The sequence below is a fragment of the Terriglobales bacterium genome, from assembly GCA_035487355.1.
GTDB lineage: Bacteria > Acidobacteriota > Terriglobia > Terriglobales > Acidobacteriaceae > QIAW01.
The window spans coordinates 57,672-115,342 of the sequence record DATHMF010000025.1; the positions used below are offsets into that span (position 1 = coordinate 57,672).

Sequence of the window (57,671 nt, forward strand, 5' to 3'; positions counted from 1 at the left end):
TTGTTTCCAAGTGACTCCCGCGATGCCACGCAGCGCATCAGAATGATTGCTGCTCGAATTGCTGGCGGGATCCGGCGAACCGGCATCGGGAAGCTGTTCCAACAACTGGACAATCGTGCGCTCTCCTTCGCCGCGAACAACATAATCGACGTACGGCGCGTTGATAGCTGAGTCCGGATACAGAGTAGGGAAGTAACCGCCCCACGCGATTGGAACCGATGGATGCGCCGCCCGGATTGCTACAGAAATCTCGATCGCCGGGGCGACCTGGGGTCCGGGCATTACCGTGACGCCGACGAGGGCGCAATCCTCGCGCTGCGCAGCCGTCACGGCACGATTCACGGCATTGGCATCGAGGTTTCCGTCGATGATCTCGTAATCGTAGCGGCCTTCGAGTATCGCGCCCACCGCCAGCACCGAAAGCGGCAGCCGCACGCTCTTCGGTCGGCACATTCGCGGATTGATCAACACCACGCTTCGCCGTGTCATGCTGGGCCTCCATGCGGCGGCTTCAATCGCGCCGCATAAACGGTCATGATTTCGTTCCCGAAATTGCGCTGTCCGGCCACCACGAGCGAAAACCTGTTCGCCCGAAGTGCCGCCACGAGCGAGCCGCAGTCGCCGTCGGTCGAAAGCAATATCAAAGCTTGTCCTTGATCGGTCAGGATATCAGCAAGACTGGCAGCGAAGCGCTCCATGATGTCGCGGCTCCGCCAACTCATATCGAAAAGGCTCGTCGGTTCTCCCCGAAAGAAGGGAGGATTGAACATTACCAAATCGAACCGCTCGCCGAGCACTGTGTCAAACAGATCCCCTTGGTGCACGTCCACCTGCGAATCCACAGAATTAAGGAGGCAATTGATTTTGGCGCAACGCACAGCCTCGGGATTGATATCCACGGCAATGACGCGATAGCCTTGCTTGGCGGCAAAAATTGCGCAGACCCCCGAGCCGGTACCCATGTCCAAGGCCAGGCCTTTCGCGTGCGGGAGACTAGCGATGATTTCCGCGAAGTATTCGCCGCTGCGGAAAACCACGGGATTCAGCACATCCGGCCACACGAGCAACGGCAAGCCTCGCACCGATTCCAGCACATGCTTGCGCACGCGCGGCAGCAGGAATGGTCTCTTGACGTAGAGCCAAAGCAATGCAGCGGCTCGCAGCCACGGATTTGTTCGCGGTTCCGCGATGGCCAATCTCGAAATCACAACAATTCCTTGCTTCGCGTGACCCTTAGTTTCGCACAAAGTGCTCCACTTTTCTCGCCGATCGCCAAAGCAGCCACAGGAAACAAAGCCGGTATCCCTGCCTCTTGGGCGACGCCCAAATTGATTGCCCAAAGAGTGTGGAAGCACGAAAGGAGAAATCGTAAAGCCGGACATGCGGAAATAGATGGCTGTGCAATCGTCGTAACGCGAGATTACTGGTCCATCCGCGCCAGAAATAGCGGCCCCTTCCCGCCATTTCCGCCAGCTTGCGCTCCCCCACCGTGGCTGCGCCGCGGCGTGTGAGCGTCACACCAAAGAAACGGACAATTTCTCCGGTGCGATCCATGTGATGGAAGTTGATCCTATAGCCGGCTTCAACAACCGCCAGCGACAACACATCGCCAGTGTCGTACCACTTCCAATCGAAGACGGGAAGGCTTGTGTCTAGACTCTCAGCGCGGGGAAAGAAGCCATCCGGCAATTTCTTCATGACCTCGCGGTAGATCTCCGGCTTCAACACCACCGAGTACGTCCCGTGACTCTTGCGGCGCGATCGCGAGACGCAGGAGACCGCCGCTACATTGGGATCATCGAGCTCCTTCTGCACGCGCGGCCAAACTCCGCGCGAGACCCAAAAGACGTCGCTGTCGATGATTGCCAGATATCGAGTCTGGCAACGCTGAACCGCTTCGTTGTAGGCGTCATGAAACTCGCGGCAGGTTGAGGTGCGATGCAAGATCGTTGCGCCCGGAAATTCCGCCGGATCGAGCTGCGGACCATCAGAGTCGTGAAAGATCTCGAAGCGCGCCAACCCGTCGGGGAAAGCGCGACTGACGCATTGAAACCAGATCCGCACCACGTCGGCAAAGACTGTAGACGTGAAGACCGTAAGCAAAGGCTCAGCGGGCATTGACTGCTCTCCAGCAATCGGGAACAAGGCCCGGCAGTGGCTCGCGGATGCCTAGATAGCGCGCCAAACGCTCCGCGCAGCGATCAGATCTCGCGAAATACTCCAACAAGGCCGCGCGCAACTCCGCGCGCTCGATTCGCGCCAGGATACGCCGAAGCGCCTCTGCCGTCAGGCTGCCACCAAGCTCGCGCCCATCGGCGCCCGCCGCGAACGGGCCGTCAAAAACAGCCCGATACAACCAGCCGAGCAGGACGTTGTCGTACGCTCCCATAGCGAAATACCGTTTGTCGGCAATCAAGGCTTCAAATGCTTCTTCGCCGATCGCCGCAGCGAACGTTTCTCGAGATACTCGAATCACTGTCGTGCCGTGAAAATCGGCAATGCGTTGGGGGGCTTCGTCGCTAAGGTCCACGATGTGCTTGCCGACCTTTTCCAGCATCAGCGCGGCGCACTCACCGGGGCCGCGATTGATAGAATGGGGCCATTTCTGCAAGTCCTCATACGATGCCATCATGGCCCGCTCCGGCAATCCGCGATAGTCCTTGGCGTGGCACAACAGCGCATAGACGCCCGGCAGCTTGCCTCGCCGCAAGTAGGACAATGCCGCGATACTGGGATCGTCGAAATGGCGGATGCAGCTCGCCGCCCACGGTGAGTCCAGGATAAATACGTCGGCATCCAGGAAAAACACAAAATCGAAATCGCTCTGCAGGGCAGCGCCGTAGAATTCGACGAAATCGCGCGCGCCCGGACCTGGGTCTTGAAACGATGTTTCCGGGAAATCACATTGAGAGAAGCGGTCTCGATTCGCGTCGCGGAAAATGACCACTGTCACCTTCCAACCGAGGCTACGGAAGGCTGGCGCCAGATCCTTGTGGACCATGCGATGCCACAGTCGCGCCAGGTCCGCGTAGCGATGCGGACCCGTGATCATCACTCGTGGAGCGTTCATGCGAAAGGAGGATGATCGGTGCGGGGATGATAGCGTCCCTTCCGATCGAAGCCGCACTCCCAAACTCCACCGAGCCACTCGCCTTCCCAGAAGACGCCGCCCCAGAAACTTCCATCGCGGAACTGGCCGCCGCGAAAAATGCCGCCCATCATGATCCCCGATTCGAAGACGCCGCCTTGCCACTCGCATTCCATAAGCACCGCGCCGCGGTTGACGGTCTCCGGACCGAACGATTCTTTCTGGAAAAACTCACCTGGACTCAAGACTCGCAGAGGTCGCTCCTTCTGTTCAGGCTGAGCCGAAAGGCTTCAAGCTATCATCGCCGCGCGCGGCCTGTCAATCGAACAGATTCAAAGGTTGTTCCTCGCCGAAACTCAGATCCACTGTGAACTCAACGGTTTAAGGCCGATGGCAGAATGGTCTTGCCGAGCGATGGGTCGGTAGTTGTCGCCGCGACCTGCTGGATCATGTGATTCCGGTCAACGAACGACCATCGTTACGATCTGGCTGCCTAAGATTTCATAAACAACAGGCCGATTTTTTTACTAGCGATGAAAACTCGCCGGTGGCGCAGCCTCGCCGCTTCTCACGTGTCACGGCCAAAATCGGACCTTGATCGTCTCAACCGCGTAATCGTTTGCCGCCGGAAGGTGTGCCTGTCTATTTCAGTTCCAAAATAACGGCGTTTTTTTAGATTTTGGCAAGGGACAACAGTAGCAGCCCGTATCTTATTGAAAGAATTGGTCGGGGAGAGAGGATTTGAACCTCCGACCCCCTGGTCCCGAACCAGGTGCTCTACCAGGCTGAGCCACTCCCCGACAGCTTTTGCGAAAGGAACTTGCAAGCATGCCTGCTGACTCAATCTTGAAATCTAAGGATTAAGCGCAGAAAACCAAACAGGATAACAAAACTTACATGTAATTTCATTATAGCAAAGCTATTTTTCAACGCTCTGCAGGCGCGAAGGCCGTTTCTGCGACGCGATGGTAGAATAGCGCTTTCCCTGTAAGACCCTCTTTCGGGGACGCAAAGGCGATCTTCCGAAAGCCCAGTTCATCATGTCTATAAGCTCATCGCAGCGTCCTGCCTCCATCACCTACGCCGATGCCGGCGTGGATATCGCCCAGGCCAACCGCACCAAGCAGCGCATCAAGTATCTGGCGCACAAGACCTTCACTAAGGGTGTGCTCAGTGAAATCGGCGGCTTTGGTGGGCTCTTTTCAGTGGATAGAAAGAAGTATCGCGATCCCGTGCTGGTTTCGAGCGTGGATGGCGTGGGCACCAAGCTCAAGATCGCCTTTGAAATGAACCTGCATCACACCGTGGGCGCTGATCTGGTGAACCACTGCGTGAACGATATCGCCGTGCAGGGCGCTACGCCGCTGTTCTTTATGGATTACCTGGCCACGGGCAAGCTCGAGCTCGAAGTTGCGGAAAAAATCATTACCGGCATTACTGATGCCTGCAAGCAGAACGGATGCGCACTCATTGGCGGCGAAACCGCGGAGATGCCTGGGTTTTATCCGCCGGGAGAGTACGATTTGGCGGGATTCATTGTGGGAGTCGTGGACCGCGAGCGCATCATCACCGGTAAGAATGTGCGTGAAGGCGACATCCTGCTGGGATTACCTTCCAATGGCCTGCACACCAACGGATACTCTCTCGCCCGCAGGCTGCTCTTTACCGTTGCCGGTTATACGCCGGAAACCTATGTGAATGAGATCAAGAACAAAGTGGGAAATGAGCTGATGCGCATTCACAAAAGTTACTGGCCGGTTTTGCGCCGCCTGGCGCAGAACGATGTGATCGCCGCCATGGCCCACATCACCGGAGGTGGGATTACAGAGAACTTGCCGCGCGTGCTTCCCAAGGGCGCCGCTGCCTCGGTACAGATGGGGAGCTGGCCGGTACCGCCCATCTTTTGCCACATGCAGAAGGTCGGCAATGTCCCGCAGGACGACATGATGCGTACCTTTAATATGGGTATCGGCATGGTGCTGGTCGTTCCGGCAAAAAAGTTCAAAAGAGCGCAGACCTTGCTGGAGCGGGCCGGAGAAAAATTCTACACCATCGGCAGAATCGTTCGCGGAGAGAACAAGGTCGTATATTCCTAATAAGACAGAAAAATACCGCGGAGACGCGGAGGCGCGAAGAAATTGAATCATTAAATCATAGGATCATTGATTCATTCTCATAATCCCTTAATGATTCAATGATCCGATGACCCAATGGCTCAATTTTCTCCGCGTCTCCGCGCCTCCGCGGTTAAAATTCCGCCCGCCTGTGGTAAAAACTAATTGATGGTTACCAAAAAGCTCGGCATATTGCTCAGTGGACGCGGCTCCAACTTTGAAGCCATTGCCGAATCTATTTCTGCCGGGCGCATTGCGAATGCTGAGATCGCATTGGTGATTTCCAACCGTGCCGAAGCTGGCGGAATCGAATCGGCCCGCAGGCGCGGCTTGCCTGCGCTGGTGGTTCCTTCCAAGGGCAAGGCGCGCGAGGCGCACGATGCCGAAGTTGTGACCGCACTCAGAGAAAAAAAAGTAGATTTGATTTGTCTGGCAGGATACATGCGCCTGCTCTCGCCCTGGTTTGTGCAGCAGTTCCCACAAAGAATCCTGAATATACATCCTTCGCTGCTGCCTGCTTTTCCGGGACTTGAGGCGCAGCGCCAGGCCCTGGAGTACGGCGTGAAGGTTTCGGGTTGTACCGTACACTTTGTGGATGAACACCTCGATCACGGCGCCATCATTGTGCAGCGAACTGTGCCTGTTCTGGATTCCGATGACGATCACGCGTTGGCCGCTCGCATCCTGCAGCAAGAGCACATTGCTTACACGGAGGCGATCAACATTGTGCTGGAAGGGAACTACGAAATCGTTGGCCGCCGGGTGCAGATGCCAGGGAACATAAAGCTGGCCGCAGAGCGGCACGCGTAACTTTATAATCGAAAGCTATGCCTAATTTTCCTCCTGTGGACGAGCAGCTTGCCTACATCAAGAAAGGCTCGGCGGAGATCATCCGCGAGGCTGAGCTGCGCGAAAAGCTGGAAAACTCTCGGAATACCGGCAAGCCGCTGCGGGTAAAAGCCGGCTTTGATCCGACTGCGCCAGACCTACACCTGGGCCATACCGTCCTGATTCGCAAACTCAAGCACTTTCAGGACCTGGGCCACACCGCCATTTTTCTGATCGGAGATTTTACCGGGATGATCGGCGATCCCAGCGGACGCAGCGCAACCCGCAAGCCGCTTACGCGAGAAGAGATTGATCGCAATGCTGAGACTTACAAAGAGCAGGTCTTCAAGATCCTCGATGCGAAGAAGACAGTGATCGATTTCAACAGCCGCTGGTTCTCGAAATTCAGCGCCGTCGATTTTATCCGGCTGGCGGAGAAGTACACGGTCTCACAATTGCTCGAGCGCGAAGACTTTCATGCGCGCTTTCAGGAGGAAAAACCGATTGCCCTGCACGAGCTGCTCTATCCGCTGGTGATGGGTTACGACTCGGTGGCCCTGGAGGCCGATGTGGAACTCGGTGGGACAGATCAGAAGTTTAATTTGCTCACCGGACGCGAAATGCAGCGGCAACACGGCCAGCCATCACAAGTGATCTTGATGACGCCGATCCTCGAGGGCCTTGATGGTGTGCAGAAGATGTCGAAATCGCTCGGCAACGCCGTCGGCATCAAGGAGCCTCCGTTGGAGATGTACGGCAAGGTGATGTCAATCTCCGATGAGCTCATGTGGCGCTATTATGAGTTGCTGACCGATCTTTCCACGGCGAAGATCGCGGAAATGAAATCACAGGTTTCCTCCGGCGCCTTGCATCCCATGAAAGCCAAGAAGGAGCTGGCAGAGAGAATTGTTGCTGATTTTCACTCTGCCGAGTCTGCCCGCCAGGCCGCTGCGGATTGGGAAAAACAGTTCCAACGCGATGAAGTGCCGGAGAATCTAGAGACTGTAACAGTCCGATATGGCGACATTGGCGCGTCAGGTTCTGAACCCGCGGCTGCTAACAATCATCAGGCGCGAGTTGATAAATTGCTCTTAAAATGCGGATTGGTTGCCTCAGCAAGCGAAGGCCAACGCAAAATAAAAGAAAAGGCTGTGCGGCTGAACGGGAATATAGTAGCTCAGCCTCCATTTGCTATCCCTAATTTTCCCTTTGAGGCAACAGTGCAGGTTGGGCGCAAGCTCCGCAAAGTGATAGTTATTGCTTGAAATTCCTAACAGAATTTCCTGCAAGCACATCTTTACAAAAGGGCCTTATTTCCGGGCCTCCCAGTAGTGCTAAACTAACCTCTATCTATGAATGAGATATCAATGACAGAGACGAAACGCTCCCGTACATGGCTTTGGGTGTTGCTGGGTGGAGGCTTTTTTTTCATCTTCATGGTTGCCGTTATCACCCTGATGATCGTGGCCATGCACAGCGATCGAAAGTTTAGCGGTTTTGGTGACAAGATTGCCGTTGTTGATCTGGAAGGCGTGATCATCGAGCCACAAACCGTGGTCGGGCAGCTCAAAGATTTTGCCGATGATGATTCCATCAAAGCCATCATCCTGCATATCAACACCCCCGGAGGCGGGGCAGCGGCCTCGCAGGAGATTTATACCGAAGTGCGCCGTATCCGCGACGAGAAGAAGAAGACGATTGTGGCCTCGGTGGAGTCGGTCGGCGCCAGCGGCGGATACTACGTCGCCTCCGGCACTAACAAAATTTATGCCAACCCGGCCAGCGTGGTGGGCAGCATCGGCGTCATCTCGGAGTGGATCAACTATGAAGAGCTCATGAAGTGGGCCAAGCTCAAGGACGTGACTCTGAAGGCCGGCGCTCTCAAAGATGCCGGCAATCCCGCGCGTGAGATGACCCCCGAGGAGCGGGCCTACTTTCAAAGCCTGATTGACGATATGCATCAGCAATTCATCTCTGCCGTTGCCGAAGGCCGCAAAATGAAGGTGGAGGACGTGAAGGCGATCGCCGATGGACGTGTCTGGACCGGGCAGCAGGCGCTCCCGCTGAAGTTGGTGGATAAGCTGGGCGATTTTCAGACTGCAGTGGATGAAACCGCCAAATCGGTGGGGATCAAGGGAGAGCCGGAGCTGGTTCGTCCCCAGAAAGACCGCCGCACATTGCTGGATGTGCTGACTGGCGACGTCTCCAATTTTGTTCCCGACAAAGCGAAAATGCTGGATACACACGTCGGCTTTTATTACCTGTGGAAGTGAAACGATAGTAATAGATCGGTTAACTGCCTACGGCTGAGCCAAACTGCTAAACCGGCCCCATTGCGGAAGTGACAAAACCATTGTTATCAGGTAGATTGCTAGTCTATGACCAAAGCGGATTTGATCGAAGAAGTCTCCAAAATGGTGGAACTCACCCGCAAGGACAGCGAGGTTGTCGTTGATACTATCTTCGACAGCATTGTGCACTCGCTGCGCAGCGGCGATAAGATTGAGATCCGCGGCTTCGGCAGCTTCCGCACGCGCCAGCGCAAGCCCCGCGTAGGACGCAACCCTAAGACCGGCGAGCGGGTCGATGTCCCAGCCAAGAAAATTCCGTTCTTTAAACCCAGCAAAGAACTGAAAGACGTAGTCAACCAGACCCACGCCCAGACGCAACCTACGACTACACCGCAGTAGCTTCTTTAACCTGCCGGCCTGATTCCTATCGCCGCCATCATGCGGCCGGTTTTCCCCCGCTCTGCGCGGTGAGAGAAAAGCAATTTCAAGTTGCAGGCCGTACACAAAGACGAAGCGCTGATATTTTCTTCTTTCAATCCCGCACTCAAGAGCTGCCGCTGGTTTGCCTTCACCAGATCAAGGTGGATCTGCGGCCCCAGGTCGCTGTGTCCGGGCGCACGCGCCGTCAGAAAGAGCATTGGATACTTCTCACGAACCGGGTCCGACTCGAACACTGTGTGAAACAACTCCTGGGCATAGTCAAACTGGCTTTCGAATTCCGACTGCACCTCAGCCCCCACGCTGTAACAGCAACCGCCAATGCCGGGACCAAGCGCAGCCTGAAGCTGCTCCGGATCGCTGCCAAAATGCATGCGCATGGCTCCCACGCCTTTTTCAACAATGCGCGCCAGCGTACCGCGCCACCCGGCATGAAAGGCCCCCACGGCTTTTTTTACCGGATCAGCAATCAACACCGGCAGGCAATCGGCAGTTTGAATGCCCAGTACAAGGCCGGGCTTGTTGGTCACCATCCCATCACCAGCTAAAGGCTTGGCAAAAACGCGGTCTACCAAATAAATATGGGCAGAGTGGATTTGCCGCAGCGTGACCAGTGGAAACGGTTTCTTATTCTTTTGTGCTCCCAGGCGTTGCAGAAAAATCTGGCGGTTTTGCTCTACATTCTCCCGCTTGTCATCGGAGGTGAACCCCAGGTTCAGCGCACCCCGGCCATAAATGTCTGAGCGGCCGCCCGGGCGCGTGCTCCATCCTTGCAGCAGCCAGGGTTGTCGGACAAAATTTTCAGCAGACAAAATCTTCGGTGGCTGGGCTGCGGGTTGTTTCCTCTTCTTAGCTGTCGTGGTTGCCATCGCATTTGATTCTAAATGTTTTGTAAAAGGGCGGGCCAACTGCCCGCGCCGGCCAGCGTCCGCCATCGGCCCACCGTGATATATTTTTAAGCAACCATGTACACCGACTTTAAAGTTAAAGACCGCTGGACCGGCGAGGAAATTCATTGCATCTACCAGGCCGTCATCGTGGCCATCGCCACCCGTCACGCCGACGCTGTGGACATCAAGTTTCTCGCCAACGGGCGCCCCATCTGGATCGCGCTGCCGCATCCCGCCTGGGTGGAATACAAGCGCCGCACGGGCAAGACGATCAGCGATGCGCTCGCCATCCAGATTGCCGGACACTTTCTCAAGACCGCCATTGAGTCGGGACTGGAAAGCGGGCGTGAAATGTATACGCTCACGGTGCAGGAAACGCTCGATCATCTTGATGCCGTGGTGCGCGAACGGGCGGCGTAGCTTTTCGCGGGGACATCCCACGTTCTTCCAGGCATTCTGGAGGTCTCATGAAATGTAAATTGCTATGTCTTCTGCTTGCGCTTGGCGTGGCCGTGTCCTCAGCCCACGCCCAAACGCATCATGTAAAAAAGCCGCCTGCAACGCCCGCAGCACAGGGCGCTCCGCATAGCGACGACCTGGCGCTCGTAGAACTCGAAAAAGAATTCTTCGCTGCCATTCGCCAAAAAGACAACGATAAGCTCAACGCCATTCTGGCCGATGATTTTGCTTATGTTACCCCCGGCCAGCCGGAGATGACGCGCGCGCAGTTTCTCAAGCACGTGCAGGCGCTTCCCGATACCATTGAATGGCTGGGCGCCGATGAAATGCGGGTAAAAATCTTTGGTCCAGTTGCCGCCGTGACTGGTGTACGCAACACCAAAATACGCGCTGAGAATGGGACCCTGGTCAGTTCTGACGCTTCTTTCGCAGACGTTTTCAGGAAGAACGGAGACGAGTGGGAACTGGTACTGGTCCACACCGTTGATTTGCCTGCGCCTGGCAGCTCAAAGGTCGGAAAATAGAAAGTTGTAATTCAATGTTCGCCCGCAAAATCCGCGTTGAATATGAAAGCCAAAATGGGTTGCAGCCTTGCCCCATCAAGTGGCTGGATAATTTTGCCATGCGCGACTTTACCAACGACCAGATGTTTGATGACACCCTGCCAACCGCCGATGGATCGCTTGAAATCGGCTCCCGCGTTCCCCTCGACCAGCTCAAAGCAGCATTGGAAGACTGGTTCCAGCGCAAAGGATATTTGCAAAAGGGAAGTAAGTTATCGCTGAAGGAAGTTTGAGTTCATGTCCTACAGTGAATGTTAGTCCATGGAAACTACCATGACCTATCAAACCAAGCCCGTGATTGCTTTTGTTGCGGCCATATTTCTTGCGATATCTCTTGCGGTATTGCTTTTTCCGCTGGAGCTTGAAGTAACGCCAGCACGTCTGATTCAGGCGGTGGATTTACAAGGCAAACCTGTGCAAGGCTATCGGATCGAGGAACAATGGGCGTGGTGGGGTATTGAATTTGATTTTCATCGTGACGTCGCGACTACCGATGCAAATGGCCTGGTGCACTTTGACCGTCATGTGATCCAGGCAAGTCGGCTACGTAGATTCCTGGCTGAGCATCCTGTCGGTGGAGTTGAGGGTACGCCCAAGCATGGACCGGTTGTGTGGTTCTCCTGCATGCGCGAAAGCGTCTACCCGCCAGCAGAGCTCTCCCTACTATTCGGCAAAGACATATCCAGCGGTGCATTGAAGATACGATGCGGGCCGCCGGGAAAAGTGTCGCAGCCTTAGCTATCAACGCAACAAGTCTTCAAACTCTAGGGGTTCCCGACTCTTTCGTGCGGTACTTGACGATGACCGGCGTGCACAACGAACCGTCCGTCTAATATTTCAGCAGCCATTCATCACCCAAGAAACTGGCAATCGGAACCCGCAACTTTAACTACTGCGGCGAAGAATCAATCGGTTGCGGTGCGGTAACCACGGGCGTACCTTTGCGCCGGCGCAATATAAAAGGACGGCGACGGCGGCGTTCCACACGGCGATCAATTTTGTTCCAGAAGCCGACAAAGTAATCTCCTGCGGAAAACAGCGAGACCGTCAGCATGAACCAGATGGAAAGTTGCGCGATGAAGTGAACCGGAAGACCGATGGGCAGGTAAAGTTTGTGCAGGTCCCACCAGGCCCAGCGGTGGTCAAGAATCGCGGCCACCACGGAAACAATCTGCACCAGCATCTTGAACTTGCCCAGATCGCTGGCCTCGATGGTGAATCCTTCCGAGGCGGCGATGGACCGCAATCCGCTGACCAGAAACTCCCGTCCGATGATGACCACCGCCACCCAGGCGGGCACGATGCGCGGGTTGAATTGCACCAGCGTAACAAAAGCCGCCGTGACCATGAGCTTATCGGCCAGCGGGTCGAGCAGCATACCCATGGAGGTGATCTGTGACCTGCGGCGGGCCAGGTAGCCATCAATTCCGTCGGTAATCGAAGCCAGGATGAACAGGGTGGCGGCGGCCAGCTCTTTGTGTCCGTTTTCGCTGCTGAAGTAGTTGCCTAACAGAATCCAGATCAATAGCGGAATACTGGCAATACGTGACAGCGAGATGGAGTTAGGTAGATTCACACACAGGTATCACCCGGCAAGGCCGTGTGGACAATTTGCATTGAGTATACACCCTGTTTGAAGGGGGAAGTTGCATGCGGCAAGTCTTTAAAAACAGCACGGCAGCTTCAGGCATAGATGCCGCGCTGCTTGATGGTGAAGGCCACGCGGTCAATTGCCAGCATATAAGCGGCGATGCGGTTATTGACGTTATGGGTCTCCGCGTAGCGTACGACATCTTCAAAAGCTTCCTTCATAATGCTCTCGAGCTGCTCGTTCACCACCGCTTCTTTCCAGAAGTAACCCTGGCGGTCCTGCACCCATTCGAAGTAAGAGGTCGTGACCCCGCCGGCATTGGCCAGGATATCGGGAATGATAAATACTTTTTTCTCAGCGAGGATGTCATCGGCAACCGCCGTCGTAGGACCGTTTGCGCCCTCACACAGGATCTTGCATTTGATCCTGTCTGCGTTCTTGCTGGTGATGACGTTTTCTGTAGCGCAGGGGGCAAGGATGTCACATTCGGTGGTCATGAGCTCGGCTCCGTCGGCAGCTCCCGCGCCGGGGAAGCCGACGATAGTATTATTTTTTTTCTTGTATTCGATCAGATCATCAATGTTGATGCCGTTGCGGTTGTGGAGCGACCCGTTGATCTCGATAATCCCAATAATTTTGTAGCCGTCCTGATACATCAACTGGGCGGCGTTGGAGCCGACGTTTCCGAATCCCTGAATGATGACGCGGCAGCCTTCGCGATCCATGTTGAGCTTCTTCAGCGCCTCGTCGCAAACAATCATCACACCGCGCCCGGTGGCCTCGCGCCTTCCGCGCGAGCCGCCCATGTTCACCGGCTTGCCGGTCACGACCGCTGTCACCGTTTGCCGCATGTGCATGGAGTAGGTATCCATCATCCACGCCATAATTTGCTCATTGGTGTTCATGTCGGGAGCGGGAACGTCTTTTTCCGGGCCGATAAATTCAATCAGTTCGGAAGTGTAACGCCGCGTAATTCTCTCCAGCTCGCTTTGCGACAGCTTCTTGGGGTCGCAAATCACGCCACCCTTGGCGCCGCCAAAGGGAATATTGACCACGGCACACTTCCAGGTCATCCAGCTTGCCAGGGCGCGGACCTCGTCGAGGGTAACGTCGGGAGAATAACGGACCCCGCCCTTGGCCGGGCCGCGGGCAATGGAGTGCTGCACGCGGTATCCGGTAAAGACCTCCATGCGTCCGTTATCGAGTAAAACCGGGATGTGGACGATGATTTCGCGAGCGGGATAACGCAGGATCTTCCACAGGCCTTCATCCAGGTTGAGCTTCTGTGCGGCATAATCGAAGCGCGCTGCCTGCGACTGCCAGGGGTTAAGTTCTTGCTCTACGGAAATTGTGATTGGGGTTTCAATACGAGACGTGGTACTCATGAAAACATTCTTCTCCAGCGGTCATTGGTCGAACAAATACTAACCGCCTAGCCCTAAACGCATAGAGTGTAGAAGGGCAAACTCACAGTATAAAGAAATTGATAAGAGTTAGGCAAGAGTAGACTCCCTTGCACCAGGCCGGATCAGTGAGCGATCCTATCGGCCAGCAATTTTCTCCGGCAGCCATGCAGCTTAACGCTTCCGCAAACGAAACCAGGAGAAACAGAGATGAATGCCAGTTCCAGTTCTGATTCAAAGACCGATGGAAACGTAAAACAAGTCGTCCCATTCCTGCGCGTCTCCAACATGGAGCGGTCGGTTCGTTACTACGTGGAGGGCCTGGGCTTCGTGATGAAGAACAAGTGGGTGGTTGAAGGGAAGTTACGCTGGTGCTGGCTGGAGTTGGGCGGTGCAGCGCTGATGCTACAGGAGTTCTCCAAAGAGGGGCACGACTCGTGGGTGCCCGCTTGCAAGGTGGGCGAGGGCGTGTCGCTCTGTTTTAACTGTGAAGACGCGGTAGCGATCTACCGGGAAGTCAGGTCTCGCGGCATCGAGGCATCAGAGCCGCAGGTCGGGAACGCAATGTGGGTTACCTGTCTCTCTGACCCCGACGGCTACCGGATAGAATTCGAAAGTGCAACCGATAAGCCGGAGGATACGAAGCTCTCAGAAGTGAAGGGCTGACCATGATCCAGCCTTGTTTATCATGATTCTCCCCGGAGCGCCGCCTGCATGCGCAGATCGGAGCGAATCTTTTCTGCCAGATCGCGCCGCACTCGGTTGACGTCGAGCCACTTCGGGTCCGGCTTTGCGCCCGCGCGCACCAGCAGCGCAACGACTTCGGAATATGGCTTTTGTTCCGGTGAAGTAACCCACCCGTGCAACGCCCAGCCCAGAGGCGCGCTCTGGTACGTTTTGTCGATCACGTCGACGGCGGCACCGTATTCCAGCAGCAGTTTCACCGCGTCCCGATGAGCGCTGAACGCCGCCCAGTGTAGAGCGGTCTCTCCGCGTCTCAGCTTCGCATCTACTTTCACGCCTTTGCGTAACAGGAAATCAACGACGGCGGTGTGGCCGAATTCGCAGGCCCAGCCCAATCCGTAGATCATTTGCGTTTCGCTCACGGGTGGCTTCAGGCTGCCGTCAGGGTTGAAAAAGCTCTGTACCGCGTCGAGGCGTCCGACTCCCGCCGCTCCTTCGAGGTCCAATCGCACGCCGCGGCTCGCCAAGTATCCCGCCGCCGCACCGCGGCCGTTCCGCAAGCAGCCCACCACGGCGCTGCCGCCATCCGGAGCGTCGATGGTTGCGCCGCGGTTAATCAGCAGTTCGAGCAGCGAGATCTGCACCCCCGCATTTTCCGGATGGATGCTCGTTGCCGTCAGCCCCAGGGTTGTCGATCGCCCCCCATAAGCATCGGACTCGGTGTTCACGTCGGCGCCCGAGTCAAGCAACAACTTCGCGATCTCGACAATGTTCTTGGGCGACTTCTGCCGGAAGTCCTCGACGCCGTTCGCGGAGACGTAATGGAGCAGAGTGGAGTGATGCTCGCGGGTGGAGCGCATCCGCACCAACTCCGGATTCTCGTCCAGCAGCCTCTTGAGTTTCGCTGCGTTGCCGCTGACAATCGCGTCCACGGCCGTTTCGAAATTCGAAACAGCCGTATTTTCACGCGCCAGCTCCTTTACATGCTCGGCAAATTTTGGCCAGCTCGCGAAACCGTGCGCTCGTGCAAGGAAGAGTTGTGCGCCCGCCAGTGTGCACCGTTCAGCATGTTCATTTGACTTCTTGAATTCATGCCAGCGTTGCTCAATCTGCTGCGCTTTTTTATCGATTTCGTTTCGGACCTGCGCTGTGACCTCAACGCCGTGCAGGCGAGAAATCGTTTCTTTGGAACGTTCGACCCACAAGCGAACCGCGCCAAGATCAGCCGATTTGCAGGCGTGTTGCAGGTCTTTGGCGAGCTTCTTGTATTGCTCGAGATTGGGACGAGGTGGTAGAGAAAATGGGTGTAGGTAAAAGTCGTCTGGTATACGAATCTCCTTTCACTGCATGCCTGGAGTCCGCACGAATCAGGCTGAAAGAAGGTTCATACCTTCAGTTGTATTTAGATAGGTGGGCACTGCCCTTTCCGCGGACTGGATGCGCCCTTCGCGCTGACAGTCACTCTAGCCCTCTCCGATGGCCAAGTCAATCGCAAGCGAACGTCCGGCGCCGCGCGATCGTATCACGTGCTCGGTCTAGCTTAGGTCTCGTCCTACTCTAAACATTAACTTGGAACTGTCTTGCGTGGGCCCTCGGCGCTCAGCGAAATTCGAATCTCTTTGCCGGGCTGCATGGTGATTGCGAGTGGCAGGCACTCGAAGCCCGGAACCAGATTAAATGTTCGCTCGTTGGTGTGAGTTTCGAAACCTTGGGGCGCGTCGGTGCTGATCAACAGTTCTCCCTTGGCTTTCACGATGCGAACCGTCTTGGGATCAATTTGCTCTACCGTTTCCTGATGCGGCGAGACAACCGGAAGGATGAAGCGCAGCGGGGCAGGACCCGGGACATCGGCGCTGGCGACGATTTCCACGGTGGCTCCGGTCAGGCGGTACGTCAAATGATAGTGCACATCACCGCTGGGAACTGGCTGGTGTGCAGCCGTCAGCAAGCGGCCACGCGCATCGAAGGTAATTTGCTCCAGGGCGGCGGTTGCCGTGAGCGCGGCTTCAAAGTCACTCACGCTGGTGTAAACGCGATCGCCGGCAACGCACTCGATACGTGGAGTCAGCTCCATATGCGGATAATCGTGATGCACCTGCTGATTTGATATTTCTATCGTCTGGTATTGAGTCATGCTGGCGACCAGGGTGGGGCCGAGCGCGCGATGAAATAGCAGCGACAAAGCACCGCCGGTGACATGCCCGCCAGAGGAGCCTCCACCGGCCTGTACGTGTTCTACATATTCCCAATCGTATTCGGTCACCGTGGCCCGCCAGTCGCCAATTGCAGCTAGATGGGTGCCAATTTCCGGATAACTTTTCAGCCCGTAGGCTTCATCGCGAGGCAAAGCCAGTCGCGGCGAGGGTTGCACATCGGCGCGGGCGCGGTCGAGCACGGTGGCCAGCACCTTGGCGTGCGTAAAGGTGTGATGGATGCACGGCAGGTCTCCATGTGCGAAGTAGTGCGGACCGCCGTAGAGCAGGCCGTTATGGGTGCAGGCCGCCATTAATTCAAGATTGCGTTGCGCGACCTCCAGGAACTTTGGCTCATGTTGTGCCAGCAGGGCATACCCCGGATGGCAACCATCGCTGGTGCGGCTGCCCCACCAGCTCCATTTGTAATTGCGGCTGCCCCAACTGTTGTCCCATGCGCCGTCGGGCAGCATGAACTCCATGTGGGTCCGCAACGCGGCGATTACCTGGTTAAGCACCGGCTTGTCGTTTGTGAGCAATGCGTAGAGCGCGAGCGAGGGCAGCGATTCCTCGACGTTGTAACCCAGGTCCACGGGGCGGCACTTCTTGGCACTGATCGACGTCAGCGGATGGCCTTCTCCGAACAACAAACCGTTGGGAGTGAAATATTCGAGGCTCGAGTGGGCCATTTGCCGGGCTCGGTCGAGATAGTGCGGATCATCAAGCACCTGGCCGACGAGAGCAAAGCAGAACGAGCTGGTGATGGGGTAATTGATGTTACCCGTCTCCATGGTCATGAAGCCGTCGAGAAACTTCGCGGCGCGCGCCAGGCGGTCAGTCCAGCGCTGACGGGTTTTGGCATCGAGCAGTGAGCCGTGGTGTTGCAGCGCTTCCGCCAGTGCAATCGTGTGAAAGACCGTAATCCCTTTCCACGGACTCAGGTTTACGTCATTGACCCAACTGCCGTCAGGCCGGCTTACCTGCTCTGACCAGTCGTACACCAGCAGCGCAGCGTGGAGATATTTCGACTCACCTGTGGTTCGCGCCATCCGCAGGAGCGGATAAACCGCATCGGCGCAGCGTCCGTGGATGAGCGCACAGGCCGGGCACAGGAGACCTCCGTAAAGCCCGGGCTCGCGAATCGCCGTTACCTGCCGCGCCACCAATCCGTCGCACCAGCTCTGCAAAAGCTCGGAGTAAAGATTTGCCGTTGCTTTCGGCTGGTGGTGGAGAGATTGAGGTTCCTTGTGCGCGTCCGCAGCCAAGACCCATTTCGGGAATACCAGTGCGGCGCCTAACACGGCCGTTCCGGCGGTTGATCGTCGCAGCAACTCACGGCGCGTAAGGCCATCTTGGGATGCAGGTTTGTTCATCAAGCGCATTAGTGTATAAGGTTCTGCGCCTGTCGGACAGTCCTAAAAATCCGGTCCGCTGGATTTTCCTGTTGATGTGGTGGAACGCTGGTTTCCAAACGGTATCGAGTGTCTTGGTTATATCAATTCCATAGTTACTGTATCCACTGCCGTGGAAGAGCCGGCCTTCAGGCCGGCGTTGAGGTGCAAAAACAAATGGGCTTCAGAGCGTGTGTGAGAACTATCGTGGAAGAGCAAGGCTTTAGAGCTTGCGGAAAAGTCGGCTTTCTTGTCATTCCGAACACGCAGTGGAGGAATCCCTTTTGTGCCGAAACTCTCTGCTTCCGTGTTTGTCAGGGCACGGGATTCATCGGTGCCACAATGATGTTTGTACTACCGTGGAAGAGCACAGCTTTTGCCGTGCGTTAAGGATCACAAAAAATCGGGCTTCAGCCCCGGTGCGCCGAGATATACGGACTCTGAAATTGTTTACCCCTTTCCTTCATCCACCCGAAGAAGGCAAATGGGATTAAGATTTTTTTGCCATAGTTCCGGCGACAATGAAAGAAGCCCCGCACATCGCCAAAGCCACGAATGCGCTGCTCCACTCGTCTCCATTGTGCAGGTGGGTAGCTACTCTGGGCGCATGAAGCACCGCCACCCATAGCAGGAACATGACGCCCAGCAACGTTGCTCCCAGGCGTCCGTACTTTTTGATCATGATCGAAACCCCGGCTGCGATAAAGCCGGCGCCTGTGAAGTACGTCCAAAACAGGTGTCCCGGAATCCACGATGGGATAAGAGAAGCCACAAACTTGGCATACTCAAAATGCTGGATACCGAAAATTATCATCGAAATCGCAAAGAGGAAGCGGCCGAACAAGGCGAGCATTCTCGTACCGGGAACAGAAGGCTTCTCATTGGGCAGGGTTTCCGCCAGCACCCACGCTGCACCCGCCAGGGCAAGGGGCTCAAATGCCCTGGTTCGGTCAGTCCCGTTGTGCAGGATTGCGGATATCTTGGAGGCACTAAAGAACCACGTGTGAAGCAGCACCACGCACAAGAAGAAACCAATGCCGAGCAGGGATGCCGAGAGGCGGGCCTTGGTGTTGCTCACCAGACTCAAGCTTATCGCAATCAGGAGAATGCCCGTCAGATAAGCAAAGACCGGAGCTCCAGGAGTCCAGGGCGGCACAGGAGGCAGGCCTCCCAAAAACCGGCCATAAATGATGTACTGAACGCCGAAAGCCCCAATGGGGATGGCAAAAAGTAAGCGACCCGCTGCGATCAAAGTATCCATAAGCCTTGTTTATGTCCTGTTAATTAGAGCGTTTCTGCCGCTGTTTTTGTGGTACCACTCTGGCCCCAAAAGGCTGACTTCCTCGTAATTATGGTTCATCATTGTGCTGGGCATTCGAGAATGCCGGGATCTTTTGCGTCCCCTCTGCTCCTTGACAACTCATCGCCAATCGCGATTTGTGCAGCGATTCCACAATTACTGTTTCGGCTACCCTTACTGTATCCACTCCGCCGTGGGGCATGCGTTGCTTGTCATTCCGACGCGTAGCGGAGGAATCCCTTTTGTGTCGAAATTCTCCGGTCCTAAGATGTTTGGACTACCGTAAAAGTTTGCACCACCGTGGAAGAGCACGGCTTCAGCCCGGGCACCGCTGTTTACATCTATGTCAACAGTCGAGACTACCAGCAAGTCCCGCGCCGCGAAGCGGTTTTCTTCAATAATGACGCGGGCTCCCGTGGCTCTCGCAAGCACTTTAGGACTACCCAGCAAGTCCCTCCGCTTTCCATCACCTGACCCGGTGGCAGAGGTAACTCGTAAGATAACAGCAGATTACAAATTGATTTCCAGCCCCTCGGACGCAGCCCGGACTTTAGGATAGTAATCACGCGCAGTGCTGACGATCTTATCAATGCAGGCGTCGTTGTGGTCAGGATCGTGGTGAAAGAGCACCAGCTCTTTTGCGCCGCTTTCCATGGCAATATTGACGCCCTCGCGCCAGTGGCTGTGTCCCCAGCCGACTTTTTGCGCCTGGTATTCATCGGGCAGGTACTGCGCATCGTAGATGAGCACATCAGCGCCTTCGGCCAGCTTGCGCACGTTTTTGTCGAAGACCGGATGTCCCGGTTCGTTATCGGTAGCGTAGACAATCACTTTGTCTTCGGTCTCGACGCGGAACCCCAGGCATCCCTGCGGGTGGTTCAGCCACCGGGATTGGATCACGCAATTATCAAACGCCAGTTTGCCCTCTTCGATGTCATAAAAGTTCCGGCGCGCCTTCATCTCGTTCATGTTGACCGGAAAGTAGGGGTCTGACATCTGGTCTTCCAGAGCGTGTTGCAGCTTGTGCCCGCGGTTGGAGGAGTGAAAGAAGAACTGATTTTCTTTGTTGTTATAGAGCGGCCAGAAAAACGGGATACCCTGAATGTGGTCCCAATGAAAGTGCGAAAGAAAGATGTGCGCGTTAAACGGGCGCCCATTGAATTCGGTTACCAGTTGTTTCCCCAGGATGCGGAAGCCGGTGCCGCAGTCGAAGATATAGATCTGGTCGCCGATGCGAACCTCGACGCAGGATGTATTCCCGCCATAGCGTAGGTTTTCCGGCTGAGGCGTGGGCGTTGAGCCGCGCACCCCCCAGAATTTAATCTGCATGTTTCAAGTTCCCTGCTGCCGAATGCGCTCTGCCGGATATGCCTTATCCATTTGATATCCGACTTACAATCGTCCTTATCGGCCCGCTTATGTTTCTGTTGCTACGGCATTTACCAACAATGGGGGAGACCGCTTAAGCCGTCAAAGTGGGTGTCATTATAAACGCGAAAAGTCCAATCCTGACAAGGATTTCGGCCAGAGGGAGCCCAGAAAGCAACATGTCTCGAAGAAGCTCTTAGCTTTTAGCCCTTAGCTTTTAACTCTTAAAAACTGGCAACCGGTAACTTCTTAGTACGGAAACGGTTCAATCTTCCAGCGCTCAAACACTTTGGCTTCTTTGAACAACTGGAAGAGCCCGGCATCAATTTCGCCGTCTTTGACCGCGAAGCCCAGGATTTCCAGCGCCCGCTCGAGATTGACGGCTTTCTTGTAAGGACGGTCCACGGCGCAGAGTGCGTCGTAGATATCGGAGATGGTCATGATGCGCGTCTGCACCGGGATCTCGGGCGCGCTGAGCTTATAAGGATATCCTTTGCCGTTCAGCTTTTCGTGGTGCCGGCGGGCAATCTCGGGAACGCTGCGGATCTCTTTCGTCCACGGGATCTGTTGCAGGAAGTTGAAGGTATGGATGACGTGCGACTCAATCTGCAGACGCTCGGCGTCGTCCAGCGATCCTTTGCGGATGGAAAGCAGCCGCACCTCATGCTCGGTGAGCAGCGGAGACGCCGCATTTTCGTAGTCCTTGTAATGGCGCGTAGCAATCTCATTCAAGGTTTCAAAGCTGCCGTCGGCAAGAATGGTCGGCTCATCGGCGGTAAGAATAAGCTGGAACCACTTGTCCATTTCGACCAGCTGCGCTGCAAGCTCCTGGTCGAAAGCCGGCTGCTTTTGCAGATACTCCTCGCGCCCTTTTTCCAGCACATAATTGAGGCGCGAGCGTAGGGCCTCGGTCTCCATGCTGCGCTTGACGAACTGGAAGCGCTGCCGGATGACATCGAGCTGCGCGGGATAGAGCTTCTTCGCCTTGACCAGCACCTCTTCGCGCACCCCAACCTTGCCGAAGTCATGCAGCAGCGAGGCATAACGGATCTCTTTCATCTCGCTGCGGGAAAAGCGAATGCTCTCGTACGGACCGTTGTCAGCGCGGTCCACGGCTTCTGCCAGGGCGACCGTCAGGTTGGCCACGCGGAAGGAGTGGCCTGAGGTGGTGGGGTCGCGTGATTCAATGGCCACAACCGAGGCGCGCACAAAGCCTTCAAACAACTGCTGGATGGCCTGGTATAACTGGCTGTTCTCGTAGGCCACGGCGGCCTGGCTGGCCAGCGAGGCCACAATTTCCTGCTGGCGCACCGTAAAGGAAACTACCTGGTCGGTCACCGCTGCGACGGAGACCAGCTTGCTCTTGAAGTCGCGCTTGGCATTGATAAGCTGCACCACGCCCACCACATCGCCCTTCTGGTTTTTCATGGGCACGGCGAGAATGGACTTAGTGCGGTATCCGGAATCTTCATCGAACTTGCGGTTAATGGTGTAGGGAACGCCGCTGGGCAGGTGATAGGCGTCTTCAATATTGACCGGCAATCCGGTAAGCGCCACATAACCCGCGATGGATTTCTCGTTGATCTCCATCGTAACTTCACGGAAGGGCAGCGAGACGGAATCATTCTGCGCCAGCTTGAAGCGCATGTGCATGAGGCCCTCTGCGTCGCGCACCACCGGCTCGTCGCCAACGCTCTTCAGTTGCAGCTTTTTGCTGTCCTGCTCGTCTTCTTCCACGACATAGAGCGAGCCGGCATCGCTGCTGGTGATCTCGCGGCATTTCGTGAGGATCATATCCAGCAATTTGCCGGTGTCGTGCTCGGCGCTCAGCGCCGCGCCAATCTCATTCAACTCGTGGATCTCACGTGTGGCAAACGCCAGCCGCGCATTGACCTCCTGCCGGCTGGCTACCAGGTGTATATGGTCGAGCGCGTTATCTACCATGCGTTCGATCAGAGCAATCGGCGTGCCTGGAATCAGGTAGGCGTAGATCAATCCATCCAGACGAAAATCTTTGAAACGGTCCTCGCTGAGTCCCAGGATGCGTATGTTGGGTGCGTGCAGGTTGCGGCCGAGCTCTTGCAGCAGCCGTTCAGAAGAGGTGATGAGCACACGGTCTACGTCAGCAGGATAGTTCCCCAGGTCGCTGAAGTAAGTGCGCCGATAGCGGAGCACGCCTCCTAAAGCCTTGTTGACCACATCATCTTGCTCAAAAGTTACCAGCAGGGGCAGACCGCGCACGGGTGCACGCGGCGGAGCCGAGAGTTTTGCAGTCGCAGTAGTCATCAAACTTTACACGCAAACAGTCGTGCACTCAGCGGTTTACCGGGAAGTGGCGGACCGCCTACCGCGGGGGAGAGGTCAACTATAACAAAAGTCGCTGTGCCGGAGTAGCAGGACTGCTACTCCTTACTGTTGTCATTTTGGTATATACTGAACCCCTCCCCCAGGTAATGCGTGGAAAACCGGGAATGTGCGCCGGGCCGCACTAAATGGACTGCACCGGCCGAAGGTTTTCCGGGCACTTCAACGGAGACGTGCGACGACCATGCCAACCCCTTTAACACCCAAGCGGCAATTTCCAGACCTGACCAGCCCTTCCTCTGCTGCTTCGGGTCAAGGCAACAACAAGCCTGCCGCTCCTGCAGAGCCAGATACAACTCTTCCCCCAGTCCCGACTGTGACCGGTTTCTTTAGAGCTCCGCTTGGCCCTGGTTCTGGATCAACTGACGTGCCCACTTCACCGCCCATCTCCAAGCCTCCGCTCGGACCTCTCGGTGCCGTTAGGCCTGTCGAGAGCGGCCATTTTTTGCAGCGCGTCAAGCTCTTCAGCGGACTCTCTTTTGCTGACTGCCAGCACGTGGTGAAGCGCATGCGCCGCCGCGACTTCCCGCCCAACACCACCATCGTTCGCGAAGGAGCGCCCGGCAGCTCTATGTTTTTCATTATCTCGGGCCATGTTGAAATCCGTAAGAAAGACCCGAACACCAATATTGATTTCCTGCTCTCGGAGATGGGTCCGGGCCAGAACTTTGGAGAAATGTCGTTGCTGACCGGCAAACCGCGCACGGCCACGGTGACCTGCACTGAACCCACCACCTGCGCCGTGCTCGAGCAGAAAGATTTTCAGGAGCTGCTGTTGCAGTATCCCAAGATCGGTCTGGCGCTGACCACCATTCTGGCCGAGCGCGTCGAGAGCGCCAGCCAGCAGGTAGGCATCGAGTACATCAACCTGAGCAAGATGAACTTTGATGTGCGCGTGCTCGGGCTGATTCCGCAGAGCATGATCCAGCAGCACAAGATGATTCCCGTGGCCTTCGCCAACAACCGCCTTACCCTGGCCATGGTGAACCCCAATAACATTCTTGCTCTTGACGACGTGCGCCGCATCATCAAAGGAGTCATGATCGAGCCGGTGGTGACCACCGAAGAGGACTACCGCAAGTTCATGAACACCACCTACGCCGAGCTGATGCAGAAAGAAAAGCCGGCGTCCGCAGGCGATAAGACGCAAACCGTCATCAAGTCTTCCGCCGAGATGGTGGACCTGTTGCAGTCAGATCTGATTCGCGACCTGCAGTTGACCGATGACGCCGGCCCGACCATGGGCGACAGCAAGCAGGAGCTCATGAACGCTTCCGAAGATGCGCCCATCATCCGCCTGGGAAACTCGATTCTCGGGCTGGCCATCAAGAAGGGCGCAAGCGATATTCACATTGAGCCCATGGAAGCCAACGTGATCATCCGCTACCGCATTGACGGTGTGCTGCAGACGGTGCAGAACCTGCCCAAGAAAGTGCAGCTCGGCCTGATCTCGCGCCTGAAGATTTTGAGCAAGCTCGATATCTCGGAAAAGCGCCTGCCCCAGGATGGCCGCATCAGCGTCAACATGGAAGGCAAGCCCATAGATTTTCGCGTCTCCACCGTGCCCGGCAAGTGGGGCGAGAAGGTCTGCATGCGCATCCTCGATAAGTCCAACACCGCGCTGGGGCTCGATAAAGTCATCAGTCACGAGCCCACGCTCAAGCTGGTGCGCGAGCTCATCAACCAGCCCTACGGCATCATGTATGTAACCGGGCCGACCGGCTCGGGCAAGACGACCACGCTCTATTCCGCGCTGGCTGAGATCAACGACCCGGGTATTAACATCTCTACCGCCGAAGATCCCATCGAGTACGACTTGGCCGGCGTCAACCAAATCCAGGTACACAAAGACATCGGCCTCGATTTCGCCCGTGTGCTGCGCTCCTTCCTGCGCCAGGACCCGGATGTGATCCTGGTCGGTGAAACCCGCGACAAAGAGACCGCGCACATTGCCGTCGAAGCCGCCCTCACCGGCCATCTGGTTTTCACCACCCTGCACACCAACAGCGCCGCCGGGGCCTTCACCCGCCTGGGCGAGATGGATGTGGAGCCGTTCCTGATCTCTTCTTCCACCATCGGAGTGATGGCGCAGCGCCTGGCCCGGCGCCTGTGCAAGACCTGCCGTGAGCAATACGAAGCCGACGATCAGACCTGCGAGTATATGGGCCTGCGTCCCAAATCGGTGTTATGGAAGGGACGCGGCTGCGGCGAGTGCAACGGCAAGGGCGTCAAAGGCCGCATTGGCATTTATGAAGTCATGAAGATGAATGCCGAACTGCGCCAACTGGTCGCCAGAAACGCCCTCACCGAGGACGTTCACAAAATCGCCCTGGCCCAGGGCATGCTGGACCTGAAGAAATACTCCGCCATCCTGCTACTGAATGGAGATACGTCGGTCGAGGAAGTGCTGCAGGTTGTCAGCGTGCAAGAATAGCTTTGGACTGAAAGCGCTCTTTCGGAAGGCTTCAACGCAGGCCGCCCTTTACCTTTTAATTATCCCTGCCGAGCCATCTCTATGTTCCCCTCAGCCTTCACTTGCTGCAAGTGGTCAAAACGTCCTGAAACAGCATGATGGCCTCGTATTCATTGGGGAAACCGCTATCGGGGTGCGACACTTGCAAAGCCAATCCGGTATTTACTGAATAGATAATCATCCGTGAGACCGTTTCGGAGTACCGAGGACCTGTCCCGAGTACAACTTTTGCGAATTTTCAAAGAGCTTTCATCTAAGGGCTCCGCAGCCAAAACCAGGCTGCTGCGCCCTCGCGCTGCGCTCGCGCTCATCCGACGCTCGCTTCGCACTCACCCGGCACGAGCCCCGCATTCTTGAATGCTGGGTACACTTCCAGGGACAATGATGACCTACAATTACTGAAAAATGAAGGGTTTGATATCAAAATGATATCAAAAGGCCGGATAACCATTGCGTCTGAGTTCTTTCTCGACCCACTCCACAAACACAGTTTCAAATTCAGCTCGTGTGTAAATTCTCTTGTGAATCAACAAGGTATTCATTGCATAAACCGTAGCTTTGAATCCCTCGTCCCTTGAAGCGATCTGCAGAGCTTCCTCGAAAGACATATTTATTCTCCTTATTCTTTAAGTCTTGCTGTTTCTCATCACCGCCTGGGTTACGGCATTGGACTCATCCCATGCTGTCCATAGGACAAATCCGATTGCCTTCTTGTGCAAACTCCATATATGCTTGCCTTCCCCCCACCCGGATTTGAGAGGTAAGGCCAATGTTCTGCGTCAAATGCGGCAGTCAGTTACTGGCCGGCAGTAAGTTCTGTTCCAATTGCGGCCTTGATAACGCCACCTACACGCTCCCGTCGGCGGGGGTTTACGCTCCGACTGCGGTGCCTCAGAACAAGCCTTTGTTCTGCATCAAGTGCGGAGCTGAACTATATCCCAAGACCAAAGTCTGCCCGAATTGCCGGTTCGACAATACCAATTACGTTTCCGCGCCGGCCGTGGCCTCGGGATTTGCTGCGCCCACAATGCTCGCCTATCCCGATGCCTACTGTGAAGGCAAAATTCTGGTGGTGCCACGCAACGCCACGCTGCCGGCAAGCTGCATAAAATGTGGAGGCATTCCCAAAGAGCCCTGGTTAAACAAGAATTTCTCTTGGCACAATCCGCTGCTGTATATACTGGCCTTTTTCAGTCCGTTGATTTATGTGATTGTGGCCCTGATCGTGCGCAAGCGAGTGCAGCTTATGGTGCCCATCTGCGACCATCATAATTCGACCCGACTCACAACTCTGTGGGTCGGCGTCATTCTGCTGTTGGGCTTCCTTCCTCTGTCTGTCGCGGCCAGTATCTATCTGCCAGGAGACAGCGCACCGGCCATTGCTTTCCTGCTTGGGTTCGTGATGTTCGTTGGCGGGATGGTTGCGCTGTGGTTCTCTTACGTCCTGCGGCCCACTTACATCGGCGAAGATTGCTCCAAGTTTAAGGGGGCGCATCCGGAATTTCTGGCTCGCCTTAAAACCCCTTCCGTTCCAGGAATGGGAGTGCAAGTGCAATCGCCAGGGTTCTAGACCTATTTAGATTTTTCTGTATGTAACAAACAGCATCGCCCCGATGAGAAAACGCAAGATCCCTTCGGCAGGCTCTTCGCGCCAAAAAACGGTGCTCCCAGTGAACAAACCGTTAAGTCCGATAGAATCAATGAACTGTTTAAGCCAGTTACAGCGTCAATCTTGAGTGCCACTTTTTGGGTAGAACTCCCTGACATCGCAATTCAGTCGGAAGCAGTGTCGGGGTCCCTCTCTCCGCGCCGTGCCGATTGGTTGTGCTCCGCGTTTTGCGGCGCTCCGCTCGGGATGACAGTTGGTATATACCGTCGCCACTCGACACTTGCTGTGCCTATTCAGTCTCGTGCTACTTGTTCATTCCCGTTTCAACCTACCCCAGCAGGTCCCGTGCTCAACATGACAAGATGCAAACGGAATAGCGAAATAGGACGCACGGTAATAGTTAAAGCGACATAATGGCAAGCTCTTGTTGGCGTTTCCCTTTGTGTCCTTTGTGTTTAAACATTGTGTCCTTTGTGGTTCAACCGCTTCCCCTACTGACTGGAAGCGGTCTGCACCACCAGGCCTTCTTTCCGCATGGCCTCGAGGACACGGGCGTTAATATTGTTCGTGATTTTCGGCATGATGTCGCCCATGATCTCGGGCTGCACCCGCGCCAGCTTTCTTCCCACCGGTGTGTTGTAGAAATAGGCAATCTGGCGGATCTCATCCGGACTGAAGTGTTTCATGTAGGCTTCGGCGGTCAAGATCACAATCTCCTCGTACGACACCGAGTTCCTCACCGCGCGCTGCATTCTTTCCGAAGCATCCGAGGGCAGGGATTTGTTTTGGCGTCTGGCGAAGTCGTTGACTTGCGTGAACATCTCTTCGCGCACCTGCTGCATCAGGCCTTCAAAGGTTGCCGGCGGCATGAAGGTGTGCATGAGCCCAATCACGGACGCGCGATCTTCAGGAGCAAGCTGGTTGATTGTGCTGCCGCCTGATGTTTGGGCTTCAGCTATTGCCGCGACTCCCAGCAGAACCATAGTTATGACTCCAAATTTCCATCCCTTGCATGTCATAAATCCTCCTCTTGGCCAGGTTTTAGACGTCTCAATGCTCATTCCGATGCCGTGAGAATTGTAACCCCGCCATGTGTGGCAACCATCAGAAATACTAAAAAAGAATACCCAAGAGATTTCGATGCAGACCAGTGCGACCAGGGCATTAAATCTCAAACGAAATCCCCTTTGGTGTTCCTTTGCTCTTTGTTTTTCCTTTGTGTCCTTTGTGGTTAAATAACTAAATGCCCAGACTCAGCCAACTCGCCTCGCACATCGCCCAATCGGAAATCCGCATTATGTCGGTTGAATGCGAGAAGGCCGGAGGCGTGAATCTGGCGCAGGGCATCTGCGATACCGAAGTTCCGCTGCCGGTGCGCCGTGGCGCCGAGGCCGCCATCGAGGGCGGATTCAATTCCTACACCCGGCTCGACGGCATCGCCAATCTGCGCCGCGCCATCGCGCGCAAGATGCGCGACTACAACCAACTGGAGGCCGATCCTGAGCATGAGATTGTTGTCACCACCGGCTCGACCGGGGCTTTCTACTGTGCCTGCCTATCGCTGCTCAATCCTGGCGATGAAGTTATCGTCTTCGAGCCCTACTACGGATATCACGTGCACACCCTCATGGCCATGCACGCGGTGCCGGTGTATGTGACGCTCACGCCGCCCGATTGGAGCTTTTCCCGCGCAGCGCTCGAGCAAGCCATTACTTCCAAGACGCGCGCCATCGTGGTCAACTCGCCGGCCAATCCTTCGGGCAAAGTTTTCACGGCAGAAGAGCTGGCATGGATCACCGCCATTGCCCGCGAGCGCGACCTGTTCATCTTCACCGACGAGATCTACGAATACTTTCTCTACGATGGACGCAAGCACATCAGCCCGGCAACACTCCCCGGCATGGCCGAGCGCTGTATTACCATTTCGGGATTCTCCAAGACCTTCAGTATCACCGGCTGGCGCATCGGATACGCCATCTGCGACCGCCGCTGGGCGCACGCGATCGGCTACTTCCACGATCTGGCTTATATCTGTGCGCCATCGCCGTTTCAGCACGGCGTGACCGCCGGCCTGGAAGAGTTGAGCCCGGAGTTCTACAGCTCTCTCACCACCGAGTACACGGTGAAGCGCGATCTGCTGTGCAAGTCGCTGGAAGCCGCAGGGCTAAAGCCCAACATTCCGCAGGGAGCGTATTACGTTTTGGCTGATGCCTCCGCCTTGCCGGGAAAAACGAGCAAGGAAAAAGCAATGTACCTGCTCGCCGAGACTGGTGTGGCCGCCGTTCCCGGAGATTCTTTCTACAACGGCGGCACAGGAACAAACCTGCTGCGTTTCTGCTTCGCCAAGAACGATTCCGACTTGCACGATGCCTGCCGGCGACTGGAGCAGTTGCGCGCCGTTAGAGTAAAAGCTTAACCACAAAGGACACAAAGGTAATTTTCGCTGCAGACTAACGCTGATAAACTCGCCGATGGGAAATTTACCGCGGAGGCGCGGAGGATCGGAAACGCTATGCATTGGGACTTAGACGGCGTCATGTTGTGGTTGCGCGTGACGGCGCGCTTCTCGGGGATTTTTCTGGCGGCATCGCTAGCCGTGCCTGCGCTGGCGCTGCTTTGGCCTTCGTCTTTTACTCGGTGGATGGCCAGCAACCGGCACCGCTTCACGTTACTCTTTGCGTTTTCCCATACCCTTCACTTAGGCGGGGTGATGGCTCTGGTCTCCCTCAGGCCCGCCCAGTTTTTCTCAAGGTCAGGTCTGGTGGTCTTGATTGGAGGCGGCCTGGGTTATGTGCTGATTTACTACCTGGCGGGGATGGCCTTTTTACGCCGGAAGAACCCCGAGATGCGTGATGCAAAGATGCAAACTGTCAGCTCCTACATTTTATGGGCAGCTTTCACGCTGGCCTTCAGCATCGGGCTTCCAAGAAACCCGTGGATCTATGCACCGCTGGCCGCGATCATGCTTTTTGCCTTGGCCGTGCGCATCTTCGCCAAACATACGGCCGCTGCTCGTCAGCGCCTCGATCAGTTGCACGCCGCCTAAACAAAAGCTTAACCACAAACCGAAAATTAACATTTTTCTCCGCGTCTCCGCGCCTCCGCGGTGATTAGCCAATTTGCATATACAATTTTTGCTGTGCCGAAACCCGCCCCAAAAAGTCTGAGCCTGCGCTCCTGGAACGTTTTCGCAGCGCCGTTCGTCAATCCGGTTATCCGTACCCGGAAAACAGTATCATTCTGGCTTTTGAAGGTGGCTCGGTAATGCACGGCGCATCGGTGGGAAGCGACGATCACGATTATTACGCCGTCTACCTCGAGCCGCCGCAGATGAAGCTGGGCCTGCATCCGGTTGAACACCATGTCTGGTCCACTTCCGACAGTACGCGCAAGAACACCCGCGACGATATTGATCTGGTGATGTATTCTCTGACCAAGTTCGCGCGGCTGGCCGCCAGCGGCAACCCTACCATCCTGCATTTTTTGTTTGTCGAAAATGAGCTCGGGGCCAATCCCTGGTGGGAATACGTTACCCAACACCGTGGGAATTTTTTGGCCCGTTCGCATCTGCGCAAATTCATCGGTTACGCCGATGCACAATTCGACCGCCTGACCGGCAAGCGTGCGCGCAAGCAGTTCCGCCCTGAGCTGCTGGAAAAATACGGCTTCGATACCAAGGCTGCCATGCACGGTATCCGCCTGATGTATGAGGCGCTCGACCTGCTCCGCGACGGCGGCATGACATTTCCTAATCCCCATGCCGGGCATTTGATCGCCATTCGGAAGGGAAAGTACACGCTGGAGCAGATCGTTCGGCAGTATGAAGAATTAAAACAGAGATGTAATCAGCAGCAGCAAGATTCACCGCTGGCGGAAGAAGTTGATCAGGAGCAAATCAATCGTATCCTGGCCAACGTGTACCGGTCTTTTTGGACGGGATAGCCAAATCCTAGCCCTCAATCCAAGTTACTGCATCAAATAAAACAAGCGGCAGTATCAGGCATACTGCCGCTTGCAACCACGATGCAACGTGAGGAATGAAACCTCGCTTTACATGAGGAATCCTAACAACGGCAACCTGAGGCGGTCTTTGTCGGAAAAGGACATTTTTTGTCTCGTTTGCCCTAAAAAATACCAGTTTTAATGTGTAATGGTTCGACATTTTTGGTCACTTATATATGTATGGAGTCGTAAGAGGGTATACGAAGCCTGGAGAAGCAAAAACAGGATGTAGTTGCGACTGCCGCCGCTACTTAAAGATCAAAGGGGACGGTGACATTTTATCGTTGTAGCTGATAAGAAATGTTCTTGTTGCAGCAACAGGAGCAAAAAAACAGGAGTTTCCGCATGGATTTTTGTGAATGCAACACGCAACGCATTGATGATCAAGGCTACTGTGGGGGATGCGCCCAACCGGTCCGTATTGTTGAAGTGCTGCTTTTCGGAAAGATGCCGTTCCACGTCATCGAGCGCATGATTGAGCTGCGTGCCGAGCAGTACACCGGCTCTTCAATGCCCATGGATGAAAACTAGGCAATTTTGCCCGTCGCTTATCCTTAAAGCATGTAACCTCTTCGTTTCAGGTTTTCTCCGGACTATCACCAGTCAAGGGTCCACAATGAACAGCAACCAGCGCTTCGCCTGAAACGCTTGAAGCTTCCACAACACTATTCATCCGAACGCAGACTAAACTTCAGAGTCTCTGTTCCAGTACCGGAGGAGTCGCGAAATTGCAGCGGTGTGGATTCTCATGTCTTTAAGAATTGCATGGGGATACCCGCTCGCAACCTCGCCGATTGCCGCCGTCAATATCTAACAGAGCCGTTGCCCCCTCTCGTTTACCGGGGAAGGGCGGGAGTGGGTGAGCCGGACGCGAGCGCTGTTGTGCGCTCGTGTCCGGCAAGGGCACAGCAGCCTTGTTTTGGCTGCGGAGCCCTCCTATGAACGACCTAACCGGGCGCGTGTGTGTGGTGCGCACGCGTCCGGCGAAGGCTAGTAATCTCATTTTTGGCTGTCGGTTTCATAAGACCGGGTGAGCGCGAAGCGAGCGCCGGACCGCGCGAGCGCAGCGCGAGGGCGCAGCAGCGAAACGAAGTGCAGCGTTGCGGAGCCCTTAGATTAACGACGCGTGCGTGTGGTGCGCACGCGTCCGGCGAAGGCGCAGCGTCGAACCCTGAGCGTAACCGAGCGAATCCCTTTAGATAAAATTTCATTTTAGGAATTGATGTAATTTTAAAATTGCTCTCCCATCCGAGCAAGAAATCCCACCCGGGAATCATTGTGTGTAAGCTGCTCTCCACCATCAGCATGTCGAGTACCCCGTTTGATTACCCGCGATACATCAGGAATTCATCATTCCTTAATCGGCCCTTAACCTTTCGAGGCTAGTCTGAAATTCACGCCACGAAATCTCGACAAAATTCGGAGGATTATTTATGAACGCAAAGCAATTCCCGCTTAAGGGCCTTCCCCTCATAGCCTTTTTCGCTGCTTTAGTTGTCACAGTATTCGCTAAAGCGCAGTCCATCGAAGTCCAGCCCCCTTACCACTTGCAAGTTTTTGCGCATTCGGTGGCGGGCGTTTACACCCAGCCCGATTCGATTGCGGTTCTCAATGGGCACATCTTTATTGGATATGGGAACGGAGTCGCCAAAGATGGAACCGATGGCAAATCCAGCACCATTGTTGAATACAGGATGAACGGCAGTGTTGTCCGTACATTTTCAGTTCCTGGGCATAACGATGGCCTCAAAGTTGATCCCAGGACCAAGCTGCTTTGGGCCCTGCAGAACGAGGATGGTAATCCCTCGCTGGTGACCATCAATGCTAAAACCTTAGAGCAGAAACAATATTCATTTCCTCCCACACTGAATGGCGGGGGCTACGACGATATCGTCTTCCGGCACGGAAAGATATATATGAGCGCTTCCAATCCTGCCGGCAATCCCAACAACGCGCCTGCGATCGTGCGCGTCGAACTCAGTGGCAGCTCCGTAACGGTGACGCCGGTCTTTGCAGGCGATGCAACGGCAACCGACATTCTGACCGAATCCCCCGTGACCTTGAATTTGCAGGATCCGGACTCCATGATTACCGATCCGGCAGGTGACATTGTTCTCGATAGCCAAGACGATGCTGAACTGGTAATCGTCCGCCATCCCGATACCGCCAGCCAGAACGCTCTTCGCGTTCCGCTGACCTCACCGTTCGGATCAACCAAGGTGGATGACACCATCTTTGCCACAGCATCCGATGGGTTCATTCTGGTGTCTGATCTGAATGCCGATACTGTCTACGCCATTCACAAACACTCGTTTGTTCCGGGAGCGGCTTACTCGGCTGGAATTGCAAATGGAACGGTGGGACTTGTCGGGCGCCTCGATCTGGAGTTTGGCCAGCTTACGCCGATTGTCACCGGCCTCAAGAATCCGCGAGGAATGACTTTTGTGGCGACCCCGGATCGAGATCATGACGATGAAGAGGAAGATACCTGCGAGTCGTTCAATTAAGCAGTCGTTTTGCATGCTGTCCTCTTATGGATCGTTAGGAACTGGCCCCAACCGTTGTTCGTTGGGGCTTTTTCCTATAACGGGAACGCTTTGAATTGATTGTGGCTAACGAGCCGGGCCGCAGATCAATCGCGCGACGGTCAGAATTTAAAAAGTGCTGGTTGCACACAGAGTTTTAAATGCTACGCAGAATTATTTTCTATTGGCCTTTTCTGCGGGAAAGAAATCTAATGTCTTATGTCGGAAGCTTTTTTAAAAAAATATATCTTCGCAAGTGACTTCGATCAGACCCTGAGCTTCAATGATTCCGGGTATGTTCTGAGTGAATTACTGGGTATTCCCTTGGAGGAGTTTGAACGTAAAGCCATAGGGATGGCCGGACTCAACCTGGTGCAGCAGGGTGCTGAATTGGCTTACTTGTTGCTGCATGATCCCGAGTTCCGCTCGCGCGTCCGCAAGGAGCATCTGCACGAGGTAGGGCGGCGCATCCGGCTGAAGCAGGATATTCATCTGCTGTACGAGTTGCTCAAGGGAGGCATTGAAGGGTATCACTTCGACTTCTACGTGCTGTCAGCAGCGCCTGTAGAGGTGATTCGTTCCGCACTGGAAGGAATTGTGCCTCCCGACCATATCTTCGGCACCGAGTTTGAATACAACAGTGCCGGCGAGATCGAACGCATTGTTCGTGCCGTGGCGGGTTACGGCAAGGTGGCAGTGCTCGATCAGCTCCAGAGCAGGCTGGAGATTGGCCCCGACCATATTATCTACGTCGGCGATGGGAGCTCCGACATTCACGTCATGCTGCATGTGAATGCCCGCGATGGATTTACCATCGCCGTCTCGGAGAGCACGCATGTGGCGCAGATTGCACGGCGTACTGTCCTCAGCACCAATGCAGTCGCGGTCGCGGTTCCCATTCTGGAACTGCTGATCGGCTGGAACCGGACCCGGATCCGCGATTTCTTCAAATCGCAAGGCTTCCTGATCCAGGGATGGGACAAGGTCCGCACCGATTGGCTGACCATCCGGCATGCCGGCCTTTCGGAAAAAAATTTAGGCAGGATTGAAAGCATAGGCGCCGACTAAAAAGTTTCTTCGATTTTTCCTCCGTTGACTCTTACAGGCAACCAGATGCAAATTCTGGTTGCCTCTTTTTATCTAAGGGCTCCGCAGCCAAAACCAGGCTGCTACGCCCTCGCGTTCCGTTCGCGCTGTCCGGCGCTCACTCCACGCTCACCCATTTTCCAGCTTCTCAGCCGAATATAGCCCTTGTTCAGGGCAATATAGTTGACAAAATCAATTAAGTTATTGACAATAGCACTCATCCTGGAAAAAATGCCCTATGCCAGAAGCCAATTTCGATCAGCATATTGAATCCGTCCGTCGCTTCAACCGCTTTTATACCCAGAAGATCGGTGTTTTAGAGGAAGGCCTGCTGCACAGTCCGTTTTCTCTCGTCCAGGTGCGCGTCCTCTACGAGCTTGCCCATCGCGATCAGCCTACAGCCGCCGAACTGGCCAAGGATTTGGGTTTGGACGCGGGCTACTTGAGCCGCACGTTAAGCGACTTCGAAAAGCGCGGACTGATCGAGAAGAAAGCCTCAGAAGCCGATGGCCGGCAAAGCCTGCTGTTGCTGACCGAGCAGGGGCAGCAAGCCTTTGCTCCGTTGAATGAACGTGCGCAACAAGAGATTGGCGCCCTGTTGAAGGCCCTCTCTGCTCCCGAACAAAACCAACTGATCAGCGCAATGCATACCATCAGCGGATTGCTTAGCGCCCGGTCCGAGCTTCAACCGGAAGCCCAGCCTAAAACGAAGACGCCTTATATCCTTCGGCCTCATCAGCCCGGCGATATGGGATGGGTCGTGCACCGCCACGGCGTGCTCTACGCCCAGGAGTACGGATGGGACGAACGCTTTGAGGCCCTGGTCGCTGGCATCGTCGCCGAGTTTATTCAGCACTACGACTCCAGGCGGGAGCGCTGCTGGATCGCCGAGAAAGATGATGAGATCGTAGGCTCCGTCTTCCTGGTCAAACAGTCGAAGACTGTAGCCAAGCTGCGCCTGCTGCTGGTTGAACCTTCGGCGCGGGGACTGGGCATTGGCGCCCGCCTGGTGAGCGAATGTGTGCGCTTTGCCCGCCAGGCAGGCTATCGAAAGATTACGCTCTGGACGCAAAGCGTCCTCCATGCCGCCCGGCACATCTACAAAAAAGCCGGCTTCCGCCTGGCGCGCAAAGAGCGGCACAACAGCTTTGGTTATGACCTGACAGGAGAAACCTGGGAGATGGAGTTGTGATTTCGAATACACTTCAGCCATGGAACTTTCTTTCCGCCACCATCCACTTTTACTTTTTGGGATAGCAGTTAGCATAATTTTTGCGCAGTCTGCTGCAGCTCAGGCCACAGCACAAACAAACGCAGCTTCCGATACTTCCGCTGCCATGCTCGCCGACGGGCCTTACCAAGTATCGCTTGTCAGTGACGTCATTCTGCACGACGCCAAACGCAAAAAACACTTGCCGCTCAATGTGCTGTATCCGGTAGCGTCTGGCAGCGGATCGCTTCCGGTCATCATCTTTTCTCACGGCGCGGGCGGCTCGAAAGACGGCTACCAGGGGCTAACGCGTTACTGGGCCAGCTACGGATATGTGGTCATACAACCGACGCACGTTGATTCCATCGCGTTGCAGCGGACGCAAGGCAAGCATCCCGGCGGGTTGTTGCAGAACGCGGAAGAAGCGGTCAGCGATGTGCAAGCGTGGCAAGACCGGCCGCGCGATATTTCTTTCGTGATTGATTCTTTCGGCGAACTGGAGCGCAAGCTCCCGCATCTCAAAAATAAGCTGGATGCAACCCGCATTGGCGTGGGCGGACACTCCTACGGCGCCTATACCGCACAGGCCATTGGTGGCGCAACCATTGTTCTGCCGGGGAAGACAGAGGCGCTGAGTCTGGCGGATAAGCGCGTGAAGGCCATTCTTATGATGTCGCCCCAGGGATCGGGCGAGATGGGATTGACCCATGACTCCTGGAAAAATTTCACTTTGCCGATGATGGTCATGACCGGATCGCTCGACCGTGGCCTCAAAAAACAGGCGCTTGGCTGGCGCAAAGAGCCCTTCGAGCGCGCGGCATCTCCCGAGAAGTACTACGTTTTCATTGACGGCGCTACCCACATGTCGTTCACGGGAAACCTCGCCGTGTTCGGGGCACAAAAGCAGATTTTCAACTACATCAAATTAGGTTCGTTTGTCTTTTGGAACGCATATTTGAAAGACGACCCTGCCGCGCGGGCCTATCTGAAGTCCGATTCCTTGCAGAAATTCAGCAACGGCGTCGTAACCGTTGACCGCAAATAGTGAGAAAACGGCATGCACGGCGCACACACGCTGCGCTTGATTTTTGCCGTATCGCAGCCTACCATTGCGCCACGAGAGAAATTTCATCATGAGCCGCACTGTTTCTCACTACCGCATTTTGGAGCGGATCGGCGACGGCGGTATGGGAGTCGTGTACAAGGCTGAGGACCTTAAACTCAGCCGCTATGTCGCCCTGAAGTTTCTGGCAGAAGATATGGCGCACGATCCACGCAACGTGGAGCGCTTCCAGCGGGAAGCCCGCGCCGCCTCTGCGCTCAATCATCCCAACATCTGCATCGTCTATGCAGTAGATGATTTTGAAGGACAGCATTTCATCTCCATGGAGTTGCTGCAGGGAGGCACGCTCAAGCAGCGATTGCTGGGCGCGCATCTGAACTTCGAGTCCCTGCTAGATATGGCCTTGCAAATCTCCGACGGTCTGCAGGCGGCGCACGAGCGCGGCATTATCCATCGCGATATCAAGCCGGCCAACATTTTCGTTACCGAACAGGGGCAAATCAAGATCGTGGATTTTGGCCTGGCCAAGCGAGTCAATGATGGAAAAGGACCGAGCGGCGCCGATCCTACCTTCGCCTACGGCCACGAAAAAGAACAGCATCTCACCGTGACCGGCGCAACCTGGGGAACGGTCGCGTATATGTCACCCGAGCAAGCCCAGGGCAAGGCACTGGACGCCCGCTCCGACATTTTTTCCTTCGGCTCGGTCTTGTACGAGATGGCGACCGGGGCCTTGCCTTTTCCCGCGGACAATGCCGCCGTCATCATCGTGGGCATATTGCAGCGCAAGCCACTTCCAGCTACACAAGTCAATCCGGCCTTGCCCGCCGATTTGGAAAGAATCATTGATAAGGCCATGGAAAAGGATTGTGACATGCGTTACCAATCCATGGCTGACTTGCGGAGAGACTTGAAGCGCCTGAAGCGCGATACCGAGTCACAAAAAGTGGCCGTACAAGCTCAACTCAGCCTATCCCAACCCATCCCGGTCGCCATACCTGTTCAGCCCCAGGCGGCATCCAAGCCGCGGCGTGGTCTAAACCGGTTCCTGCTTGCGGCATTTGTAGTATTGGCAATTGCAGTCGGTGTATTAGGGGTCAAGCTGTACGAAAGACAAACGGGTGGATTTGTATGGGACGCCAGCCCATCCCAAGCTGCCACAAATAATCTCGCAGCGCCCACAGCTTCTCCATCACCTACTCCCTCCGGTGCCATGACTCCAATTCCTGGCGCAACCCCACAGCCGATATCCAGCGGATCAGCCGTTCTGCCGGATGCGACAGCTAGCGGTATTTATATCAATGGCTCGCAACTGACCTCCGAGCAGGTACAGGAGCTCAGGGCGACCTATGGCGCGATTGCTCCACCGGGTCAATACTGGTATGACACTCGCAGCGGCCTGTGGGGCTTGTGGGGACACGAAGCCGCCGGCTTCATCCGCCCCGGTCACGACTTTGGCATGCTTGCGGAAAACGCTTCGAACGGCAACACCGGCGTCTTTATTAATGGACGTGAGATTAACCTCGTAGAGGCGCAATATATACAGCAGGCCTTCGGCGCCGTCTATCAGGGCCGCTGGTGGCTCGATGGCACAAGCGGGAATTTTGGTCTGGAAGGCAATCCGACCCCCATTGCCAATATGGCGTCCGCTTTCCGCGGCGGCCAGCAGTCGGGCGGCGACACCGGTTATCGCTGGCGTGATGGACGCGGCTCCGTCGCAGCTTCGGAAGGGAACTGCTTCATCATGTCGGTCCCCGGGGCTAACACAGTTTCTACGCCCGGCTGTAATTGACAGAAAAGCTTAACCACGAAGGACACGAAGGATACACACAAAGGACACAAAAGAAAGGCAAAGCCATTGCGTTTTCTCTCCCGCTTTTTAAGAATGCTCTGACTTTTTCTGAAGCCTGGAAACCGCGTTTATCCTCGACGAGCTCTTTTCTGAAGAACTTGTGATCCTAACCCAAGCACCTATAATCGAAGCCAATGTCTGGTTTCCCACTTGCGGGCCGTATCTTGGCCATGGATGTTGGTTCCAAAACCATTGGGATGGCTGTGAGCGATCCTTTGGGAATCACAGCTCAGGGCCTGGAGACGCTCCGCCGCAAGAACAAGCGCACCGACTTCACGCAATTACAAAACGTGATTACCGAGTACGAAGTCCGCGAGATCGTTGTGGGATATCCGCTGTACATGAGCGGAGATACAAGTCCGCAATCCCAGCGCGTCTCTGAATTCGCCGAAGAGCTGCGCCAGCGCTTCCACCTGCCCGTACATCTGTGGGATGAGCGCCTGACCTCCACCCAGGCCAATCGCCTGCTGCGCGAGACTGAAATGAGCATCCGCCGACGCGCCGAAGTCGTTGATCGCCTGGCGGCAGTGCTGATTTTGCAGTCGTTTCTAGAAAGTCGAGAATCTTCAGCGGCTACAAGGCCTGCAGAAGAGAGCTCCTGAAAGCGATTGAATCCATAAGCTAGATGGTCTTGTCCCATGAACATCTGGCTTAGCACTTTCGTTTGCAATCTGATACGTCTATCTTCATCCAATTCATTTCCATAGGTATCGCATCGAATACAATGGATAAAATTCTCTACATAGGGCTTCAACAAGTCGCAGACTGGTGGACTTAAAGCTGCGAACTGACCCTTTAGAACTGAGGACTGAGGACCAGGGACTGAGGACTGATTGATGATCAAGGCTTTCTTCAAACTACTTGCCCTCCTGCTCCTTATCCTCGTGATGGTCGCGGGGTATTTTACCTACGCCCTGCTTGCGCCTGTGGGTTCGAGTGATCCCAACTTCGTGCAACTGCATCCTGGCTCTTCCACGCGGCGCATCGCCAAAGACCTGCAGGCAGCGGGCGTGATCCGCAATTGGCAGGCGTTTTGGCTGCTGCACTACTGGCGGCCACAGCCGCTGAAGGCAGGCGAGTACCTGTTCGACCATCCTGCGAACGCTTTGGAAGTTTTTGACCGCCTGGTGCGTGGCGATATCTACATACGTGAGGTCACGATTCCTGAGGGCTACAACATCTGGGACATCGCCTCGGCCATTCAAGAAGCCGGACTAGGGAAAAAAGAAGACTTCATCAAGGTTGCGCAGAACAACGCATTGATTTACGACCTTGATCCTCAGGCGCATTCGCTTGAGGGCTACCTGTTTCCCGATACCTACCACTTTACTCGCACGCAATCCATGCAGGATATGGCAGCTGCCATGGTTCACCGCTTCCGCCAGGAGGCCCAGACGCTCGGGCTGAACTCCGATTACCACCGCATTGTTACCATGGCCTCCATCGTGGAAAAGGAAACTCCGGCGCCGGAAGAGCGGCCGCTGGTGGCCAGTGTTTATTACAACCGGCTCGCGCGCGGCATCGTCTTCGCGGCTGACCCAACGGTGATTTACGGTTCGATTCTGGCCAGCCGTTATCGCGGCACGATTTACAAATCCGACTTGCAGTTCGACTCACCATACAACACCTACAAATACGCCGGATTGCCGCCCGGCCCCATTGCCAGTCCGGGGAGCGCGGCGCTGGCAGCGGCCCTGCATCCCGCCGAGACCGACTATCTTTATTTCGTCAGCGACAACAACGGGCACAGCCGTTTTGCGCGCACCGCGCGTGAGCACGACCGCAATGTGGCCGCCTATCGTCACGCCGTCGCCAATTCCCAACAGAATCATTAAAATTAAAAGAAAGTACCTTGCCGCATAACTTTATTGGAATTGACCACGTGCAAATTGCCGCTCCGCCCGGAAGCGAGGTGCAGGCGCGCAATTTTTTTGCTGACGCACTGGGCATGACGGAGGTGCCCAAGCCGGTATCCCTGCGTGCACGCGGCGGGATATGGTTCCAGTGTGGGGCGCAGCAACTGCACGTTGGTATCGAGGCCGACTTTTCACCGGCGAAAAAAGCGCACCCCGCCATCCGCGTGCACAATCTCTCTGACTTGCGGTTGCGTTTACGGAACGCAGGCATCACGGTGATTGAAGACGATAACCTGCCAGATGCAGAACGTTTTTATGTAAATGATCCATTTGGGAACCGCCTGGAGTTCCTACAGTTGAAATGAGAGTTCAAAAAATAAAGTATCTTTACAATTTAGGCTGCCCAAAATGAATAAAATGCGTCTCATTTATACTAAAGAATTGTCCCAGCATAATTTTGAGCGATGGGTGTTAGGTCCACAATGAGCCGCTTTCTTCGTTTGATGGTCATGGCTGTTATCCTGCTGCCGATGGCCGGCTGTGTTTTTCGTTCGCACCGGGTGGAGCAGCGCATCAGCACGGCCCACCTTCAAGAGGCGACCAAGGACCAACTCATCGAATTCATCAACAAGGAAGCGAACCAGGTCCAAAGCCTCAATGCTACGGTGGATATCTCTCCCGCGGTGGGCGGAAGCAAGAAGGGCCAGGTCACGGAATACACCGATATCAGCGGTTATGTCCTGGTGCGCAAGCCATCCATGTTGCGCATGATCGGATTGGCGCCGGTGATTCGCAACCGCATGTTTGACATGGTGAGTGATGGGGTCAATTTTTCACTCTCGATCCCGCCCAAGAACAAATTCATCGTGGGCCGCAATGACACGATTCATGCTGGCCATAGCGCGCTGGAAAATTTGCGTCCGCAGGCGATCTTCGATGCTCTTTTGTTGCGTGAGATTGATCCGCAGAATGAAATCGCCGTGCTGGAAAACACCTGGGAACCTGTGCTCGAGCCCAAGAGCAAAAAACCGGTCGAGGAACCCGACTACACCATTGACGTTATCATTAAAAACGGCGACGGTTGGCATCTTTCCCGCAAGATCATCTTCAACCGCGAAGACCTGCTGCCCAATCGTCAAATCATTTATGACAAGGCCGGCAACGTAGCCACGGACGCACGCTACGAAGCCTACGGCAACTACAACGGCATCCAGTTCCCCTCGAAGATCGGCATCAACCGCCCGCAAGAGGAATACGACATTATTTTAGAGGTGGTGAAGGCCAAGTTTAACGAGCCGCTCGCCGATGAGCAGTTTCAGTTGCCCCAGCCTCAAGGTTCGGAGCTGGTAAGGCTCGACCTGCCGGAGAGCCAACGTTTACAGATTCCGCAACCGCAGGTGCGCCAGAAAAAACCGAAGACACCACAATCTTATGGGCCAGGCGTTCAGAACGCGGATCCCCCTTCCGCCTCGCCTGACCACAGTCAGGACGACAAGCAATGAACAAGCTGATTATTTCCAACCTTGTGCACCGGCCTATTCGCTCGCTGATCAGTATTACTGCGATCGCGATGGAGGTCACCCTGATTCTGGTGATCGTCGGACTCTCGCTGGGCATGCTGAATGACTCCAAGCGCCGTCAGGAGGGCATTGGCGCGGACGTGATGGTGCAACCGCCGGGAGCTTCCGGCCTGGGGTTGTTGTCGAGCGCGCCGGTTCCGGTCGGAGTTGCCGACAAGATCCGCGCCCTCAAGCATGTCAAAGCCGTTACCCCGATCATTACTCAATTCAATACGGCGGGGACGGTAGAAGTTCTTTATGGAATTGATCTCAAAAGCTTCGAGGATGTGGGCGGGCCGCTTCATTACCTGGAAGGGCGCCCGTTTCAGAAGCCTGATGAAATTCTGGTGGATGATTTTTTTGCCGACTACAAAAAGCTTCACGTCGGTTCCAAGATGGAACTCCTGAACCACACCTTTACCGTGAGCGGCATCGTCGAGCACGGGCGCGGAGCCCGCAAGTTTTTTCAGCTTACGGCTTTGCAGGACCTGTTGGGCGCCCAGGGCAAAGCTTCCATCTTCTACGTAAAAGCTGATGATCCCGACAACGCGCAGCTGGTGGCGGATGAAATCAAGGGTATTGACGGCATGCAACAGTACACGGTCCGCACCATGAGGGAATGGCTGACCTTGATGACGCCCGACAAAGTTCCCGGACTAGGGATTTTTATTCAGGTGGTGGTCGGGGTCGCGGTCGTGATTGGCTTCATTGTCATTTTCCAGGCCATGTATACCGCGGTGATGGAGCGCACCCGCGAGATTGGCATTCTGAAGTCCTTGGGCGCTTCCAAGGCTTACATCATGAACGTGGTGCTGCGCGAAACAGCTTTATTGTCTATCGCAGGAATTGTGCTCGGAGTGTTGATTAGTGCCATAGCGCAGCGCGGGCTGGTGCAGCACTTTCCCACGATTCGTGTCGAGTTGACCGGGCAATGGATTCTCAACGCAGTCGTGATTGCGCTGGTGGGCGCGCTTCTGGGCGCTATTTATCCTGCCTTTAAGGCCGCGCAGAAAGATCCTATTGATGCCCTGGCCTACGAATAGTGGTGGGGAGTCTGGATTTTTAAAATCCGTGATCATCCATAAAATCCCTGGTTAATTTTTTGACTTTCTTGTGCATGGAGACGAGAGCCTCTAATATGTAAGACTCCATGCGCTTATCATCGCTCCTCAATATTTCTGCCACGCAGCGCCGCCTGAGTTCTTTCCGTTTGTACGACTTGCTGGTGCACGTGTTCGTAGTCATCCTGCTGATCTCGAATATCGTCGCTCCCAAGATTTGCGCCTTCGGCCCGTTCCGCCTCAGCGGGGCGCAGTTATTGTTTCCGCTGACCTACATCTTCGGCGACATCTTTACTGAGGTCTACGGATACGCTGGCTCGCGCCGCGCCATCTGGCTGGGTTTCTTTTCTTCGGCCCTGCTGGCGCTTATGAGCTTTATTGTGGTGCGCCTTCCCCCGGCGCCGGAGTTTCACAGCCAAGCCGCGCTGGCCACAGTGCTCAACCCTATTACGCGCGTGCTTGCCGCTAGCCTGATTGCCTTCTGGGGCGGGGAGTTCGTCAACTCCTACGTGCTGGCTAAGATGAAGCTGTTTACCAAGGGACGCTGGCTTTGGACGCGTACCGTAGGTTCTACCGTTGCCGGCCAGGCGGTGGACACTATTCTGGTCATCGTCGTACTCTTCTACGGCAAATATTCCTGGCTGCTTATGGGCAAACTCATCGTTTCCGGATACCTATTCAAAGTGACGTATGAAGTTCTAGCCACCCCGTTAACCTATTGGGTAGTGAACTCGCTCAAGCGCGCTGAAGGCGTGGATGTCTACGATCGAGGTACGAATTTCAATCCGTTTGGCAAGGAGCAGGTGAAGGAGTCGCAGGAAGCAACGGCGTGAAAGCGCAGATTAGAATCTTGCCGAGTAAGCCGATTTAATGGTAAAGATGAAAAGTAACGTCAACATTGAGTTGTACTGCGACGGGTTCGCCGTTTCTCATGGCGGGCTCGAAAGTCCATTCGGAAACTGCTTGCACGGCGCTTCCGTCCAACCCCGAGCCTAAACATCGAACAACCCGGATGCGCACCACTTTTCCTTTTTCATCAACTACCAGCCATAGTATGACATCACCTGCAATTCCGGCTCTTCGTGCGTCTTCTGAATATTCCGGGTCGGGCGTATGAATGGACTTAGGCGCACTAACATTTTCTTTTTCTGAAGCGCCGTCTTTTTTTACCCTGGTTACTTCATGTGCCGCAGGATCGAAATCAGCGGCCCGCCATGCATCTGGGATCAACTTGTCTAAATCATCATCCCGGGTAAAAAATACTTTTTGAAAAACCCCAAGGATGGTTGGCTCATCCATCTGGGTGGAACCGAACTCGATATCGAGCTGCAGGTTCGTGCCCTGGCGGATAAGCTTTGAGAATTCTTTTTTCTTGTTGTCGTACTCACCAACGATGCGCGGTCCGCGAAGAATAAGTTTGTCTTTCTTGACCTCAACCTTCTCAATCTGGAACTGGGCAGCACACCAGCACCCCTTGTAGCCGACCGTCTTATCCCCTTTGACCAAGGCGCCCTGGGAATCGAAGGTCAGGTGGTCGCCACCATAAAAATTGCGGATCAGGAGTACTTTCTTCAGAAACCTCTCTTGCAAATGTTTTTGCAAATCTTTGGCCTCGTCGGCCTGAAGCGGGATAAAAGCCAGGACAAGCACTGCCAGAACAGGTATCCGAGATTGCATCAGGAATCTCATACTGTGGTTACAAGGGTGTGGCAACAGGTTACCATTATTTATTTGGTTGGTTTCGGTTCACCGAAGGGTGCCAGCCCCCATTCCTGCGTTGACAGTGGTCTGGGCTCTAGGCTATCCTTAAATCTCTGTTAGTCTGCAGTTGGCCCGCCCGTGGGTGGCTCCGTGATTTGAGCCGGAGTTGGCCCATCATGCAGTAATCGAGAGAGCGGTTTTCTGCGGTTCTTTCATTATTTATATTTTTCTTTCATTTTTGATTGGGAGAAAGTTCTATGTCTACGTATTTCCCCGGAGAGGGCGAAATCGCGCGCAAGTGGTATGTGGTGGATGCCGATGGGCAAACCCTCGGCCGTCTGGCCGCTCGCGTGGCGCGCATCCTTACCGGCAAAGAGAATGCTGCTTATACGCCTTTTCTGGATACCGGCGACCATGTGGTCGTTATTAACGCGGAAAAAATCCGCGTCACCGGGCTCAAGAGCGAGCAGAAGATGTACCACCACTACACCGGCTATCCTGGCGGCTTGAGATCAGAGCAGCTCCGCAAGCGCATTATCCGCAAGCCCGAGGCGGTTGTGGAAGGAGCCATTTTGGGAATGCTGCCCAAATCGAAACTGGGACGCGCCATGGCTTCGAAGCTAAAAGTTTATCGTGGTGACAAACATCCCCACGCGGCGCAGAAGCCTCAAGCTCTGAAGCTGGCATAACACCGAGTACTCACTTTGTGAGTACGACCTATTTTTTAAGGATTGAGAATGGCAGAAACGGTTCAATACTATGGCACGGGACGGCGCAAATCCAGCGTCGCGCGGGTTTTCCTGCGTCCCGGCACGGGCGATTTCACGGTGAACGGCCGTGCTTTCGATCAATATTTTGTGACGGATTCGCAGCGTGGCGCGGCCAAGCAGCCGCTGGTCTCGAGCGAAACCGCCGCCACGTTTAATGTGGTGGCCAATGTTTCCGGCGGCGGCATTAACGGCCAGGCCGACGCAGTTCGCATGGGCATTGCCCGTGCGTTGCTCGTGTTCAACGCTGAATTCCGCAAAAAGCTGAAGGCCGAAGGGTTTCTCTCGCGCGACTCGCGCGGCAAGGAGCGCAAGAAGTACGGGCAGAAGGGCGCCCGCAAGCGCTTCCAGTTCTCCAAGCGCTAATTTTGGAGAGTACAAGTTTTCTCGGGTCCAACTGCTTTTGGTTGGAACCGAGATAAGCAGCACACAGTAGTAAATTTTCCCGCACTCGTTTCATGGTGCGGGTGACGGGAATGTAATCCTGAGCGATACAGGCCGCAATGGGCCCCGCAAGGGATGCAATCCAATTTCAAAGGAGGGTTGTTTGGCGACAATTACCATGAAAGAACTGCTCGAAGCGGGCGTCCACTTTGGGCATCAAACCAAGCGCTGGAATCCCAAGATGAAGGAATACATCTTCGGCGAGCGCAATGGCATTTACATCATTGACCTGCAGAAGACGCTGAAGATGTTCAAAGATGCGTCCAAGTATGTGCAGGATGCGGCCGCCGAAGGCAAGATCATTCTTTTTGTCGGCACCAAGCGTCAGGCGCAGGAAGCGATCTCCGAAGAGGCCACCAAGTGCGGCATGTTCTACGTGAACAACCGCTGGCTGGGGGGCCTGCTTACCAACTGGGTGACCGTGCAAAAGTCGGTCAAGCGGCTCAAGGAACTCGACGAGATGGCCACCGATGGCCGTTACGACCTGCTCCCCAAGAAAGAAGTCATCAAGCTGGAGCGCGAGCGTAAGCACCTGCAGGCCAACCTGGCGGGCATCAAGAACATGAACCGCCTGCCCGATATCCTGTTCGTGGTTGACTCCAACAAAGAGCAGATCGCGGTCAAGGAAGCGCGCAAGCTGGGCATTCCGGTCGTCGCCGTGGTGGATACCAATTGCGACCCGACCGAAGTGGATATGGTCATCCCCGGTAACGATGACGCGCTGCGTGCCATACGGTTGTTTACTTCTAAGGTTTCTGAGTCTATCGCCGAGGGCGTGCAGACTGGCATGAAATCCGGCGAATTGGCTGCGCTTGCCGAGGGTCAGGCTGCTGAAGCTGGTTCCGAAGCTGCTCCCGTCTCCTACGATGAGGAAGGGAAGGAGTATCCCGGCGAACCCAGCGAAATTGCAGTGGGTGCGCAGCCCGATGCCGACAACATCAGTATGGAAGAGGTCCTGGAACAGACTGCCTCCAAAGGGCGCAAGCTCCCTGCAGCAGCGGCCCCGGTAGAACCGGTTGAAGCCGGCCCTGACCAGGTTGAATCGCGCACGCTGTAAAATAGAGCCTAACCCCTGTTTCGCATGTGAGCGGAAGCAGAAATCAGGCCACGGATTTTCACGGATCAACACGGATCCCTTGAATAGAAATCCGTGCTCATCCGTGAGGATGTGTGGCCTTTGCCGCGTTTAGAGAAGCACGACGAATTTATTTAGAAAGGCATTACAGAAATGGGTACGAGTACCATGAATATTTCCGCCGCCCTGGTAAAAGAGCTTCGCGACAAAACCGGAGCTCCCATGATGGATTGCAAGCAAGCGCTCACCGAATCCAAGGGTGACATTGAAGGCGCCATCATACATCTGCGCAAGAGAGGCATTGCTACTGCGGCCAAGAAGGCGGCCCGCGTGACCAGCGAAGGCTCCGTCACCAGCTACATTCATGCTGGAGGCAAGATCGGAGTGTTGCTTGAGGTCAACTGCGAGAGCGACTTCGTAGCGCGCAACGAACACTTCCAGGAGCTGGTGCACGATATTGCCATGCACATCGCCGCCAGCGATCCCAAGTTCGTTCGCCGGGAAGATGTGACCGCCGCCGATTTCGAGCGTGAAAAAGAAATCTATCGCGCGCAGGCGGCTGCTACCGGCAAACCGGCCAACGTGGTGGAAAAGATCGTCGAAGGCAAGATGTCGAAGTTTTATGAAGAGGTCTGCCTGCTCGATCAGCCCTTTATCAAGGACCAGACCATCTCCGTCGGCCAGCTCATTGCCACCACGATCGGCAAGCTGGGCGAAAACATCTCCGTACGTCGCTTTGCCCGTTTCAAGGTTGGTGACGTTGGCGAGACTATCGCTATTACCAAGCCGGCGCCCGAAGCTGAAGAGAAGTAAGTTAGGCTCAAGTTCACCGGAATTTAACAATGCGACTGAAAACCCGATGCCAGGCATCGGGTTTTTTTATTCCACGCGCACAAACCGCATTTGAGACCGCCGCCTGCGATAAAATACAACCTAAGGAATCAAATCCGGACCCAAGGATTACCCTCTGACTACCGCATTTAAACGCATCCTGTTGAAGATTTCCGGCGAGGCCCTGGCCGCCAAACAAGGCTTTGGTGTTGACGTCACCCGTATTCACGAAGTCGCCGGCGAGATCAGAGAGGTACATAGCCTGGGCGTGGAAATTGCAATTGTGGTTGGAGGCGGAAACTTTTTCCGCGGCGTGGCCGAGCAGGCGCGCGACATGGACCGCGTCTCGGCCGACCATATGGGCATGCTGGCCACGGTCATCAACGCCCTTGCCCTGCAGGACGCTCTGGAAAAGCAACAGGTCTATACCCGCGTCATGACCGCCATTGAGATGAACCAGGTCGCCGAGCCTTTCATCCGGCGCCGGGCCATTCGGCACCTTGAAAAAGGACGAGTCGTTATCTTTGCCGCTGGCACCGGCAGCCCGTATTTTTCCACCGATACCGCCGCCTCGCTGCGTGCCATGGAAATCAAGGCTGACGCTATTCTGAAGGCCACCAAGGTTGAGGGCATCTACGACGCCGATCCCAACCTGGTGAAAGATGCCATCATGTTTGACAAGATCACCTATCTCGAATTCCTCAAGCGCGGTCTCAAGGTCATGGATTCCACCGCCATCAGCATGTGCAAAGACAATAGTCTGCCCATCGTGATCTTCAATCTGAACAAGCACGGCAACATCCGCCGCGTGGTAACCGGAGAGAAGGTAGGCTCGCTGGTCATCGCGTAGATGTAAAGTGACGTCGAGCGCCAGAACTGGGATCCCCAACCCGTGCCGATTTTGGTCGCAATGTGCGAACCCTAGGTAAACGATAAACGTCCCAATTGCCAACTAACTAATTTATAATCATCGCTTTATCCTCGCATGGAGTGATGCGCTATGGCACAGATGGTAAGTATCCCCGCATTAAAAGAAGTGTATGTGCAGCTCAAGACCCGCATGGAAAAAGCCGTGGAAGACTTCCGCCGCGAAATGGCGGCGGTGCGCACCGGCCGCGCCACCGTGAATATGCTCGATACGGTGAAGGTGGATTACTACGGCTCCCTGATGCCCGTGAACCAGATTGCCCAGGTCCACGCCGCCGATGCCCAGCTCATTACGGTGACGCCCTTTGACCCCAGCGCCATGGCGGAGATCGAAAAAGCCATCCGCAGCGCCGATCTGGGATTGAACCCCATGAACGACGGCAAAATGATCCGCATCCCGGTGCCGCCGCTCACCGAGGAGCGCCGCAAGGAGATGGTCAAGCACCTGCATAAAATTCTGGAAGAGCACCGCACCGCCATCCGCAACATCCGTCGCGACGGCAACGATCAGATCAAGAAGGCCCTGAAAGATAAAAAGATTTCCGAAGATGATGAGCGCCGCTCGCTCGAAGAGATCCAAAAGCTCACCGACGACGAGATCAAGAAGATGGAAGAGATGAGCAAGACCAAGGAAAAAGAAGTCATGGAGATTAAGTAAGAGGCGAAGAGCCCTGCCCTTAGCAGGCCTCCGACGGCTTTCCTTGCGGATAAAAGACCTTGAAAATGAAGGTACCCCGCCCTTTGGTTACTGCCTGAAAGTGACCAACTTCGGCTACCATGGCCTATATGAGTAGAGCATGACCCGGGGTCCAATCGAAGACGTTTCTATCAAGGCAGAGGAAAGCAGCTCCGCCTCGGCGCAGACTACCGACAAAATGGGTGCGACCGCAGTTCCAAAAGCACCAAACGGGGAGCAGTCTGCAGCGGCGGTGGTTGCTCCTGAAGCTCCTGTTTCTTCTTCAGCCGCTTCTTCCTCGGCTGAGCTGACGTGGACAGCCGACAACCACCCGCACCGCCGTGTCAGCGATAAAACTCGTCGTTCCATTCTCGCCGGACAAACCATCGTCGCCATAGCCGTGGTCCTGACCATCTGTTATGTCGCCAAACTCGTGCTGGTCACTCTGCTGTTTTCGATTCTATTGGCCTTCATTCTCTTTCCGGTGATGGATTTCCTCGAGCGGATGAAATTTCCGCGGGCCTTCGCCTCCTTGCTGGCGGTGTTGCTGCTGGGCGCTGCCATCTATGCGGCCGCCTACTTCGGCTATAGCCGGGCGGTTGATTTCGTCCAGACCCTGCCCACCTACACCCACAAGATTGAGGGCGCCCTGATGCAGTTCCGTGAGCAGGCCCAGAGGTTCCAGAAGAGCACGGAAGCGGTGCTCCCGGAAACCAGCGAAGATAAAAAGACGCTTAAGGTCCAGCAACAAACCAGTTGGGTGGATTGGGTCACCAGCAGCCTGGGGACGGTGGGTGAAGTTGCGTTCTCCATTTCGTTCATGCCGTTTCTGGTTTATTTCATGTTGAGCTGGCATGACCATGTGCGCGCCTCGACCGTAATGCTGTTCAGCATGGAAAATCGCAATACCGCATACACCACGCTGGGGCGCATCTCGGCCATGATCCACAGCTTTATTAATGGCAACATCATTGTGGGATTATTTACCTCCATCGCCAGCCTGGTGGTCTTCTGGTATCTGCATTTGCCCTATTTCTATTTTCTCGGCTTTATCAGCGGATTTCTTACTTTGGTCCCCTACCTGGGGGTGGTCTTGGCAATGATTCCGCCCTTGGCTGCCGGATTCGGCCAGGTCCACGGCGGCGGCATGCTCACCATTGTGCTTACCGTGCTGGGATTGCACGTATTCGCCATTAACATTCTTTATCCCAAACTGATTGGCCGGCGATTGCAGTTAAATCCTCTGGCGGTGACCATCGCTCTCCTCATCTGGGGATGGCTCTGGGGAGCCGTGGGCCTCATTCTCGCTGTACCACTGACCGCCGCCCTGAAAATCATCTTCGATCACGTGGAGTCGTTGCGTCCCTATGGCGCATGGCTTGGGGAGTAAGTATTAAGCGCTCCGCCCGGCCGGTTGCTGAGATCAAAGCGGCATCACCCGGGGCTAACGCACAGAACCCGTTAAGTTCTTTAAGTATTGATGAAATAAAAACTACTCACCTCTCCAAGAGAGGGCTCAGAGAGCGGGGCGTTCAGGAGAGAATGCTGGCGACGAAGCGCTAGATTACGCTTCTGCCACTACATCTGGGAAGCGCAGCCTGGATTTAGCCAAGGCCTTGGTCAGCAAGTCCTCAACTTCAGGCTCGGCGACATTTTTGGCCAGGGCCAACTCACTCACCAGAAGATAACGCGCGCGTTCCAGCATCTTCTTTTCACGGAAAGAGAGCGGTTTGGTCTGGTTCAGGATGAGCAAGCCTTTGAGCACGACGGCCACATCGAGCAGAGAACCGGTGCGCATCTTATCCGAATTCTCTTTAAAGCGGAACTTCCAGTCGGTGTGGTTCTCGCATTTGCCGTCTATGAGGAAATCCAGGATCTTCTGGACGTCACCGTTCTTAATGACCCGGCGAAGACCTACCGCTCCGATATTGCGGAACGGGATCTCCACTTTCAGGCTGCTGGCTTTGAATTTAAGCAGATAGAACTTTTCTGATATTGCGCCGAGTGTCCGGCTATTAATCTGCTCGATGACGCCTACGCCGTGATTGGGATAAACAACCTTATCGCCAATCCGGAAACCGATATTGTCATTCATGAAGGGCACCCACGGTAAAGTGAAGGGTTACAGGGGAGAAACTAACTAAATTATAACCCCAAGCCAGATGGAAAGCAAGCTGTCTGCCGCTCTCTAAGATATACAAAACGTGAGGGTTAAGGCAAGTGTTGCACAATTTTTAAGCACCAATAGGGCCCTCACTACCATTCAACTAAGCATGACTTTGTAAAGCAATGATTAAAATTTGATCATTTTAGGTGTTCCGGAAGCGGCAAATAGTTCTTCCGGCAACGCCAAAAAAGAGCTTTGGTCGAGACTCGGCTTACCCGTATCAAGCCTGGGGTGAGGGCAGTGTGAGGCGCAGCGGTTTATCGGAATCCTTAGGAAAAAGCCGTTTGAAAGAGGAAAAAGCCCATCTTGAAAAGGTATAATTCCTCTAGGGGCAGCGCCCAGAAGCTTGAAGCTGCCCCTTCTCAATTGAAACCAGCCGAAGCGGGGTAAGCGCGGAGCGAGAGCTGTCGCGCACGAGCGTAGTGCGAGGGCGCAGCAACGAAGCGTTGTGGAGCCCTCAGATAGAAGACCATGCCTGAACATATTAGGAAAAAATTGGAAGAAGAGATAAGGGCGCTTGAGCATGAACTGCATCACGAATTGCCCAAAGAGATAAAGACCGCAGTTGCCTTGGGCGATTTGAGTGAGAACGCCGAATATCAGACGGCCAAGCAACGCCAAACTTTCGTGGATGCACGCCTGGCGCAGCTCAAGAAGCGCATGGCCGAGCTTTCCATGATCAATTTGGCGAATATCCCGAAAGATAAGGTCGCCTTCGGCTCGACCGTGCGGGTGTACGACACTTCCAAAGATGAGAAGATCGAATACAAACTGGTGACCAGCGAGGAATCGGATGTGGCCAAAGGTTTGATCTCCACCACCTCTCCCATAGGCCGGGCGCTCATGGGAAAGAAAGTGGGAGACACCGCCACCGTTGTTACTCCTGCCGGAAAACGCGAACTTGAAGTCCTGAAACTGAGCACGATTCACGACGAAGGGTAGCAACCACTTTTAGGGCTATACAGCTCCAAACTGTAATGTAGTAGGCATGTTGGATGCGTGCCTCACTGAATTGAAAACCACATGACCTGGACCCACGCCTTCGGACGAGCCTGCCGCGTGCTTTTGCACGCTATCGTTCGTGGTCTGGCCCTGACCCGCATCTCTCCTAACGTCCTCACATTTCTTGGGCTGGTCATCAACATCGGCGCAGCGGTCCTGTTCGGCCTGGCCAATGCTGAAAATTACCAGCGCATGTTTTTCTATGCCGGTCTGGTCATCATCGGCGCCGGCATCTTTGACATGGTGGATGGCCGGGTCGCCCGCGCCACCAACCAGGTCACCACCTTCGGGGCTTTCTTCGATTCCGTCATTGACCGCTACAGCGACGTCGCTCTTTTCTTCGGGCTGCTCGTCTACTACGCCCGCGCCAACCGCTTCTTTTATGTGGTCATGGTGGCTTTCGTCATGGTCAGCTCCGTGATGGTCAGCTATACCCGCGCCCGCGCCGAATCGCTCATCAGCACCTGCAAGGTAGGATTCATGGAGCGGCCTGAGCGCATTGTCCTGGTCATCATCGGCGCACTCTTCAATCGCTGGGGAACCATGGCGCCCTGTCTGTGGGTGATCGCCGTGCTCTCGACCATTACCGTCATCCATCGCATCCGCTTCACCTATCAGCAAACCAAAATCATGGATGCCACCCGCCTCAACATTGAAGCCGAAGCCGATGCCGATCACGTAACTTCTGTAGTTGGTAAATAGCTTTGCCCGACTCCCCTTTTTTGGCTAAGTCCTCAGATAGAATGAAAATGCGAGAAGTTTTTTAGAGTGGACCTGCACAAAAATTCTCCAGTCTTATTGCTCCATGGCGGTGCCTGGGCGATTCCCGACGATATGGTCGAAGCCCACCTGCACGGCGTGCGCACAGCCTTGTCCGCCGGATGGCGTTTGCTTGAAGCCGGCGCGACCGCCCTGCAAGCCGTGGAAGCTGCGGTCGTCGCCATGGAAGACGACGAAACCTTCGACGCCGGGCGCGGCAGCTTTCTCACCAGCGACGGGCACGTTCAGCTTGACGCTCTCATGATGGATGGCGCCACCTTGCGTGCCGGCGGCGTCGGATGCGTGGAGCATATCCGCAATCCCATTCGCCTGGCGCACAAAGTGCTGACCGAAAGCCCGCATGTTTATCTGGTGGCCGAGGGCGCCGAGCGCTTCGCTCAGGAACACGGCATCGAACTTTGCGATAACAACGACCTGATCATTCCGCGCGAGATTGAACGCCTGCGCCAGTTCAAGACCCAGACTGCGGCCGGCGAGCCCGATTTGACCTTTGCCGGGAAATCGCCCGCGGCATCGCATGACACCGTCGGAGCGGTTGCTTTGGATGCGGATGGGAATCTTGCCGCTGCCACCTCCACCGGCGGCACTCTGAACAAGACTCCGGGACGAGTCGGCGATTCCTCCCTGATCGGTTGCGGATGCTACGCCGATAACTTCCGCGCAGCCGTCTCCTGCACCGGATGGGGCGAGCCCATCATGAAACTGGTCCTGGGCAAGTGGGCCTGCGACCGGGTCTCCGAGGCAGATGCGCCCCTTGTTGTAGCCGAACAGTCCATCGCGTATTTAAAGAACCGCCTGAACGGCCACGGCGGCATGATCCTGCTCGACAGACAGGGCCGTGCCGGTGTTGCCCATAACACTCCGCGCATGGCCTGGGCACTGAAAGACAAACAGCGCGAACACGTGCAGGTGGAAGGCAAGATAATTCTGGGCTGACAACCCGAAACTGTTTTTCGTCGTAAAGTTCTCTGAAAAATCTCTGAAAATTTGTGTCATCGGCAGCATTTTTTTTTCATCCCGATGGGAAGTCTAAGGCAGCAAGCGCGTGGTATTCTGACGCCTGAGCTTTTCCTGCCACCCGGAGAATCCACATGCGAATCGCAAAACTAATCGTCACCGCTTTTATCCTCGTTCTGATCACAGGCGTCCTGCCGGCTTTTGCACAAACCGACTGGGAGGTCGCAAAAACATTTCACGTCGGCGGCGAGGGCGGATGGGACTATCTCACCGTAGACCCCGATACGCACCGGCTCTACGTTACGCGCAGCACGCACACTTTGGTGATTGACGGCGATTCGGGCAAGACCATCGCCGATATTGCAGGCCAGAAACGTTCGCATGGCGTCGCTATCGTTCCCAAGGCAGGCCGCGGGTTCATCAGTGACGGTGGTGGCGACGGCGCCATCGTGATCTTTGACCTCAAGACCAACGCGGTCCTGGGTACAGTCGCCGCACTACCCGATGCCGACGGCATCATCTTTGACGCTTCCAGTGGGCTCGTCCTCGTCGTGTCGGGAGATAAGGGAGTGCTGATGACGCTTAAGCCTGATATTGATCCCAAAACGGGAAAGATAGACGCGCCCATTGATCTCGGCGGGTCGCCCGAATTTCTCGCTGGCGATGGCAAAGGCAAGGCCTACATCAATCTCATGGATAAGAACGAGGTCGCGGTGGTTGACCTCAAAGCGCGCAAGGTGCTTTCGCGCTGGCCGGTTGCGCCCGGTGGCGCGCCGGTGGGGATGTCTATGGATACCAAAAAACGCCGCCTGTTCATCGGCTGCCGCAACCCGCAGAAGCTGATCGTGATGAGCGCCGATGACGGCAAGCTGCTGGCCGATCTACCCATTGGCGCGGGTGTGGACGCTACCAAATTCTTCGACAAGCAGGCGTTTGCAAGCTGCCGTGATGGCTCGCTCGCCGTGGCCGGCGAGATCTCGCCAGGAAAGTTCGAGATCGTCGAGACCGTAAAGACGCCACTGGGCGCAAGAACCATGGGCGTGGACCCTCCGACCGATACAATCTACATGCCCACGGCCGAGTTTGAGGAAGCCAAACCCGGAGCCCGGCCTGCAGTCAAGCCCGACACATTTATGATCGTCGTCGTCGCCCGCCACACCGCCAAGTAGCGGAATACGGTTTTGGTTGAGTGGGCACATCCGTATCCGGCTGTGCCCATTCTGCTGTCCGCTATAACGAGCCCTTGCGTATCTGGATGCCGCCCACGTGGTTGCGGATCACGATGGCAGGGCCGCCGCCGTTAATCGTGCCTTTTAATTCCCCATCAGAAGACGCCTGCATGGTGATGGGAAACTCGGAATGAATTCTGCTCGTGTAGCCGTTCCCGCGCGCATCGAGGGTGGCCTTAATCGCTTCCGGCAGATAAAGGGTAATTCCGCCTCCGAGGGTTTCAAAGAAACTGTCGCTCGTAGGTTGGCCGGTGATTGCGGCCCGTATGGAGCCGCCCGAGGTCCTGGCCTGCACAGCGTTTCCGGCGGCGGCAATTTCAATGCTTCCACCCGCGGTTTGGGCTTCCACCTTGCCACTGATCCTACCCAGGGCGATGGATCCGCCGGCGGTATTGGCCTTTACATCGCCACTCACGTCGCCGCACTGAATGGATCCGCCGGCGGTGCGCAGCTCGGTATTGCCCTTCGCGCCGCCGAGATCAATATGGCCACCCGCCGTCTGGGCATAAACAGGGCCGCCGATCTTGCCGATGCTGAGATGTCCGCCTGAGGTCTGCGCCTCGACCTTGCCATCTATGTCTCCGATCTCCATATGTCCGGCGTAGGTGGCAAGGTCCAGGTTGAATTGCCTGGGCACGGTAATGGTGAAATCCATCTGCCGCAGGTTGCCGGCATAAGAAAGACAACGATGGTCGCGGCACAAACTGCGGCCGGCCCCGCCGCCTTCATCGGATGGCTCCCACCCGGTCTTGAACTTTGCCCGATAGTGGATCGTGTCGCCTTCCTGCGAGGCTTCGATCTCCAGATCGTCGAGGATCTTTTTGGCTTCCTCCGCCGTGAATGCGTGGACCTTGCGGTCCAATTGAATGGTTGCAGTTTGCGCCTCACCCGCCTTGACCGTGACTGCGCCGTACTCGGAGGCGAAGGTAAGAGTGCCTCCCGGGTGCACATTGAAGCTCTTTTGCGGATGATCTTCGAGTTCGTCACCGTATAACATCGGTGCGCGCAGGAGCAGCGCTGTGCATAACGCCGCTGACAACAAAAATAATGCCCTGATTCGGTTTTTCATAGAAAGCCTCCGATCCATTGGTCAGGAGGTTAGACGAACCTGCTTCTTCTGGGTGAGCCGGGAAAGTAGTGCGGGGTGGGGGGGGACTTGCTGCTGGTCAAAAAAAGGCATGGAAGAGAAGAAACAGCTAGTAAAATCAAGGCTTCCAGCGCCCGGGGTGGGGGGATAAGCTGGTAGTCTTTAGTCCGCAGTTCTCGGGACCCACATCGTGAGTGAATTTTCAAAGAGCTAAGAGACCACAGCCGCATTCTGGATGCGGCACTCTTTGCTTCGAGAAATAGTCCTGCCGTTCCTCGCGAACATGATGACATACAGTTCTTCAGGATTAAAGATTTTGATATCACGGTGATACCACTTTTTGGCCAAGGGTGATCACGGATTTAAAGACAAAGCCCCACGCGCGCAAGCTCTACTGCTTTTTCGTGGATGCAGTTTGCTTCTGCAACTCAGAGCGGAATGCCTGTTCCCGTTCGGCCACGTAGTTTTTGTAGCCCTCGGGATCAATATAGGGGTTCACTCCACCGGCGTTCAATTTTGCGGACATCTGAGCGTATTTGGCTTCCATTCCGTAGTAGTTCCCGTGCGCGCCCAGGAAAACATCACAGGGAAGCGACTTGAGCACCCCAAATCCGCGTGCGTAATCATCGGCGATCTCGGGATAGTGCGCGTTATTCACCAGCTTGTATCCCGGATTGACGTTGGGGCTGCCGACGATCACAACATCGTAAGTTTTGCCCGCCTCGCGAACTTCCAGGCTCCAGGTGGTACAACCCCGGGTATGCCCGG

General features: G+C 55.3%; 58 protein-coding genes and 1 tRNA gene (2 of these 59 cut by a window edge). 39 read left to right on the plus strand and 20 right to left on the minus strand.

Annotation, left to right across the window (positions count from 1 at the left end; genetic code table 11):
* The 6 genes from VK738_05415 to VK738_05440 all read right to left on the minus strand — a co-directional run.
* Positions 1–489, minus strand: partial view of a radical SAM protein gene (locus tag VK738_05415; GenBank protein HTD22069.1) — the start only. Its footprint begins 1,050 nt before the window's first position; only the first 489 of its 1,539 coding nucleotides appear in the window; the start codon lies at positions 487–489; the stop codon falls past the left edge of the window.
* Positions 486–1,208, minus strand: coding sequence for a methyltransferase (locus tag VK738_05420; protein ID HTD22070.1), 723 nt, complete (start codon positions 1,206–1,208; stop codon positions 486–488). Before VK738_05420 ends, VK738_05415 begins: the two co-directional genes overlap by 4 nt.
* A gap of 25 nt (positions 1,209–1,233) precedes the next feature.
* Positions 1,234–2,118, minus strand: coding sequence for a glycosyltransferase (locus tag VK738_05425; protein ID HTD22071.1), 885 nt, complete (start codon positions 2,116–2,118; stop codon positions 1,234–1,236).
* Positions 2,108–3,052: a hypothetical protein gene (locus VK738_05430; GenBank protein HTD22072.1), complete on the minus strand. Its 945-nt coding sequence runs from the start codon at positions 3,050–3,052 to the stop codon at positions 2,108–2,110. The genes VK738_05425 and VK738_05430 overlap by 11 nt, the downstream gene beginning before the upstream one ends.
* Positions 3,053–3,066: 14 nt before the next feature.
* A complete protein-coding gene (locus tag VK738_05435) occupies positions 3,067–3,333 on the minus strand; it encodes a hypothetical protein (protein ID HTD22073.1) in 267 nt (88 codons plus the stop codon).
* A 478-nt stretch (positions 3,334–3,811) separates the two neighbouring features.
* Positions 3,812–3,888 (minus strand) — tRNA-Pro (locus tag VK738_05440).
* A gap of 240 nt (positions 3,889–4,128) precedes the next feature.
* Between VK738_05440 and purM the strand changes: the two genes are divergently transcribed.
* From purM to VK738_05465, 5 genes are all read left to right on the plus strand, one after another.
* A complete protein-coding gene (gene purM / locus VK738_05445; protein HTD22074.1) occupies positions 4,129–5,184 on the plus strand; it encodes a phosphoribosylformylglycinamidine cyclo-ligase in 1,056 nt (351 codons plus the stop codon).
* A gap of 186 nt (positions 5,185–5,370) precedes the next feature.
* Positions 5,371–6,012 carry a phosphoribosylglycinamide formyltransferase gene (gene purN, locus VK738_05450; GenBank protein HTD22075.1) on the plus strand — a complete coding sequence of 214 codons (642 nt, stop codon included), beginning with the start codon at positions 5,371–5,373 and terminating at the stop codon, positions 6,010–6,012.
* A gap of 17 nt (positions 6,013–6,029) precedes the next feature.
* Positions 6,030–7,295: a tyrosine--tRNA ligase gene (tyrS, locus tag VK738_05455; GenBank protein ID HTD22076.1), complete on the plus strand. Its 1,266-nt coding sequence runs from the start codon at positions 6,030–6,032 to the stop codon at positions 7,293–7,295.
* A gap of 102 nt (positions 7,296–7,397) precedes the next feature.
* The gene (gene sppA, locus VK738_05460) at positions 7,398–8,303 is read left to right on the plus strand and encodes a signal peptide peptidase SppA (GenBank protein ID HTD22077.1); all 906 of its coding nucleotides are present in this window, start codon (positions 7,398–7,400) and stop codon (positions 8,301–8,303) included.
* Positions 8,304–8,408: 105 nt separating this feature from the next.
* Positions 8,409–8,720, plus strand: a complete 312-nt coding sequence (locus tag VK738_05465) for an HU family DNA-binding protein (protein ID HTD22078.1) — start codon at positions 8,409–8,411, stop codon at positions 8,718–8,720.
* Positions 8,721–8,725: 5 nt separating this feature from the next.
* On the opposite strand, the gene pgeF is transcribed toward VK738_05465, so the two are convergent.
* On the minus strand, positions 8,726–9,628 hold the full coding sequence (gene pgeF, locus VK738_05470) for a peptidoglycan editing factor PgeF (GenBank protein ID HTD22079.1): 903 nt from the start codon (positions 9,626–9,628) through the stop codon (positions 8,726–8,728).
* Positions 9,629–9,724: 96 nt separating this feature from the next.
* Here pgeF and VK738_05475 point away from each other — a divergent pair, with 96 nt between their 5' ends.
* Genes VK738_05475 through VK738_05490 form a run of 4 tightly spaced genes read left to right on the plus strand, consistent with a single transcriptional unit; the run spans position 9,725 to position 11,409 of the window.
* Positions 9,725–10,069 carry a hypothetical protein gene (locus tag VK738_05475; GenBank protein HTD22080.1) on the plus strand — a complete coding sequence of 115 codons (345 nt, stop codon included), beginning with the start codon at positions 9,725–9,727 and terminating at the stop codon, positions 10,067–10,069.
* Positions 10,070–10,116: 47 nt separating this feature from the next.
* Positions 10,117–10,632: a nuclear transport factor 2 family protein gene (locus VK738_05480; protein ID HTD22081.1), complete on the plus strand. Its 516-nt coding sequence runs from the start codon at positions 10,117–10,119 to the stop codon at positions 10,630–10,632.
* Positions 10,633–10,646: 14 nt separating this feature from the next.
* The gene (locus VK738_05485; protein ID HTD22082.1) at positions 10,647–10,904 is read left to right on the plus strand and encodes a hypothetical protein; all 258 of its coding nucleotides are present in this window, start codon (positions 10,647–10,649) and stop codon (positions 10,902–10,904) included.
* A gap of 40 nt (positions 10,905–10,944) precedes the next feature.
* Positions 10,945–11,409 carry a hypothetical protein gene (locus tag VK738_05490; protein ID HTD22083.1) on the plus strand — a complete coding sequence of 155 codons (465 nt, stop codon included), beginning with the start codon at positions 10,945–10,947 and terminating at the stop codon, positions 11,407–11,409.
* A gap of 151 nt (positions 11,410–11,560) precedes the next feature.
* Here the strand turns inward: VK738_05490 and pgsA are convergent, their stop codons facing one another.
* Entirely contained in the window at positions 11,561–12,247 is a 687-nt protein-coding gene (pgsA, locus tag VK738_05495) for a CDP-diacylglycerol--glycerol-3-phosphate 3-phosphatidyltransferase (protein HTD22084.1), read from the minus strand.
* A gap of 107 nt (positions 12,248–12,354) precedes the next feature.
* Positions 12,355–13,647 (minus strand): Glu/Leu/Phe/Val dehydrogenase, encoded by a 1,293-nt coding sequence (locus VK738_05500; protein HTD22085.1) that lies wholly within the window; start codon positions 13,645–13,647, stop codon positions 12,355–12,357.
* A gap of 228 nt (positions 13,648–13,875) precedes the next feature.
* On the opposite strand from VK738_05500, the gene VK738_05505 reads away from it, so the two are divergent.
* On the plus strand, positions 13,876–14,331 hold the full coding sequence (locus VK738_05505; GenBank protein ID HTD22086.1) for a VOC family protein: 456 nt from the start codon (positions 13,876–13,878) through the stop codon (positions 14,329–14,331).
* 20 nt (positions 14,332–14,351) lie between these two features.
* Here VK738_05505 and VK738_05510 read toward each other — a convergent pair whose 3' ends face one another.
* From VK738_05510 to VK738_05520, 3 genes are all read right to left on the minus strand, one after another.
* Positions 14,352–15,554, minus strand: coding sequence for an ankyrin repeat domain-containing protein (locus VK738_05510; protein ID HTD22087.1), 1,203 nt, complete (start codon positions 15,552–15,554; stop codon positions 14,352–14,354).
* Between the two features lie 359 nt (positions 15,555–15,913).
* Positions 15,914–17,914 carry a hypothetical protein gene (locus VK738_05515; protein ID HTD22088.1) on the minus strand — a complete coding sequence of 667 codons (2,001 nt, stop codon included), beginning with the start codon at positions 17,912–17,914 and terminating at the stop codon, positions 15,914–15,916.
* Between the two features lie 508 nt (positions 17,915–18,422).
* The gene (locus VK738_05520) at positions 18,423–19,193 is read right to left on the minus strand and encodes a hypothetical protein (protein HTD22089.1); all 771 of its coding nucleotides are present in this window, start codon (positions 19,191–19,193) and stop codon (positions 18,423–18,425) included.
* Positions 19,194–19,532: 339 nt separating this feature from the next.
* Here VK738_05520 and VK738_05525 point away from each other — a divergent pair, with 339 nt between their 5' ends.
* Positions 19,533–19,706: a hypothetical protein gene (locus tag VK738_05525; protein ID HTD22090.1), complete on the plus strand. Its 174-nt coding sequence runs from the start codon at positions 19,533–19,535 to the stop codon at positions 19,704–19,706.
* 36 nt (positions 19,707–19,742) lie between these two features.
* On the opposite strand, the gene VK738_05530 is transcribed toward VK738_05525, so the two are convergent.
* Both VK738_05530 and VK738_05535 read right to left on the minus strand, forming a co-directional pair.
* Positions 19,743–20,561: an MBL fold metallo-hydrolase gene (locus VK738_05530; GenBank protein HTD22091.1), complete on the minus strand. Its 819-nt coding sequence runs from the start codon at positions 20,559–20,561 to the stop codon at positions 19,743–19,745.
* Positions 20,562–20,849: 288 nt separating this feature from the next.
* Positions 20,850–22,886 carry an HD domain-containing phosphohydrolase gene (locus VK738_05535; protein ID HTD22092.1) on the minus strand — a complete coding sequence of 679 codons (2,037 nt, stop codon included), beginning with the start codon at positions 22,884–22,886 and terminating at the stop codon, positions 20,850–20,852.
* A 262-nt stretch (positions 22,887–23,148) separates the two neighbouring features.
* Here VK738_05535 and VK738_05540 point away from each other — a divergent pair, with 262 nt between their 5' ends.
* Positions 23,149–25,398: an ATPase, T2SS/T4P/T4SS family gene (locus VK738_05540; GenBank protein HTD22093.1), complete on the plus strand. Its 2,250-nt coding sequence runs from the start codon at positions 23,149–23,151 to the stop codon at positions 25,396–25,398.
* A gap of 470 nt (positions 25,399–25,868) precedes the next feature.
* Here the strand turns inward: VK738_05540 and VK738_05545 are convergent, their stop codons facing one another.
* Positions 25,869–26,045 (minus strand): hypothetical protein, encoded by a 177-nt coding sequence (locus tag VK738_05545; GenBank protein HTD22094.1) that lies wholly within the window; start codon positions 26,043–26,045, stop codon positions 25,869–25,871.
* A gap of 161 nt (positions 26,046–26,206) precedes the next feature.
* Between VK738_05545 and VK738_05550 the strand changes: the two genes are divergently transcribed.
* Positions 26,207–27,007, plus strand: coding sequence for a zinc ribbon domain-containing protein (locus tag VK738_05550; protein ID HTD22095.1), 801 nt, complete (start codon positions 26,207–26,209; stop codon positions 27,005–27,007).
* 530 nt (positions 27,008–27,537) lie between these two features.
* On the opposite strand, the gene VK738_05555 is transcribed toward VK738_05550, so the two are convergent.
* Positions 27,538–28,065, minus strand: a complete 528-nt coding sequence (locus VK738_05555; GenBank protein HTD22096.1) for a DUF2059 domain-containing protein — start codon at positions 28,063–28,065, stop codon at positions 27,538–27,540.
* Between the two features lie 224 nt (positions 28,066–28,289).
* Here VK738_05555 and VK738_05560 point away from each other — a divergent pair, with 224 nt between their 5' ends.
* From VK738_05560 to VK738_05630, 15 genes are all read left to right on the plus strand, one after another.
* A complete protein-coding gene (locus VK738_05560) occupies positions 28,290–29,462 on the plus strand; it encodes a pyridoxal phosphate-dependent aminotransferase (protein ID HTD22097.1) in 1,173 nt (390 codons plus the stop codon).
* Between the two features lie 96 nt (positions 29,463–29,558).
* The gene (locus VK738_05565; GenBank protein HTD22098.1) at positions 29,559–30,092 is read left to right on the plus strand and encodes a hypothetical protein; all 534 of its coding nucleotides are present in this window, start codon (positions 29,559–29,561) and stop codon (positions 30,090–30,092) included.
* Between the two features lie 191 nt (positions 30,093–30,283).
* Positions 30,284–30,988 (plus strand): nucleotidyltransferase domain-containing protein, encoded by a 705-nt coding sequence (locus VK738_05570; GenBank protein ID HTD22099.1) that lies wholly within the window; start codon positions 30,284–30,286, stop codon positions 30,986–30,988.
* A 405-nt stretch (positions 30,989–31,393) separates the two neighbouring features.
* Positions 31,394–31,579 carry a hypothetical protein gene (locus VK738_05575; GenBank protein HTD22100.1) on the plus strand — a complete coding sequence of 62 codons (186 nt, stop codon included), beginning with the start codon at positions 31,394–31,396 and terminating at the stop codon, positions 31,577–31,579.
* Positions 31,580–32,481: 902 nt separating this feature from the next.
* Positions 32,482–33,555, plus strand: a complete 1,074-nt coding sequence (locus VK738_05580) for a hypothetical protein (GenBank protein ID HTD22101.1) — start codon at positions 32,482–32,484, stop codon at positions 33,553–33,555.
* A gap of 237 nt (positions 33,556–33,792) precedes the next feature.
* Positions 33,793–34,641 carry an HAD-IB family phosphatase gene (locus VK738_05585; protein HTD22102.1) on the plus strand — a complete coding sequence of 283 codons (849 nt, stop codon included), beginning with the start codon at positions 33,793–33,795 and terminating at the stop codon, positions 34,639–34,641.
* A gap of 256 nt (positions 34,642–34,897) precedes the next feature.
* Positions 34,898–35,851, plus strand: a complete 954-nt coding sequence (locus tag VK738_05590) for a helix-turn-helix domain-containing GNAT family N-acetyltransferase (GenBank protein HTD22103.1) — start codon at positions 34,898–34,900, stop codon at positions 35,849–35,851.
* 19 nt (positions 35,852–35,870) lie between these two features.
* Positions 35,871–36,914, plus strand: coding sequence for a hypothetical protein (locus tag VK738_05595; GenBank protein HTD22104.1), 1,044 nt, complete (start codon positions 35,871–35,873; stop codon positions 36,912–36,914).
* A gap of 88 nt (positions 36,915–37,002) precedes the next feature.
* A complete protein-coding gene (locus tag VK738_05600; protein HTD22105.1) occupies positions 37,003–38,724 on the plus strand; it encodes a protein kinase in 1,722 nt (573 codons plus the stop codon).
* Between the two features lie 194 nt (positions 38,725–38,918).
* Positions 38,919–39,386 (plus strand): Holliday junction resolvase RuvX, encoded by a 468-nt coding sequence (ruvX, locus tag VK738_05605; GenBank protein HTD22106.1) that lies wholly within the window; start codon positions 38,919–38,921, stop codon positions 39,384–39,386.
* A gap of 234 nt (positions 39,387–39,620) precedes the next feature.
* Positions 39,621–40,619, plus strand: a complete 999-nt coding sequence (gene mltG, locus VK738_05610) for an endolytic transglycosylase MltG (protein HTD22107.1) — start codon at positions 39,621–39,623, stop codon at positions 40,617–40,619.
* 17 nt (positions 40,620–40,636) lie between these two features.
* A complete protein-coding gene (locus tag VK738_05615; GenBank protein HTD22108.1) occupies positions 40,637–41,005 on the plus strand; it encodes a VOC family protein in 369 nt (122 codons plus the stop codon).
* 117 nt (positions 41,006–41,122) lie between these two features.
* Positions 41,123–42,142 (plus strand): hypothetical protein, encoded by a 1,020-nt coding sequence (locus VK738_05620; protein HTD22109.1) that lies wholly within the window; start codon positions 41,123–41,125, stop codon positions 42,140–42,142.
* Entirely contained in the window at positions 42,139–43,242 is a 1,104-nt protein-coding gene (locus VK738_05625; GenBank protein HTD22110.1) for an FtsX-like permease family protein, read from the plus strand. Before VK738_05620 ends, VK738_05625 begins: the two co-directional genes overlap by 4 nt.
* A gap of 107 nt (positions 43,243–43,349) precedes the next feature.
* On the plus strand, positions 43,350–44,093 hold the full coding sequence (locus tag VK738_05630) for a queuosine precursor transporter (GenBank protein ID HTD22111.1): 744 nt from the start codon (positions 43,350–43,352) through the stop codon (positions 44,091–44,093).
* A 34-nt stretch (positions 44,094–44,127) separates the two neighbouring features.
* Here the strand turns inward: VK738_05630 and VK738_05635 are convergent, their stop codons facing one another.
* Entirely contained in the window at positions 44,128–44,937 is an 810-nt protein-coding gene (locus VK738_05635) for an energy transducer TonB (protein HTD22112.1), read from the minus strand.
* 281 nt (positions 44,938–45,218) lie between these two features.
* Between VK738_05635 and rplM the strand changes: the two genes are divergently transcribed.
* The 7 genes from rplM to VK738_05670 all read left to right on the plus strand — a co-directional run bounded on the left by rplM (position 45,219) and on the right by VK738_05670 (position 51,071).
* Positions 45,219–45,650 carry a 50S ribosomal protein L13 gene (gene rplM, locus VK738_05640; protein HTD22113.1) on the plus strand — a complete coding sequence of 144 codons (432 nt, stop codon included), beginning with the start codon at positions 45,219–45,221 and terminating at the stop codon, positions 45,648–45,650.
* 48 nt (positions 45,651–45,698) lie between these two features.
* Positions 45,699–46,094, plus strand: a complete 396-nt coding sequence (gene rpsI / locus VK738_05645) for a 30S ribosomal protein S9 (GenBank protein ID HTD22114.1) — start codon at positions 45,699–45,701, stop codon at positions 46,092–46,094.
* Positions 46,095–46,275: 181 nt separating this feature from the next.
* Positions 46,276–47,229, plus strand: a complete 954-nt coding sequence (rpsB, locus tag VK738_05650; protein HTD22115.1) for a 30S ribosomal protein S2 — start codon at positions 46,276–46,278, stop codon at positions 47,227–47,229.
* Positions 47,230–47,400: 171 nt separating this feature from the next.
* Entirely contained in the window at positions 47,401–48,060 is a 660-nt protein-coding gene (gene tsf, locus VK738_05655) for a translation elongation factor Ts (GenBank protein HTD22116.1), read from the plus strand.
* A 181-nt stretch (positions 48,061–48,241) separates the two neighbouring features.
* Positions 48,242–48,928: a UMP kinase gene (gene pyrH / locus VK738_05660; GenBank protein HTD22117.1), complete on the plus strand. Its 687-nt coding sequence runs from the start codon at positions 48,242–48,244 to the stop codon at positions 48,926–48,928.
* A gap of 150 nt (positions 48,929–49,078) precedes the next feature.
* Positions 49,079–49,663: a ribosome recycling factor gene (frr, locus tag VK738_05665; GenBank protein HTD22118.1), complete on the plus strand. Its 585-nt coding sequence runs from the start codon at positions 49,079–49,081 to the stop codon at positions 49,661–49,663.
* A 139-nt stretch (positions 49,664–49,802) separates the two neighbouring features.
* Positions 49,803–51,071 carry an AI-2E family transporter gene (locus VK738_05670; GenBank protein ID HTD22119.1) on the plus strand — a complete coding sequence of 423 codons (1,269 nt, stop codon included), beginning with the start codon at positions 49,803–49,805 and terminating at the stop codon, positions 51,069–51,071.
* 174 nt (positions 51,072–51,245) lie between these two features.
* Here the strand turns inward: VK738_05670 and VK738_05675 are convergent, their stop codons facing one another.
* Positions 51,246–51,776, minus strand: a complete 531-nt coding sequence (locus VK738_05675) for a CarD family transcriptional regulator (GenBank protein HTD22120.1) — start codon at positions 51,774–51,776, stop codon at positions 51,246–51,248.
* 543 nt (positions 51,777–52,319) lie between these two features.
* Here VK738_05675 and greA point away from each other — a divergent pair.
* From greA to VK738_05695, 4 genes are all read left to right on the plus strand, one after another.
* Positions 52,320–52,790, plus strand: coding sequence for a transcription elongation factor GreA (gene greA, locus VK738_05680; GenBank protein HTD22121.1), 471 nt, complete (start codon positions 52,320–52,322; stop codon positions 52,788–52,790).
* An 81-nt stretch (positions 52,791–52,871) separates the two neighbouring features.
* On the plus strand, positions 52,872–53,552 hold the full coding sequence (locus tag VK738_05685) for a CDP-alcohol phosphatidyltransferase family protein (GenBank protein ID HTD22122.1): 681 nt from the start codon (positions 52,872–52,874) through the stop codon (positions 53,550–53,552).
* A 66-nt stretch (positions 53,553–53,618) separates the two neighbouring features.
* Entirely contained in the window at positions 53,619–54,566 is a 948-nt protein-coding gene (locus VK738_05690; GenBank protein HTD22123.1) for an isoaspartyl peptidase/L-asparaginase, read from the plus strand.
* A 155-nt stretch (positions 54,567–54,721) separates the two neighbouring features.
* Positions 54,722–55,756, plus strand: coding sequence for a hypothetical protein (locus VK738_05695; GenBank protein ID HTD22124.1), 1,035 nt, complete (start codon positions 54,722–54,724; stop codon positions 55,754–55,756).
* 61 nt (positions 55,757–55,817) lie between these two features.
* Here the strand turns inward: VK738_05695 and VK738_05700 are convergent, their stop codons facing one another.
* The gene (locus VK738_05700; GenBank protein ID HTD22125.1) at positions 55,818–56,885 is read right to left on the minus strand and encodes a hypothetical protein; all 1,068 of its coding nucleotides are present in this window, start codon (positions 56,883–56,885) and stop codon (positions 55,818–55,820) included.
* A gap of 409 nt (positions 56,886–57,294) precedes the next feature.
* Positions 57,295–57,671 carry the 3' end of a subclass B3 metallo-beta-lactamase gene (gene bla, locus VK738_05705; protein ID HTD22126.1) on the minus strand. The gene runs 556 nt beyond the window's last position, so 377 of the gene's 933 nt are visible here — the last part of the coding sequence; its start codon lies off the right edge, out of view; its stop codon occupies positions 57,295–57,297.

Bases quoted from the DNA above. Each gene is read 5' to 3' on its own strand.
- VK738_05425 (HTD22071.1), bottom strand. From the start codon at position 2,118: ATGCCCGCTGAGCCTTTGCTTACGGTCTTCACGTCTACAGTCTTTGCC.
- VK738_05430 (HTD22072.1), bottom strand. From the start codon at position 3,052: ATGATCACGGGTCCGCATCGCTACGCGGACCTGGCGCGACTGTGGCAT.
- purM (HTD22074.1), top strand. From the start codon at position 4,129: ATGTCTATAAGCTCATCGCAGCGTCCTGCCTCCATCACCTACGCCGAT.
- purN (HTD22075.1), top strand. From the start codon at position 5,371: ATGGTTACCAAAAAGCTCGGCATATTGCTCAGTGGACGCGGCTCCAAC.
- tyrS (HTD22076.1), top strand. From the start codon at position 6,030: ATGCCTAATTTTCCTCCTGTGGACGAGCAGCTTGCCTACATCAAGAAA.
- sppA (HTD22077.1), top strand. From the start codon at position 7,398: ATGACAGAGACGAAACGCTCCCGTACATGGCTTTGGGTGTTGCTGGGT.
- VK738_05465 (HTD22078.1), top strand. From the start codon at position 8,409: ATGACCAAAGCGGATTTGATCGAAGAAGTCTCCAAAATGGTGGAACTC.
- pgeF (HTD22079.1), bottom strand. From the start codon at position 9,628: ATGGCAACCACGACAGCTAAGAAGAGGAAACAACCCGCAGCCCAGCCA.
- VK738_05475 (HTD22080.1), top strand. From the start codon at position 9,725: ATGTACACCGACTTTAAAGTTAAAGACCGCTGGACCGGCGAGGAAATT.
- VK738_05480 (HTD22081.1), top strand. From the start codon at position 10,117: ATGAAATGTAAATTGCTATGTCTTCTGCTTGCGCTTGGCGTGGCCGTG.
- VK738_05485 (HTD22082.1), top strand. From the start codon at position 10,647: ATGTTCGCCCGCAAAATCCGCGTTGAATATGAAAGCCAAAATGGGTTG.
- VK738_05490 (HTD22083.1), top strand. From the start codon at position 10,945: ATGACCTATCAAACCAAGCCCGTGATTGCTTTTGTTGCGGCCATATTT.
- VK738_05500 (HTD22085.1), bottom strand. From the start codon at position 13,647: ATGAGTACCACGTCTCGTATTGAAACCCCAATCACAATTTCCGTAGAG.
- VK738_05505 (HTD22086.1), top strand. From the start codon at position 13,876: ATGAATGCCAGTTCCAGTTCTGATTCAAAGACCGATGGAAACGTAAAA.
- VK738_05515 (HTD22088.1), bottom strand. From the start codon at position 17,914: ATGAACAAACCTGCATCCCAAGATGGCCTTACGCGCCGTGAGTTGCTG.
- VK738_05520 (HTD22089.1), bottom strand. From the start codon at position 19,193: ATGGATACTTTGATCGCAGCGGGTCGCTTACTTTTTGCCATCCCCATT.
- VK738_05530 (HTD22091.1), bottom strand. From the start codon at position 20,561: ATGCAGATTAAATTCTGGGGGGTGCGCGGCTCAACGCCCACGCCTCAG.
- VK738_05535 (HTD22092.1), bottom strand. From the start codon at position 22,886: ATGACTACTGCGACTGCAAAACTCTCGGCTCCGCCGCGTGCACCCGTG.
- VK738_05540 (HTD22093.1), top strand. From the start codon at position 23,149: ATGCCAACCCCTTTAACACCCAAGCGGCAATTTCCAGACCTGACCAGC.
- VK738_05545 (HTD22094.1), bottom strand. From the start codon at position 26,045: ATGTCTTTCGAGGAAGCTCTGCAGATCGCTTCAAGGGACGAGGGATTC.
- VK738_05550 (HTD22095.1), top strand. From the start codon at position 26,207: ATGTTCTGCGTCAAATGCGGCAGTCAGTTACTGGCCGGCAGTAAGTTC.
- VK738_05555 (HTD22096.1), bottom strand. From the start codon at position 28,065: ATGACATGCAAGGGATGGAAATTTGGAGTCATAACTATGGTTCTGCTG.
- VK738_05560 (HTD22097.1), top strand. From the start codon at position 28,290: ATGCCCAGACTCAGCCAACTCGCCTCGCACATCGCCCAATCGGAAATC.
- VK738_05565 (HTD22098.1), top strand. From the start codon at position 29,559: ATGCATTGGGACTTAGACGGCGTCATGTTGTGGTTGCGCGTGACGGCG.
- VK738_05575 (HTD22100.1), top strand. From the start codon at position 31,394: ATGGATTTTTGTGAATGCAACACGCAACGCATTGATGATCAAGGCTAC.
- VK738_05580 (HTD22101.1), top strand. From the start codon at position 32,482: ATGAACGCAAAGCAATTCCCGCTTAAGGGCCTTCCCCTCATAGCCTTT.
- VK738_05585 (HTD22102.1), top strand. From the start codon at position 33,793: ATGTCGGAAGCTTTTTTAAAAAAATATATCTTCGCAAGTGACTTCGAT.
- VK738_05590 (HTD22103.1), top strand. From the start codon at position 34,898: ATGCCAGAAGCCAATTTCGATCAGCATATTGAATCCGTCCGTCGCTTC.
- VK738_05595 (HTD22104.1), top strand. From the start codon at position 35,871: ATGGAACTTTCTTTCCGCCACCATCCACTTTTACTTTTTGGGATAGCA.
- VK738_05600 (HTD22105.1), top strand. From the start codon at position 37,003: ATGAGCCGCACTGTTTCTCACTACCGCATTTTGGAGCGGATCGGCGAC.
- ruvX (HTD22106.1), top strand. From the start codon at position 38,919: ATGTCTGGTTTCCCACTTGCGGGCCGTATCTTGGCCATGGATGTTGGT.
- mltG (HTD22107.1), top strand. From the start codon at position 39,621: ATGATCAAGGCTTTCTTCAAACTACTTGCCCTCCTGCTCCTTATCCTC.
- VK738_05620 (HTD22109.1), top strand. From the start codon at position 41,123: ATGAGCCGCTTTCTTCGTTTGATGGTCATGGCTGTTATCCTGCTGCCG.
- VK738_05625 (HTD22110.1), top strand. From the start codon at position 42,139: ATGAACAAGCTGATTATTTCCAACCTTGTGCACCGGCCTATTCGCTCG.
- VK738_05630 (HTD22111.1), top strand. From the start codon at position 43,350: ATGCGCTTATCATCGCTCCTCAATATTTCTGCCACGCAGCGCCGCCTG.
- VK738_05635 (HTD22112.1), bottom strand. From the start codon at position 44,937: ATGCAATCTCGGATACCTGTTCTGGCAGTGCTTGTCCTGGCTTTTATC.
- rplM (HTD22113.1), top strand. From the start codon at position 45,219: ATGTCTACGTATTTCCCCGGAGAGGGCGAAATCGCGCGCAAGTGGTAT.
- rpsI (HTD22114.1), top strand. From the start codon at position 45,699: ATGGCAGAAACGGTTCAATACTATGGCACGGGACGGCGCAAATCCAGC.
- tsf (HTD22116.1), top strand. From the start codon at position 47,401: ATGGGTACGAGTACCATGAATATTTCCGCCGCCCTGGTAAAAGAGCTT.
- frr (HTD22118.1), top strand. From the start codon at position 49,079: ATGGCACAGATGGTAAGTATCCCCGCATTAAAAGAAGTGTATGTGCAG.
- VK738_05670 (HTD22119.1), top strand. From the start codon at position 49,803: ATGACCCGGGGTCCAATCGAAGACGTTTCTATCAAGGCAGAGGAAAGC.
- VK738_05675 (HTD22120.1), bottom strand. From the start codon at position 51,776: ATGAATGACAATATCGGTTTCCGGATTGGCGATAAGGTTGTTTATCCC.
- greA (HTD22121.1), top strand. From the start codon at position 52,320: ATGCCTGAACATATTAGGAAAAAATTGGAAGAAGAGATAAGGGCGCTT.
- VK738_05685 (HTD22122.1), top strand. From the start codon at position 52,872: ATGACCTGGACCCACGCCTTCGGACGAGCCTGCCGCGTGCTTTTGCAC.
- VK738_05695 (HTD22124.1), top strand. From the start codon at position 54,722: ATGCGAATCGCAAAACTAATCGTCACCGCTTTTATCCTCGTTCTGATC.
- VK738_05700 (HTD22125.1), bottom strand. From the start codon at position 56,885: ATGAAAAACCGAATCAGGGCATTATTTTTGTTGTCAGCGGCGTTATGC.